Annotated in this window: 54 protein-coding genes and 1 CRISPR repeat array (2 of these 55 only partly in view); of the genes, 30 read left to right on the forward strand and 24 right to left on the reverse strand. The window is 67.3% G+C overall.

All coding sequences use genetic code 11. From position 1 onward, the window contains the following. The 4 genes from J2753_RS01150 to hmgB all read left to right on the forward strand — a co-directional run. Positions 1–242: the 3' end of a hypothetical protein gene (locus tag J2753_RS01150; protein WP_209489633.1), read on the forward strand. 1,873 nt of this gene lie to the left of the window's left edge; the window shows 242 of its 2,115 coding nt (coding positions 1,874–2,115); its start codon lies beyond the left edge, outside the window; its stop codon occupies positions 240–242. 62 nt (positions 243–304) lie between these two features. Beyond that, positions 305–733 carry a type IV pilin N-terminal domain-containing protein gene (locus J2753_RS01155; protein ID WP_209489635.1) on the forward strand — a complete coding sequence of 143 codons (429 nt, stop codon included), beginning with the start codon at positions 305–307 and terminating at the stop codon, positions 731–733. 105 nt (positions 734–838) lie between these two features. Continuing rightward, on the forward strand, positions 839–1,153 hold the full coding sequence (locus tag J2753_RS01160; protein ID WP_209489638.1) for a hypothetical protein: 315 nt from the start codon (positions 839–841) through the stop codon (positions 1,151–1,153). An 83-nt stretch (positions 1,154–1,236) separates the two neighbouring features. Further along, positions 1,237–2,574: a hydroxymethylglutaryl-CoA synthase gene (hmgB, locus tag J2753_RS01165; RefSeq protein ID WP_209490746.1), complete on the forward strand. Its 1,338-nt coding sequence runs from the start codon at positions 1,237–1,239 to the stop codon at positions 2,572–2,574. Between the two features lie 40 nt (positions 2,575–2,614). Here hmgB and J2753_RS01170 read toward each other — a convergent pair whose 3' ends face one another. Continuing rightward, positions 2,615–3,004, reverse strand: coding sequence for a winged helix-turn-helix domain-containing protein (locus J2753_RS01170; RefSeq protein WP_209489640.1), 390 nt, complete (start codon positions 3,002–3,004; stop codon positions 2,615–2,617). A gap of 45 nt (positions 3,005–3,049) precedes the next feature. Beyond that, positions 3,050–3,994, reverse strand: a complete 945-nt coding sequence (locus J2753_RS01175) for an aminopeptidase (protein WP_209489642.1) — start codon at positions 3,992–3,994, stop codon at positions 3,050–3,052. 256 nt (positions 3,995–4,250) lie between these two features. Beyond that, a CRISPR array of direct repeats spans positions 4,251–7,490; the repeat unit is 30 nt; unit sequence GCTTCAACCCCACAAGGGTACGTCTGAATC. A gap of 170 nt (positions 7,491–7,660) precedes the next feature. Here J2753_RS01175 and J2753_RS01180 point away from each other — a divergent pair. Further along, positions 7,661–8,689: a type II glyceraldehyde-3-phosphate dehydrogenase gene (locus tag J2753_RS01180; protein WP_209489644.1), complete on the forward strand. Its 1,029-nt coding sequence runs from the start codon at positions 7,661–7,663 to the stop codon at positions 8,687–8,689. A 12-nt stretch (positions 8,690–8,701) separates the two neighbouring features. Here J2753_RS01180 and J2753_RS01185 read toward each other — a convergent pair whose 3' ends face one another. Further along, positions 8,702–9,940, reverse strand: a complete 1,239-nt coding sequence (locus J2753_RS01185) for a phosphoglycerate kinase (RefSeq protein ID WP_209489646.1) — start codon at positions 9,938–9,940, stop codon at positions 8,702–8,704. A 121-nt stretch (positions 9,941–10,061) separates the two neighbouring features. Here J2753_RS01185 and J2753_RS01190 point away from each other — a divergent pair, with 121 nt between their 5' ends. Next, entirely contained in the window at positions 10,062–10,406 is a 345-nt protein-coding gene (locus J2753_RS01190; RefSeq protein ID WP_209489648.1) for an Hsp20/alpha crystallin family protein, read from the forward strand. Positions 10,407–10,418: 12 nt separating this feature from the next. Here J2753_RS01190 and J2753_RS01195 read toward each other — a convergent pair whose 3' ends face one another. The 3 genes from J2753_RS01195 to J2753_RS01205 form a co-directional block, all read right to left on the reverse strand. Next, positions 10,419–11,291 carry an ATP-grasp domain-containing protein gene (locus J2753_RS01195; RefSeq protein WP_209489650.1) on the reverse strand — a complete coding sequence of 291 codons (873 nt, stop codon included), beginning with the start codon at positions 11,289–11,291 and terminating at the stop codon, positions 10,419–10,421. Between the two features lie 672 nt (positions 11,292–11,963). Beyond that, complete coding sequence (locus tag J2753_RS01200) at positions 11,964–13,778, reverse strand: ribosome biogenesis/translation initiation ATPase RLI (protein WP_209489652.1); 1,815 nt, start codon at positions 13,776–13,778, stop codon at positions 11,964–11,966. After that, entirely contained in the window at positions 13,778–14,083 is a 306-nt protein-coding gene (locus J2753_RS01205) for an EMC6-like membrane protein (RefSeq protein WP_209489654.1), read from the reverse strand. Before J2753_RS01205 ends, J2753_RS01200 begins: the two co-directional genes overlap by 1 nt. Positions 14,084–14,195: 112 nt before the next feature. On the opposite strand from J2753_RS01205, the gene J2753_RS01210 reads away from it, so the two are divergent. Then, positions 14,196–14,480 carry an ArsR family transcriptional regulator gene (locus tag J2753_RS01210; RefSeq protein ID WP_209489656.1) on the forward strand — a complete coding sequence of 95 codons (285 nt, stop codon included), beginning with the start codon at positions 14,196–14,198 and terminating at the stop codon, positions 14,478–14,480. A gap of 28 nt (positions 14,481–14,508) precedes the next feature. Here the strand turns inward: J2753_RS01210 and J2753_RS01215 are convergent, their stop codons facing one another. Then, positions 14,509–15,105: a riboflavin synthase gene (locus J2753_RS01215; protein ID WP_209489658.1), complete on the reverse strand. Its 597-nt coding sequence runs from the start codon at positions 15,103–15,105 to the stop codon at positions 14,509–14,511. 94 nt (positions 15,106–15,199) lie between these two features. Between J2753_RS01215 and J2753_RS01220 the strand changes: the two genes are divergently transcribed. Further along, positions 15,200–15,445: a DUF7533 family protein gene (locus J2753_RS01220; RefSeq protein ID WP_209489660.1), complete on the forward strand. Its 246-nt coding sequence runs from the start codon at positions 15,200–15,202 to the stop codon at positions 15,443–15,445. A 262-nt stretch (positions 15,446–15,707) separates the two neighbouring features. Here J2753_RS01220 and J2753_RS01225 read toward each other — a convergent pair whose 3' ends face one another. From J2753_RS01225 to J2753_RS01240, 4 genes are all read right to left on the reverse strand, one after another. After that, a complete protein-coding gene (locus J2753_RS01225) occupies positions 15,708–16,940 on the reverse strand; it encodes a M24 family metallopeptidase (RefSeq protein WP_209489662.1) in 1,233 nt (410 codons plus the stop codon). Then, positions 16,937–18,808, reverse strand: coding sequence for a UvrD-helicase domain-containing protein (locus tag J2753_RS01230; RefSeq protein WP_209489664.1), 1,872 nt, complete (start codon positions 18,806–18,808; stop codon positions 16,937–16,939). Before J2753_RS01230 ends, J2753_RS01225 begins: the two co-directional genes overlap by 4 nt. Positions 18,809–18,899: 91 nt before the next feature. After that, positions 18,900–19,073, reverse strand: a complete 174-nt coding sequence (locus tag J2753_RS01235) for an HVO_0416 family zinc finger protein (protein WP_209489666.1) — start codon at positions 19,071–19,073, stop codon at positions 18,900–18,902. A gap of 81 nt (positions 19,074–19,154) precedes the next feature. Next, the gene (locus tag J2753_RS01240) at positions 19,155–20,564 is read right to left on the reverse strand and encodes an FAD-dependent oxidoreductase (RefSeq protein WP_209489668.1); all 1,410 of its coding nucleotides are present in this window, start codon (positions 20,562–20,564) and stop codon (positions 19,155–19,157) included. 176 nt (positions 20,565–20,740) lie between these two features. Here J2753_RS01240 and J2753_RS01245 point away from each other — a divergent pair, with 176 nt between their 5' ends. Continuing rightward, on the forward strand, positions 20,741–22,090 hold the full coding sequence (locus J2753_RS01245; RefSeq protein WP_209489670.1) for an alkaline phosphatase family protein: 1,350 nt from the start codon (positions 20,741–20,743) through the stop codon (positions 22,088–22,090). 687 nt (positions 22,091–22,777) lie between these two features. Next, positions 22,778–23,878: a pyridoxal phosphate-dependent aminotransferase gene (locus tag J2753_RS01250; RefSeq protein ID WP_209489672.1), complete on the forward strand. Its 1,101-nt coding sequence runs from the start codon at positions 22,778–22,780 to the stop codon at positions 23,876–23,878. A gap of 37 nt (positions 23,879–23,915) precedes the next feature. Here the strand turns inward: J2753_RS01250 and merB are convergent, their stop codons facing one another. Next, positions 23,916–24,518, reverse strand: coding sequence for an organomercurial lyase (gene merB, locus J2753_RS01255; protein ID WP_209489674.1), 603 nt, complete (start codon positions 24,516–24,518; stop codon positions 23,916–23,918). Positions 24,519–24,594: 76 nt separating this feature from the next. Between merB and J2753_RS01260 the strand changes: the two genes are divergently transcribed. Beyond that, positions 24,595–24,909, forward strand: a complete 315-nt coding sequence (locus J2753_RS01260; RefSeq protein WP_245334406.1) for a winged helix-turn-helix transcriptional regulator — start codon at positions 24,595–24,597, stop codon at positions 24,907–24,909. 112 nt (positions 24,910–25,021) lie between these two features. Then, the gene (locus J2753_RS01265) at positions 25,022–25,387 is read left to right on the forward strand and encodes a DUF5830 family protein (RefSeq protein ID WP_209489675.1); all 366 of its coding nucleotides are present in this window, start codon (positions 25,022–25,024) and stop codon (positions 25,385–25,387) included. A 53-nt stretch (positions 25,388–25,440) separates the two neighbouring features. Here J2753_RS01265 and J2753_RS01270 read toward each other — a convergent pair whose 3' ends face one another. From J2753_RS01270 to J2753_RS01280, 3 genes are all read right to left on the reverse strand, one after another. Further along, positions 25,441–26,100, reverse strand: a complete 660-nt coding sequence (locus J2753_RS01270) for an HVO_0476 family zinc finger protein (RefSeq protein ID WP_209489677.1) — start codon at positions 26,098–26,100, stop codon at positions 25,441–25,443. A 118-nt stretch (positions 26,101–26,218) separates the two neighbouring features. Then, positions 26,219–26,926 (reverse strand): helix-turn-helix domain-containing protein, encoded by a 708-nt coding sequence (locus J2753_RS01275; RefSeq protein WP_209489679.1) that lies wholly within the window; start codon positions 26,924–26,926, stop codon positions 26,219–26,221. Between the two features lie 40 nt (positions 26,927–26,966). Continuing rightward, entirely contained in the window at positions 26,967–27,413 is a 447-nt protein-coding gene (locus J2753_RS01280; protein ID WP_209489681.1) for an NYN domain-containing protein, read from the reverse strand. 165 nt (positions 27,414–27,578) lie between these two features. Between J2753_RS01280 and J2753_RS01285 the strand changes: the two genes are divergently transcribed. From J2753_RS01285 to J2753_RS01300, 4 genes are all read left to right on the forward strand, one after another. Beyond that, positions 27,579–29,165: a S8 family serine peptidase gene (locus J2753_RS01285; protein WP_209489683.1), complete on the forward strand. Its 1,587-nt coding sequence runs from the start codon at positions 27,579–27,581 to the stop codon at positions 29,163–29,165. A gap of 94 nt (positions 29,166–29,259) precedes the next feature. After that, entirely contained in the window at positions 29,260–30,159 is a 900-nt protein-coding gene (locus tag J2753_RS01290) for a rhomboid family intramembrane serine protease (protein ID WP_209489685.1), read from the forward strand. A 56-nt stretch (positions 30,160–30,215) separates the two neighbouring features. Beyond that, the gene (locus J2753_RS01295; protein WP_209490748.1) at positions 30,216–31,019 is read left to right on the forward strand and encodes an endonuclease V; all 804 of its coding nucleotides are present in this window, start codon (positions 30,216–30,218) and stop codon (positions 31,017–31,019) included. 87 nt (positions 31,020–31,106) lie between these two features. After that, positions 31,107–31,937, forward strand: a complete 831-nt coding sequence (locus J2753_RS01300; RefSeq protein WP_209489687.1) for an SDR family oxidoreductase — start codon at positions 31,107–31,109, stop codon at positions 31,935–31,937. Between the two features lie 448 nt (positions 31,938–32,385). Here J2753_RS01300 and J2753_RS01305 read toward each other — a convergent pair whose 3' ends face one another. Then, entirely contained in the window at positions 32,386–33,540 is a 1,155-nt protein-coding gene (locus J2753_RS01305; protein ID WP_209489689.1) for an ArsA family ATPase, read from the reverse strand. Between the two features lie 51 nt (positions 33,541–33,591). After that, positions 33,592–34,494: a substrate-binding domain-containing protein gene (locus tag J2753_RS01310; RefSeq protein ID WP_209489691.1), complete on the reverse strand. Its 903-nt coding sequence runs from the start codon at positions 34,492–34,494 to the stop codon at positions 33,592–33,594. Between the two features lie 119 nt (positions 34,495–34,613). On the opposite strand from J2753_RS01310, the gene J2753_RS01315 reads away from it, so the two are divergent. After that, positions 34,614–35,258 carry a VTT domain-containing protein gene (locus tag J2753_RS01315; protein WP_209489693.1) on the forward strand — a complete coding sequence of 215 codons (645 nt, stop codon included), beginning with the start codon at positions 34,614–34,616 and terminating at the stop codon, positions 35,256–35,258. Here J2753_RS01315 and gpmI read toward each other — a convergent pair. Next, positions 35,251–36,780 (reverse strand): 2,3-bisphosphoglycerate-independent phosphoglycerate mutase, encoded by a 1,530-nt coding sequence (gene gpmI / locus J2753_RS01320; protein ID WP_209489695.1) that lies wholly within the window; start codon positions 36,778–36,780, stop codon positions 35,251–35,253. The genes J2753_RS01315 and gpmI overlap by 8 nt on opposite strands. Positions 36,781–36,866: 86 nt before the next feature. Between gpmI and J2753_RS01325 the strand changes: the two genes are divergently transcribed. Further along, positions 36,867–39,143 (forward strand): hypothetical protein, encoded by a 2,277-nt coding sequence (locus tag J2753_RS01325; protein WP_209489697.1) that lies wholly within the window; start codon positions 36,867–36,869, stop codon positions 39,141–39,143. Between the two features lie 12 nt (positions 39,144–39,155). Here J2753_RS01325 and J2753_RS01330 read toward each other — a convergent pair whose 3' ends face one another. Continuing rightward, positions 39,156–41,033: a S9 family peptidase gene (locus J2753_RS01330; RefSeq protein ID WP_209489699.1), complete on the reverse strand. Its 1,878-nt coding sequence runs from the start codon at positions 41,031–41,033 to the stop codon at positions 39,156–39,158. Between the two features lie 120 nt (positions 41,034–41,153). On the opposite strand from J2753_RS01330, the gene J2753_RS01335 reads away from it, so the two are divergent. Further along, positions 41,154–41,816 carry an ArsR/SmtB family transcription factor gene (locus J2753_RS01335; RefSeq protein WP_209489701.1) on the forward strand — a complete coding sequence of 221 codons (663 nt, stop codon included), beginning with the start codon at positions 41,154–41,156 and terminating at the stop codon, positions 41,814–41,816. Here J2753_RS01335 and J2753_RS01340 read toward each other — a convergent pair. Beyond that, positions 41,813–42,328, reverse strand: a complete 516-nt coding sequence (locus J2753_RS01340) for a hypothetical protein (protein WP_209489703.1) — start codon at positions 42,326–42,328, stop codon at positions 41,813–41,815. The two genes, J2753_RS01335 and J2753_RS01340, sit on opposite strands and share 4 nt — an antisense overlap. Positions 42,329–42,427: 99 nt before the next feature. Here J2753_RS01340 and gatD point away from each other — a divergent pair, with 99 nt between their 5' ends. Genes gatD through J2753_RS01355 form a run of 3 tightly spaced genes read left to right on the forward strand, consistent with a single transcriptional unit; the run spans position 42,428 to position 45,130 of the window. Then, positions 42,428–43,699, forward strand: coding sequence for a Glu-tRNA(Gln) amidotransferase subunit GatD (gatD, locus tag J2753_RS01345; RefSeq protein WP_209489704.1), 1,272 nt, complete (start codon positions 42,428–42,430; stop codon positions 43,697–43,699). Then, complete coding sequence (locus J2753_RS01350) at positions 43,690–44,718, forward strand: GNAT family N-acetyltransferase (protein WP_321168766.1); 1,029 nt, start codon at positions 43,690–43,692, stop codon at positions 44,716–44,718. The genes gatD and J2753_RS01350 overlap by 10 nt, the downstream gene beginning before the upstream one ends. Positions 44,719–44,755: 37 nt before the next feature. Beyond that, entirely contained in the window at positions 44,756–45,130 is a 375-nt protein-coding gene (locus J2753_RS01355; RefSeq protein ID WP_209489707.1) for a hypothetical protein, read from the forward strand. 4 nt (positions 45,131–45,134) lie between these two features. Here the strand turns inward: J2753_RS01355 and J2753_RS01360 are convergent, their stop codons facing one another. After that, positions 45,135–45,560: a hypothetical protein gene (locus J2753_RS01360; protein WP_209489710.1), complete on the reverse strand. Its 426-nt coding sequence runs from the start codon at positions 45,558–45,560 to the stop codon at positions 45,135–45,137. A gap of 88 nt (positions 45,561–45,648) precedes the next feature. On the opposite strand from J2753_RS01360, the gene J2753_RS01365 reads away from it, so the two are divergent. The 5 genes from J2753_RS01365 (at position 45,649) to J2753_RS01385 (ending at position 50,599) form a co-directional block, all read left to right on the forward strand. Beyond that, the gene (locus tag J2753_RS01365; protein WP_209489712.1) at positions 45,649–46,275 is read left to right on the forward strand and encodes an adenylate kinase; all 627 of its coding nucleotides are present in this window, start codon (positions 45,649–45,651) and stop codon (positions 46,273–46,275) included. An 84-nt stretch (positions 46,276–46,359) separates the two neighbouring features. Continuing rightward, entirely contained in the window at positions 46,360–47,265 is a 906-nt protein-coding gene (locus J2753_RS01370; RefSeq protein WP_209489714.1) for a DUF106 domain-containing protein, read from the forward strand. A gap of 128 nt (positions 47,266–47,393) precedes the next feature. Beyond that, entirely contained in the window at positions 47,394–47,747 is a 354-nt protein-coding gene (locus tag J2753_RS01375; RefSeq protein WP_209489716.1) for an Hsp20/alpha crystallin family protein, read from the forward strand. Positions 47,748–47,803: 56 nt separating this feature from the next. Beyond that, positions 47,804–49,471 (forward strand): ABC1 kinase family protein, encoded by a 1,668-nt coding sequence (locus J2753_RS01380; RefSeq protein ID WP_209490750.1) that lies wholly within the window; start codon positions 47,804–47,806, stop codon positions 49,469–49,471. Positions 49,472–49,522: 51 nt separating this feature from the next. Beyond that, complete coding sequence (locus J2753_RS01385; protein WP_209489718.1) at positions 49,523–50,599, forward strand: aminotransferase class I/II-fold pyridoxal phosphate-dependent enzyme; 1,077 nt, start codon at positions 49,523–49,525, stop codon at positions 50,597–50,599. Between the two features lie 488 nt (positions 50,600–51,087). Here the strand turns inward: J2753_RS01385 and J2753_RS01390 are convergent, their stop codons facing one another. Beyond that, a complete protein-coding gene (locus J2753_RS01390) occupies positions 51,088–51,618 on the reverse strand; it encodes an inorganic diphosphatase (RefSeq protein ID WP_209489720.1) in 531 nt (176 codons plus the stop codon). Positions 51,619–51,817: 199 nt separating this feature from the next. On the opposite strand from J2753_RS01390, the gene J2753_RS01395 reads away from it, so the two are divergent. Further along, complete coding sequence (locus tag J2753_RS01395) at positions 51,818–52,180, forward strand: PadR family transcriptional regulator (protein WP_209489722.1); 363 nt, start codon at positions 51,818–51,820, stop codon at positions 52,178–52,180. Here the strand turns inward: J2753_RS01395 and J2753_RS01400 are convergent. Next, positions 52,177–52,800, reverse strand: coding sequence for a DUF7108 family protein (locus J2753_RS01400; RefSeq protein ID WP_209489724.1), 624 nt, complete (start codon positions 52,798–52,800; stop codon positions 52,177–52,179). The genes J2753_RS01395 and J2753_RS01400 overlap by 4 nt on opposite strands. Beyond that, positions 52,787–53,383, reverse strand: a complete 597-nt coding sequence (gene rnhA, locus J2753_RS01405) for a ribonuclease HI (RefSeq protein ID WP_209489726.1) — start codon at positions 53,381–53,383, stop codon at positions 52,787–52,789. The genes J2753_RS01400 and rnhA overlap by 14 nt, the downstream gene beginning before the upstream one ends. Before the next feature lie 123 nt (positions 53,384–53,506). On the opposite strand from rnhA, the gene J2753_RS01410 reads away from it, so the two are divergent. Beyond that, positions 53,507–54,514 (forward strand): transcription initiation factor IIB, encoded by a 1,008-nt coding sequence (locus J2753_RS01410; RefSeq protein WP_209489728.1) that lies wholly within the window; start codon positions 53,507–53,509, stop codon positions 54,512–54,514. 61 nt (positions 54,515–54,575) lie between these two features. Next, on the forward strand, positions 54,576–55,532 hold the 5' portion of the coding sequence (gene nreA / locus J2753_RS01415; RefSeq protein ID WP_209489730.1) for a DNA repair protein NreA. It continues 303 nt past the right edge of the window; only the first 957 of its 1,260 coding nucleotides appear in the window; it begins with the start codon at positions 54,576–54,578; the stop codon falls past the right edge of the window.

The following is a 55,532-nucleotide window of genomic DNA, read 5'->3' on the forward strand; positions in this document are numbered from 1 at the left end:
AGTCCGGCGACCTCAACACAAAGGTCAAACTTGACGGAACGAAGTACGCGCTCGATACGGACGCGACGTTCTCTGACGGCGCCGTGCTGAGTGTCGATATGGGTGACATCGATGGCGGAAAAACCCAGTGGACGTACGACCTCGTCGACTCGCAGAGTAAAGCCGACGTGGTCGTGACGTTCTACTTCCAGGACGGCACGCAGTTCAAGGCGTACCTGAAAGTGACGAATGTCAGTAGCTGAAACGGCTACGAGGGTATCCCCTCTAAACTCATTCTGTCATCAATATTTAGTTACGTAAACCGATGACTGATTTCGAATTCCTCCCCGACGACGCCCGCTCACAGTCCGAGACGGTCGGGGTCATTCTGCTCACCGCCGTCGTCGTTATCGTGGTTTCGACGACCGGCATGTTCTATCTATCCTCGGTGGACAGCACCGACGACGAGCCGAGGCTCTCCGTCGACGGCGATTTCTCCCGCCCGAACGTGACGATCGCCCACACCGGTGGCGATACTGTTCCCTCAGGGGAACTCCGCCTCGTACTCAGTGTCAACGGATCTCGAGCGAACGTCACGACGCTCGACAGGCAGTTCGGGCCCGGGGATCGGTGGGAACTGAACGTCTCGAACTACGCGAACGTGTCCCGCGAGTCGGTCGTCGGCTTGACGGTGTTCCACGTCCCCAGCGAGAGTCGTCTGTACGGCGAAGAATACGCCGTCGGCGAGGAATGAACTCCGACGGTGACGTCCACTACGAGCATCCCTACCAGTACGGGGACACCCACCGCGACACCGACAGGGCCTGATACCATAGACCCGACTATCGAGTCATTCAACATGATTGCGAACAACACGGCGACCGAGCAGAGACAGGGCTTCTTTGGTCCTTACACGGCTTCAAAGGCTAACGTCACCGTGTCTTGGGAGGTGTACGATAACCGAAACATTTCGGACGTATCCATTACGATGGAGCAAAGAGGGCTGTTCTTTTGGGGACAGGTCGACTCAGCATCGTACACTGCATCTTCATCTGGGGAAACCGTTCTCAAGCAGAACCAGTCCACAGGATGGAACAACTACCGGGCCACTATCACGGTTACCGACGAAGCGGGCAACACGGCGAGCGAGACGATCAATTTCCAAGCAGGGTAACCGTGGGGCCTAGCTATCTATCTTCGACACCCAACGTAACCCTCATCGACAAACCCATATAGCGCACCGCCGTGTTCCGAGCCATGACCACGGTCGGCATCGACGCCGTCGAGATCTGGGCGGGAAAGTGTAAACTCGACCTGCCCGGAACGTTCGCGCCCGCGAAGGACGAGGACCCCGATAAGTACCGTAAGGGGCTGGGACTGGAGAACTCCTCGTTCCCGGACGTCTACGAGGACATCGTGACGATGGGGGCCAACGCCGCCAAGCGCCTGATGGAGCGTGAGGGGCTCGAGCCCGACGACATCGGCCGCATCGACGTGGCGACCGAGTCCGCGTTCGACAACTCCAAGCCCGTCTCCACGTACATCGCCGGCTGTCTGGAGGAGGTGTACGAGGACGACTTCCACCACGCCAACAAGGGCGAGCGGAAGTTCGCCTGTATCGCCGGCACGCAGTCCATCGACGACGCGTACAACTGGATCAAGGCCGGGCGAAATCGTGGCCGATCCGCGCTGGTCGTCGCCACCGACACCGCGCTGTACGCGCGGGGCTCCAGCGGCGAGGCGACCCAGGGCGCCGGCGCCGTCGCGATGCTGATCAGCGAGGACCCCGATCTGGTCGAACTCTCGACCGAGCAGGGGTACGGCAGCGCCGACGAGACGGACTTCCTCAAGCCGAACCAGCAGTTCCCGAGCGTCGACGGCAAGCGCTCGATGCAGGTGTACCTCGCCCGGATGCGCGAGGCCGTGGAGGACTTCGAGTCCGTCGCGTGGGACATGCACCCCGAGGACTTCACGTACATCCCGTTCCACACCCCGTTCCCGGGGATGGTCCGGAAGGCCGGCCTGCTTGGCTACCGGCACATGATCCGCGACACCGAGATCGAGGACGACCTCGCCGGCGAGATCGGTCGCCAGCCCCGTGAAGGCGAGTACGAGGACTGGGACGCCTACGAGGCGGCCATCCGTGACTACATGGACGAACTCAAGGGAACCGACCGCTATCAGGCGTGGTACGCCGACACCATCGACCCGACGCTGTCGATCGCCCGGGAGGTCGGGAACTGGTACACTGGCTCCGTTCACGTCGCCCGCGCGAGCGCGCTCAAGGCCGCCGCCGAGCAGGGCCGCGAGCTGGCCGGCGAGAAGCTACTGGTCGGCTCCTACGGCTCCGGCGCGCAGGCCGAGATTCACGCCGAGACCGTCGCCGACGGCTGGAAGGAGGAGATCGCACAGCTGAACATCGACGACCAGCTCGAGCAGCGCTACGACCTCGACTTCGAGGAGTACGAGCAGATCCACGACGTCCACAACCACGACATGACCGTCGACGTCGAGGAGTTCACCACGCCCGAGGGCGAGTTCGTGTTCGCCGGCCGCGGCCGGATGAACGAGCGGCTGTACGAGTACGTAGAATAGCGCTCGAAGCGGCTGCGAAAAGCCTTTTTCGACCGCAGACTCAGCCCTCGGAGCCCGGGCGCTCGATATCGTCGGCCGGGCCGCTCCCGGCCACCGAGACCCCGTCGGGCGTCGGCGACTCCTCGGCCGCGTCCGCCGTGCCTTCGGTGACGAGCTCGACGGTCAGTTCGCCGTCGTCGAGGCGAACCGTCGCCTCCAAGAGCGTCGTTACGTACGTCTTGTAGTGGTTCCCGTCGTCGTCGTACTGGGTACGCTCGACGAGCAGCCCCGCCGACACGAGGTCGTCGACGTGCCGGTACACCGTCGGGAGCGACGCCTCACAGCGCTCAGCCACCTCTTCGGCCGAGCGAGGGCGTTCGTCGGTGAGTTCGAGGATCTGTCTGTCGAGTTCGCCGCCGAGCAGGTCGAGGAGCGTCGCGGCGGATGCCATCGCGCGTTACTATCCACCCATTGGTCAAAAACGCACTGCCGTTGACTACTGTGGCAGGCTGATCTGCTCGCCGTCGGCGTACACCGTCGGCGACCGGAGGATGCCGTCGAGGTGGATCGGCGCCTCGGTCTCGCCGCCGATGGCGGCGTCGTCGCCGATAGCGATATGGACGGTGCCGGCGGCCTTCTCGTCGAGTAGCACCGACCCCACCAGTTCGTCGACGCCGACGTTGGTGCCGATTCCCAGCTCCGCAAGGTTGGTGGCGTCGCTCCCCACCTCAGCCTTCGCCTCCTCCACGTCGGCCCGCACCGCGTCGTCGGAGATATGGGTGACGTGGCCGTCCTCGACCTCGAAGCGCAGTTCCTGGTCCTCGGCCAGCAGGCCGTGGGGCATCATCGTGCCGTCGACGACGAACGCCCCCTCGGCGTTTTCAGGGGAGACGAACACCTCGCCGGCAGGGAGGTTCGAGAAGGTTCCGGCCTCGCGGACCATCCCGGTGTCGTCGTGCCACTCGCGGTCGCCGACGGTGAACGTGATGTCGGTGCCGGCGGGGCTGGTGACGCGGATCTCGTCGGCGCCCCGGACCTGCGCGAGTACGTCCTCGCAGTGCCCCGCGATGGCCTCGTAGTCGGCGTCGAGGCCGGCGACCATCACGCGCTCGGTGATCCCGGGGAGGGTCGCGCCGCGGGCGCCCGCCTCACAGGCGGCCGAGCGGGCGCGGGTGTGTGAGAGGCTGCGGGTCGTCGGCGCGAGGAAGGCGTCGGCGCTCTGCATCGCCGCGGCGACTGGCTCCGGTGGCTCCTGGCCGTGCTGGTCGCCCGGCGGGTACTGGACGAGCGTCGCGTCGGCGGTGACCTTGGCGGCGACTTCATAAAGCGCCGCAGCGATGGGGCGGCGCTCGTCGTCGGTGACGATGGCGATGGACTCCTCGGCTCCGAGGTTCAGACACTGGTGGATCGCCGTCTCGGCGGCGGTACGGAGGTCGGTCATGTCCCCGGGTTCGCCGGACGGGCAAGTAGGTCTTGCGACGGCAGCCTCGGCGAGTGGGCAGTACCGTACCGGAAGAGCCTGCAGGTCGTCACTGCTCGAGAGGTTAGGGATGGCAAAGGGCGAACTGTCGATGGTCGTCCCGACGCCGAAGTATATCGCGAGAAGATCACACAGGCCACTACCGTGTCAATAGTTCAATCCCACGAAAGTTCGTCTGAATCGGCAGAACTCCGACGACGATGATAGTCTCATCTGGGCTTCAACCCCACAAGGGTACGTCTGAATCAACTTGGACCTCGCGGACCGCCACGACGTTCGACGCGCTTCAACCCCACAAGGGTACGTCTGAATCCGTGATTGAGCGAGACGTTCCGGCGGTCTTTCGTTTGCTTCAACCCCACAAGGGTACGTCTGAATCTTCCGCGATGACGTGGACGTGGACGCGCTGAAAGAGGCTTCAACCCCACAAGGGTACGTCTGAATCCGTACTGCTGAAGGTCCGACGCTCGGAGCAGGTCGCTTCAACCCCACAAGGGTACGTCTGAATCCTCACCGTCGACGGCCGGACCGGCAGTATTCAGCCAGCTTCAACCCCACAAGGGTACGTCTGAATCGCGTATCGTTGGTCGACATGGTTCTCGTAGGCGCGAGCTTCAACCCCACAAGGGTACGTCTGAATCCCGGCGGTAGGCGATCGCGATACCCAGCAGCAGGAGCTTCAACCCCACAAGGGTACGTCTGAATCCATCGCCATCGTGCTCCTCGCGAAGATCTCGGCCGCTTCAACCCCACAAGGGTACGTCTGAATCGCGAGTAGGGCCACGCCTACCTCGGTGTACTCCCTGCTTCAACCCCACAAGGGTACGTCTGAATCAGGGCGGCGTGTTCTTCGGTCTCGAACTCGACGGTGGCTTCAACCCCACAAGGGTACGTCTGAATCTCGAACGGCCTCGGTCGGGACGATCCCGTCGTTCTCGAGCTTCAACCCCACAAGGGTACGTCTGAATCGATAGGTTCTCCCGCTTGATGAGTAGTGTTCCGTAGCTTCAACCCCACAAGGGTACGTCTGAATCTAACTGCGGTGTCGCTCTGCACGCTCGACGCGGGGCGCTTCAACCCCACAAGGGTACGTCTGAATCTCGGAGTGCTCGGTCGGACGTATCTCCGATCGACGCGGCTTCAACCCCACAAGGGTACGTCTGAATCCGGCGGGAGCGGCTCTCGCGTGGCTCGTGCTCGGTCGCTTCAACCCCACAAGGGTACGTCTGAATCACGGAGCGAGACGGGCTCCTGAGCTACGCGGGCGCTTCAACCCCACAAGGGTACGTCTGAATCTGCTCGAACAGAACGCCGGTGAAGATGCCGTTGCGCTTCAACCCCACAAGGGTACGTCTGAATCGACGCGCGGGACGTGGTCCTGCAGCCCACAGCAATGGCTTCAACCCCACAAGGGTACGTCTGAATCCTGGAGGGAGATCGCCTCGACCACCATCACCGCCGGGCTTCAACCCCACAAGGGTACGTCTGAATCAAGCCCTCGTAGGTCGGGACCTCCGGCGAGTAGACGCTTCAACCCCACAAGGGTACGTCTGAATCCGTCCGTCGAGTCGGTGACCGTCGTGGTCCATCCGTCGCTTCAACCCCACAAGGGTACGTCTGAATCGCGAGGGGTCGTAGATGCCGGCGACCGTCTCGGTGCTTCAACCCCACAAGGGTACGTCTGAATCACGAACAGGTGATCACCACCACTGGCCGATACAGTGCGCTTCAACCCCACAAGGGTACGTCTGAATCTCTTGCTGCCGTCCGGGAAGAAGAGCTCGAGTGTGCTTCAACCCCACAAGGGTACGTCTGAATCCCGGTCCCGGCGGGGACGGTCACCATCGACTTTCGGCTTCAACCCCACAAGGGTACGTCTGAATCGCCCGCGCACGGTGAACTCGGCGACCGCGTCACCGCTTCAACCCCACAAGGGTACGTCTGAATCCCGGGCAGTGATCTCGCCGACTCGGAACCCGCGAGGCTTCAACCCCACAAGGGTACGTCTGAATCGCAGGGCCCGCTACGGCGGCGCTGACCTGCATGAGCTTCAACCCCACAAGGGTACGTCTGAATCCAGTCGCTCTACTGGGCCAACACGCGCAAGCAAGTGCTTCAACCCCACAAGGGTACGTCTGAATCGGCGCGAATGGGGCTGTCACCCCACCCCTCTATCCGCTTCAACCCCACAAGGGTACGTCTGAATCTCCGGGAGAGCAGTCTCGTGATGCGATTCGTCAGCCGCTTCAACCCCACAAGGGTACGTCTGAATCGGATCAGGATCGATGCGTTCGGATCGAGGCACTACCTGCTTCAACCCCACAAGGGTACGTCTGAATCTGCGCGATGATGTCGGTCGTCAGCTGGACGCCGTTGCTTCAACCCCACAAGGGTACGTCTGAATCCGAGACGATCGACTCCCTCGAGAGCGAGCTCGAGGAGCTTCAACCCCACAAGGGTACGTCTGAATCACCGTGTAGGTGTCGGCCTCCTCGTCGTGGGCGAGCTTCAACCCCACAAGGGTACGTCTGAATCACCGAGGAACACCCCGAGACGGGCGACTCCCCGGCGGCTTCAACCCCACAAGGGTACGTCTGAATCTCGAACGCTGCGGACTACCGCTACCGGACGCCGATCGCTTCAACCCCACAAGGGTACGTCTGAATCGAGTCACCGCCCTGACCGGCGTGGACATAGACGAGGGCTTCAACCCCACAAGGGTACGTCTGAATCTCCACGCCGCTGCTGACTTCCAGGGAGGCGACGCTCGCTTCAACCCCACAAGGGTACGTCTGAATCGACGGAGGGCGAGGCGAGCGACTCGACGATCCGGTCGCTTCAACCCCACAAGGGTACGTCTGAATCGGCGATTTGGTCGACATGGTTCTCGTAGGGACGAGAAGCTTCAACCCCACAAGGGTACGTCTGAATCGCCTAACCGCTGCGCTCCCGACGCCCCGCGTATGCACGCTTCAACCCCACAAGGGTACGTCTGAATCCGGATACATTTCCTCGTGGTCGACTGACGGTAGCGGGCTTCAACCCCACAAGGGTACGTCTGAATCGAAGCCAGCGAGAACGCCCCGACCACGATCAAGGGGCTTCAACCCCACAAGGGTACGTCTGAATCGAGGAGCGCACCATCACCGAACTGCGGCAGATGGACGCTTCAACCCCACAAGGGTACGTCTGAATCAGAGACTGGAAAACGCACCAGATGCAGCCTGGCTTTGCTTCAACCCCACAAGGGTACGTCTGAATCCAGGTGGCGACGCATACACTTGCCCAGACTGCGGGCTTCAACCCCACAAGGGTACGTCTGAATCGACTCTGTCGATACGGAGTGCGTCGATGCTCGAAGCGCTTCAACCCCACAAGGGTACGTCTGAATCCGTCGAGATAGAACGCCCCAACGAGGTTGCCAGACGCTTCAACCCCACAAGGGTACGTCTGAATCCATGGTGAATTGACCCACCATACAGCCTGACTGCCCCGTATTCACTTCACTATTTCCGTCGACCGCCAATACCCCCTGAACCCCCTGGGGGTCGAACTCGGCGGGCCGAGTCAGGTTGATGGCTGCCCGGAACCGCCGGCTACTTATCCGCTTCCGCCCCACCTACGCCCATGATCCAAGTCGGTGTAGTTGGCTATGGCACAATCGGCAAGCGCGTCGCCGACGCGGTCGTCGCACAGCGCGACATGGAGGTCGTGGGTGTCGCCAAGACCTCGCCCAACTTCGAGGCCGAAACCGCCGTCTCGAAGGGGTACGACCTCTACGCCGCCGTCGAGGAGCGCCGAGAGCTGTTCGACTCCGCGGGCATCCCCGTGGCGGGCGACCTCGACGACCTCGTGAGCACCGCGGACGTGATCGTCGACGCCACCCCCAGCGGCATCGGCGCCCAGAACAAGGCGACCTACGAGGCCCACGACACGCCCGCCATCTACCAGGGCGGCGAGGACGCCGAGGTGGCCGACACGTCGTTCAACGCCCGCGCGAACTACGAGGACGCGGTCGGTGCCGACCACGTCCGTGTCGTCTCCTGTAACACGACCGGGCTCTCGCGCCTGCTCGCGCCGCTGCGCGAGGAGTTCGGCGTCGACAAGGCCCGCGTCACCCTCGTCCGCCGCGGCGGCGACCCCGGCCAGACCGACCGCGGCCCCATCGACGACATCCTGCCCGACCCCATCTCGCTGCCGAGCCACCACGGCCCGGACGTGAAGACCATCTTCCCCGATATCGACATCGACACGCTGGGGCTGAAGGTGCCGGCGACGCTGATGCACATGCACTCGGTCAACGTCACCCTCGAGAGCGACGTCGACGCCGACGACGTCCGGGCGCTACTGGCCGAGGAGTCCCGCCTGTTCCTCGTGCCCGCCGCCGCGGGCATCGACGGTGCCGGGAAACTGAAACAGTTCGCGCTCGACTCCGGGCGCTCCCGTGGCGACATCTGGGAGAACTGCATCTGGGACGAGTCCATCGCCGTGCGCGGCGACGACCTCTACCTGTTCCAGGCGATCCACCAGGAGTCCGACGTGGTCGCCGAGAACGTCGACGCCATCCGGGCGATCACCGACGCCGCAGAGAAAGCAGAGAGTATCGCGACCACCGACGAGACCCTCGGGATGGGGCTCGGCCGGCGACTCGACTGAGAACCCGACCCGCTACGCTTCCGTTTTCGGCCGACAGTCCCGCAGCGTCTCGACCGCGATCAGTGGCTCGCCCGTGAGCGCGCGGATGTACGCGCCGCCGGCGATGGAGACGTGCGAGAACGCCGATTCGTCGAGGCCGTACATCTCGATGGCACGAGAGGTGTCGCCGCCGCCGATGACCGAGAAGCAGTCGGTGTCGGCGATGGCCTCCAGCACGCCCACCGTGCCGTCGGCGAACCGCTCGTCCTCGAACACGCCCAGTGCGCCCTTCACGAACACCGCTTCGCTGTCGGCGACGATGTCGCGGTAGGCGTCGACGGTGTCGCCCCCCACGTCGAGGAACGACGTGACCTTCTCCTCGACCTCCCAGAGGTCAACCTCCGAGCGCTCGCCGTAGGCGCCCTCGTAGGCCAGATCCAGCGGGAGGTGGATCTGGTCGCCGCGCTCGTCGAGCACCGCACGGATCGTCTCCTCGTTGCGCTCCCACTGCTCGTCGAAGCGGTTCGAGTCACCGACATCCCCGCCGACGGGGTGGCCCGCGGCGCGGAGGAACAGTTCGCCGGCGATACCGCCCAGACAGAACGCGTCGACCTTGTCGCCGATGGCGTCCATCACCTGAATCACGTCGGTGGCCTTGGTGCCGCCGACGGCCATCGTGACCGTGCCGTCGAACTCACGGGACGCGATGGCGGAGTTGGCCTCGTACTCCGTCTCCATCACGCGGCCGGCGTAGGCCGGCAGGACGTGCGGGAAGCCGACCAGCGAGGCGTGGCCGCGGTGGGCCGCCGAATAGGCGTCGTTGACGTAGGCGTCGGCGACGCCGGCGAGTCGCTGGACCAGTTCGGAGTCGGCGTGGTCGGCCGGGTCGCGGTCTGCGAGTTCGTCGTCGTGCATCCGGACGTTGTCGAGCAGCAGCACGTCGCCGGGGGCGGCGGCCTCGATAGCCGCGAGCGCCTCGTCGCCGCAGACGTCATCGACGAACTGTACGCTACCGTCGAGATGCGCTGCGAGGACCTCGGCGTGCTGGTCGAGGTGCGCGAAGTCGTCGCGGCCCGGGCGGCCCTGATGGGCCAGACAGACGACCCGGTGGCCGGCGTCGGCGAGTTCCGAGACGGTGCGGGCGTGGCGCTCGAACCGGCGGTTGTCCTGTACCGTGCCGTCCTCGATCGGTGAGTTGAGGTCGAGACGGACGAGCACCCGAGATTCCGAGAAGCGCTCGGCGAACGTATCGAGCGTCGCGAAAGAAGCCATCGTCGCGGCCTTGGTGCCTGTCGTACTTCAAACCGCCCGGTTCGGCGGCCGTCCGGGGATTCACCGGCACGCGGTCGCCACCGTCAGAAGGCTTTTTGCCGGCGCTAGTGTACCGACACCCATGCGTAGGGACGACCGCGAAGACCCGTTCGGCGACATCTTCGACGAGATCGAGCGGATGATGGGCGGTGACGCCCCCGAACAGGGCGGCACCGACAGCCACGTCGATGCCTTCGACGAGGGCGACGAGCTCCGGCTGGTCGCGGACCTCCCCGGCGCCACCAAGGAGGAGGTGTCGCTCCAGTGTGACGGCGAGACGCTCACTATCGAGGCCGGCGAGCACCGCGAGCGCGTCCGCCTCCCGACCCGCGTCGACGAACACTCCGCGCAGGCGACGTTCAACAACGGCGTGCTCGAAGTCCGCTTCGAAAAGCTCGACGACGCCGCCGACATCGACCTTTCCTGAATCCGCGGTCCGCTACCGGTCTGCCGTCTTCTCGATCAGGGCCGCCAGCCGGTCGTAAAAGTCCGGTTCGTACTTCGTCACGTCGTCGACGGTGGGCCGGGCGTTGGTCTCGTTGACCACCAGCCGATCCCCGGTTTCCAGCAGATCCACGCCGAGATAGTCGATTCCGAGCACCTCGGCAGCGCGCTCGGCGAGGTCCCGCGCCTCCGGCGGGAGCGAGATCCCCTCGGCGACGGCGCCGCGGTGGACGTTGTGTTTCCACTTGCCTGCCTCGGTCTCCTCCTCGGGTAGCCGGCGCTCGACAGCGCCGGCGTACTCGCCGTCGACGATCATCGCTCGGTAGTCCCGGGCGTCCGGGAGGTACTCCTGCAGGAGGTACGAGCGATCACCCGTCGCCCGGAAGTCGTGGACCAGATCGAGGTAGTCCGTCACGCCCAGTAGCGAGTCCGGGTCGCCGACGCGGGCGACGCCGACGCCGCGGGTGGTGGAGTTCGGCTTGATGACGATGGAGTCGGCGCCCTGCTGGAGGTTGGCGGCGGCCGCGGCGACGGCGTCGTCGTCAACGGGGTTCGAGACGAGCGCCGTGTCGGGGACGGGGATGTCGGCTTCCGAGAGCGCGGCGAGCACCCCCGCCTTGTTGCGAGAGGAGAGGATGGCCTCGCGGTCGTTGACCCACGGGACGCCGAGCGCGGCCGAGACGGCACCGCCCTCCATCAGTCGGGAGGGGAAGACGAGACCGATGTCGACGCTCGGGAGGTCCGGGTCCGAGAGCGAGAGCGTGCGCTCGCTGGCCTGGAGGGGGACGACCTCGATCCCGCGGTCGGCAAGGGGGTCGCGGATGCGCTCGTAGGTCTCTTGCTGGGTCGCGACGGCGAGGCGAAGCATCTATGAACCGATCTGGGGGTTCCGATGGGGTATAGTTTGGTAGTTGGTTTCCGTGGGGCTGGTTCGGACCGGCGGACCAGTAACAGCGAGAAAGCCCCTCTTGACTCCGCTCGGGGGACTCGCTGCGCTCCTCACTCCGCTGCGGTGCTTACGTCGTCCGCCTTCCCGGAGCCAAGAGCCCCTTTCAGCCCCACGCGAGACGCTTCGCGTCTCGCTGGCTCCCGTTCGCTTCGCTCACGGGAACACCCAACCGCATAGCTCACGCCCTCCCCAGCCGATTCGCTCACTTCGTTCGCTCATCCCTCGCGCTCGCCTCGCGCACGGAGGCGCGAGTGCTTCGCGCCCGATTGCGGTGGTAGCGTCGCCGTCGACGCGCGAGCGAGTCCAACGAGCGAGCGCCGACGGCGAGGGGGAGGAGTGGGGAGCCGGATACTTCGCCGGGCCTCGTGCCCGGCGCTGTGCCGTGGGTGGGACTGAAAGGGGCTGCCACTCTCGGCGAGCGAGACGACGCAAGCACCGCAGGAAGGAACGTAGTGACTGACGAGGAGCACAGCGAGTCGCAGCCGTCGAGAGTGGCAGGGGCTTTCTGGAGTTGTTAGGCCAACCCGCTGTTAAAAAAAAAGCGTCAACGGCACACTGCTTCAGCCAATCACCGAAAAACCCGAATCCGAGTCAGTCCGAGTAGTAGTACTCGCCGCTGCGCTTCTGCTCGCGGTCCTTCTGGCTCCCGGGCTTGTTGATCCGCGGGCGCCCCGTCCGCTCGTCGCGGCGGAACGTGATCCCCAGATCAGCGAGGAAGTCGTTCATCCCATCGCGCATCCCCTGGGGCGGTCGGGCCGTCCCGTGGTCCGCGGGTTCGCCGTCGAACACCATCAGGCGGTCCGACAGCAGGTCGATCATGTAGATGTCGTGGTCGATGACCATCGCCGTCGCGTCGTGGTTCTCGGTGTAGCGCCGGATCGCCGAGGTGGCCTGCACGCGCTGCTCCACGTCGAGGTGGGCGGAGGGTTCGTCGAGCAGGTAGAGGTCCGCGTCCTCCGAGAGGCAGGCCGCGATAGCGACGCGCTGGCGCTCCCCACCCGAAAGGTCGTCGAGGTTCTGCTCCATGATGGACTCAAGCTGGAGCGGCTGGGCGATCTCGGTGTTCCAGTACGACGAGCCGAACTCGTCGGTGATCGACGAGAGGAACGCGTCGACGCGCATCGGCTGGTCGATCTCGATGTACTGGGGCTTGTAGGCGATATCCAGTTCCGTGTCGATCTCCCCCTCGTCGGGTTCGAGCGCGCCGGTGAACATCTTCGCCAGCGTCGACTTCCCGATCCCGTTCGGGCCGACGACGCCCAGCACTTCCGACTCGTAGATGGTGCCACCCTCGACGTCGAGGGAGAACTCGCCCTCGCCGTAGGACTTGTGCATGTCCGGGTACTCGACCAGCGGCTGGCCTTTCGTGGCGCTGCGGGGCGCGTGCTCCTCGAACGTGATCGCCTCGGGCCGGATCCGCATGTTCTCGTTGTCGAGATAGCCCGAGAGATACTCGTTGACGCCGTTCCGGACGGATTTGGGGTCGGTGACGACACCGTAGGCCCCCGGCTCCCCGTAGGTGATGTGGAGCGTGTCCGCCAGCAGGTCGAGGATCGCGAGGTCGTGTTCGACGACGAGCATCGAGCGGTCGCCCGCCTCGGAGATCTCCTCGATCAGCCGCGCGGCGGTCATCCGCTGGCTGATGTCGAGATACGGCGTGATCTCGTCGAGGAAGTAGAAGTCGACGTCGCGGGCGAGCGTGGCCGCGAGCGCGACGCGCTGGAGCTCACCGCCCGAGATGGAGTCGATGTCCTGATCCAGCACCGGCCGGATCGAAAGCTCGTCGACGAGGTAGTCGAGTTCGCCGCGCTCGTCGGTCCGTTCGAGCAGTTCCCGAACCTTCCCGTCGAACTGCTTGGGGATCTGGTCGACGTACTGGGGCTTGCGCGCGACCTCGATGTCGCCGTCGATCAGCTGTTCGAGGTAGTTCTGTAGCTGGGTGCCGCGGTAGCGGTCGAGCACCGCGTCCCAGTCGGGTTCGTCCTCGTACTCGCCGAGGTTCGGCGTCATCTCGCCGGCCAGCGCGTGGACGGCGGTGGACTTCCCGATCCCGTTCGGGCCGAGGATGCCGGTCACGCTGCCCGGCTCGGGGGTGGGGAGCCCGTAGAGGGCGAACGCGTTGTCACCGTAGCGGTGGACCGGCTCCTGCTCGAGTTCCGAGGGGAGGTTGATGATCTCGATGGCGTCGAACGGGCACTTCTCGACACAGATCCCGCAGGACTCGCCGAGACAGATCTCCTCGGAGATGTGGATCTGGTCGGGGTCGCCCTCCTGAGCGTCGTCGCCCCGAAGCGTGATGCACTCCTTGCCCGTCCGGTTGGGCGGGCAGAAGTTCTGACACTCGTAGTTACACCGGTCGGGCTGGCAGCGATCCAGATCCACGACCGCGATACTGTCGCTGGACATCAGAAGGTCACTCCGGTCGAGAGCACAATCGTGGAGCTCAGGAACCAGAGCGCGAACGTCATGAACGCAACGTAGAGGTTGTCCTTCACCCCGAACTCGGAGACGTCCACGCCGATTGCGTAGAGGATCGGGTACTGGGCGATCACGAACGCCGCGACGGCCCCCAACTGTACCGTCGTGGACGGGTCGCTACCGATCACCGTCGTGCTCGTGACGGCGGCGGCGACGCCCGCCAGACAGGCGAGGGTCGTGACAGTCACCCCGCGGAGGTGGTCCGAAAGCCCGCGAGAACTCTCCGTAGCCATGCCGAAGACTCGGTGATGCGCCACCAAAAGGAGTTCGCTTGGGGGCGCCGGTCGCTGGTCCGCGTCACCAGTCCACGAAGATTTATACGCGTGGAGGTTTCGATTCGTAACGATGACCGATACTGATGGGGAGGCACTCGACGACCTCCCGCCAAGCGCCAAGCTCGTGTTCAAAGTACTCGAGTACGACGGGCCCCTCACCCAGAAGGGGATCGTCGAGGAGTCCATGCTCTCGGCGCGTACCGTCCGCTATGCACTCGAACGCCTGGAGGGGATCGGGATCGTCGACGAGGACGTCTACTTCGCCGACGCCCGGCAGAACCTCTACCAGCTGAACCCGCCCGAACCGGGACAGGCCGACGGCGGTGCGGAAGCCTGCTCCGGCCAGGCCGACTGATCGACGACTCGACTCGCCGGTCGCCGATTCAGCGGTAGCCGTCCGTCATCCGTTCGACGTACTTCGCCATCACGTCCACCTCCAGATGGACGGGATCGCCCGCTTCTTTCTCCGACAGCGTCGTGATCTCCCGAGTAGCCGGGATGATCGCGACCTCGAAGCTCCCCTCGTCGCGCGCGGCGACGGTGAGACTGATACCGTCGATGGCGATGGAGCCCTTCTCCACCACGTACTGGCTCATCTCGGCGGGTAGCGAGAACGCGTAGCGCCAGTCCTCGCCGACCTGCTCGATGGACTCGACGGTCGCCGTCGTGTCGACGTGGCCCTGCACGACGTGGCCGTCGAAGCGACCGTCAGCCGGCAGCGCGCGCTCGACGTTGACGGCGTCGCCGACCGCGAGGTCGCCCAGATACGTCTTCTCGACGGTCTCGGCCGCGAGGAACACCTCGAACCAGCCCGCCTCCGCGTCGTACTCCTCGACGGTCAGGCAGACGCCGCTGACGCTGATCGACTGGCCGTGGTGGAGGTCATCCAATCCCGACGCCGCGACGGTGAGTCGCCGGCCGTCCTCGTTTTCGCGTACGTCCGTGATCTCCCCAGTCCGCTCGACGATGCCGGTGAACACGCTCGGGGATCGGCGGCCGCGTCTCAAGAGCGTTTCCACTCTCGGATCCGTGATGCCGGGAGGGTTTAGGGCGCCGACCGCCTACCGACTCCCGATGCGACTGGGTCTCCTCGAGACGGTCGGCCTCGCGGCCAGCCTCGTGTTCGCCATCCCACTGGGGATCTACGCCGCTGAGCGACTACTCGGCGGTGAGACCCTCATCGGCGGCGCCTTTCTCGCGGTCGCGGTGCTGATGGTACTGCTCCCGAAGTACCTCACCACGCCCGGCGACCTGCCCGGAAAGGTCGCCGAGCGCGCGGTGGGCGGCGTCGTCGCCGACCCGGAGGACGAGGAGAAGTAGGTCGACGGCGCCGGCGCTCACGAGGCCGGAGCGAACAGACGGCGCGCCGCGTGCCACGAGGGGTGCGCCGTACTCCCGCCTCGACCCGGCTCACGGGTCGATAGCTCTCCCCGTTCGCCTTTTCGAGACTGTTTGCCGCTCCCTCCGTCGCGGGACCTTCGGTCCCGCACCGGTCGCGTTTCCCAGTCTCGCGTACCTCGCGGCCGGATTCAGACCACGGGCTGGCTGGTCGCGTTTTCGTTCAAAAAGTCGGGGGCGGTCCTTACTCCGACGCGACCGGTGTGAACCGCACTGGGTAGGTCGCCAGCCGTTCGTCGCCGTCCTCGGTGACGGCGACGAGGTCCTCGATCCGGACGCCGCCGGTGTCGGGGTCGTAGACGCCGGGTTCGATGGTGACGACGGTGCCTGCTTCGAGCGGCGCGTCCGCCCGCAGCGACGGCCCTTCGTGGAGGCTGACGCCGACGCCATGGCCGACGCCGTGGGTGAAGCCGACCTCAGACGAGTCGATCCGGAAGCCGTGAGCCGTGAGTTCCGCGGCGGCCTCTTCGTGGACCGTGCCGGCGGTGACGCCCGCCTCGACCGTCTCGAGGGCTTCCTCGTGGGCGGCTTCGACGGCGACGAACGCGCGGCGCTCCCAGCCGCCGTCGCTGCCGACGACGAACGTCCGGGTGAGGTCGCCGTAGTAGCCGTGCGGGCCGCGCGGCGAGATGTCGAGCAGTACCGTCTCGCCGGGCGCGATGTGGTCGATGCCGGTGAAGTGGAGATCGGCCGCACTGGGCCCGGCGCCGATGACGGTGTTGCCCGCGCTCCGGATCCCGTGGCGGGCCATCTCGGCGTCGACCTCGCGGCGGAGGCGCTCGGTCGTGAGCGGGTCGCCCTCGAACAGGAGGCCGTCGCCGTCCGGTTCCGCGGCCGCGAGAACGGCCTCCGCGCGGGCCATTCCGCGGCAGGTGACCGCCTGCACGCGGCGGAGGCAGGCGAGTTCGGCCTCGGTTTTGGTCAGGCGGGCGTCGGCGACGGCCGTCGTCGACGATAGCTCGTAGCCGGCGTCTTCGAGGTAGAGCGCCGCGTCGTGCGGGATGTTCGCGGGCGTGAGCACGGTCCTCGAGTCGTCGTCGCCTTTGTTCTCGGCGAGGTCGTCGAGCACGGCCGCCGCGCGGACGCCCGCGGGGTCGCCCTGATTCTCGGTTCGGACTTCGCGAGCGACGCCGTCGTCGGGCGCGGCGTCGACGAACTCCCGCTGTGCCTGCTCGTCGAACAGGCCGGGCGCGGTGAGGGCGGCGCGGTCGGGCGTGACGACGACGGCGTAGGCGCGGTCCGGGCCGCCGAACCGCGAGAGGTAGCGTAGATTGTCGTCGAACCGGTCGCCGACCGCGACGAAGCCGGCCGCGCCTGCGCTCTCGACGGCGTCGGCGATGGGCGAGAGATCCGTCGCCGGCGGGGAGGGGTGGTCCGGCGACACGGCCGGCGCGCCGGGGGCGAGATCCTGACTCATGCCTCCGGTTCGGGGGTCTCCAGGGACTCCTGGACCTCGGCGATCAGGTCGGCCGGGGGGTCCTCACGGAGTTCGTTAAACAGTACCACGCTGATCGGGAGCGTCGGCGCCCCCGTGACGAGGTTCTCCATGAGCACCAGGCGCTCCCGGGCACGGGACATCCCGACGTAGAACACGCGGCGCTCGTTGTCGGTGAGGATCGGCACCGGATCGGTACTCTTGGTGAACTCCTCGTCGCCGGGCGTCTCCAGTCCCTGCTGGTCGGCCTGCGCGGCCATCTGCTCGACCACCTTCTCGGTCAGGTCGGTCGCGAGGAACACGTGGTCGGCCTCACGACCCTTCGAGGAGTGGATGGTGCCGACACGGATGCGGTCGGGGTCCATTTCCTCGTAGTCGCCCTCGAAGTACGCCTTCATCGACTTGCGCTGGAACGAGGTGATCTTCCGGGCCATGTCCGCGGCGCTGCGGGGGTCGGGCATGAACGGCACTCGGTCCTCGACGGCGTCGGGCGCGATGGGGATCTCCGCGAGGTCCTCGCTCGAGGACTGCTCCTCGACGTCGTCGATGAGGTCGTAGAGGTCGTCACGCTCGCTGCCGCCGAACGCCGATTCCTGCAGGATGTCCGCGAGTCGGCGGGCCTGGAGCGCGGTCAGGCGCTCGCCCTGATCGATGGACTCGATGGCCCGCACGTAGTCAGTGAGTCGGTCGGTCCAGAGCCGCTGGTCCGTGAGCGAGGAGAACGGCATCCCCTCGTCGATGAACTCGTCGACGAAGTCGAACATCTGGTAGCGCGCACGGAACAGCAGCATGATGCTGCCGTCGCCGTCCTCGCCGGCGTCCTCACGCTCGATAGTGTGGCGGACGTTCCGGACGAGTTCGAGCATCGACGGCGACTCGGCGGCCTCGACGCGGCCGCCCTCCGTGCGCGGCCGCAGGTCCTTCTCCTGGCGTTTGTCGATGTGGCGGATCTCCTTGTTGACGACGTTGAGCACCCGCGAAGGGAGCCGGTAGGAGTTCGGGAGCACCACGTCGTCGTCGACGTCCTCGTCGAGCAGCAGGTCCGGGTCGGCGCCCTGCCACGCGTAGACGACCTGGTCGTCGTCGCCAGCGATGAGCGCCTTCTCCAGGTGGGGTTTCCACTCCTCGTAGACGCGGGACTGTAGGGTCGTGATGTCCTGAAACTCGTCGATGATGAGGTAGTCGACGTTCGGCAGGAGGGAGCGCTGGGCGACGCGTTCGAGCATGTCGGCGAAGCCGATGATACCGTGCTCGCCCTTGTAGTTGCGCCAGCCACGGATGGCCTCGGGCACGTCGAGGCGCTCGTCGTCGGACGGCCACGTCGGCGTGTACTTGTTCCCCTCCTGTGCGTTGGGGTCGATCTCCGGCGGGAGGCGGACCTCCTCGACGTCCCACTTGAACGGCACGTCGTACCAGTCGGCGACGTCGCGGTCGGTTCGCTGGAGCCACTGGGAGGTGGCGATCACCTTGTTCCCGAGCGTCGTCGACCGAGCGGTTCGCCGGCCGGCGCCGGATTTCTCGTCCTCGTACTCGACGCCGAAGTCCTCGCAGAACTCCTCCTTGTTGCTCTCGCCGACGACATCGCTCCGCGAGAGATCCAACAGTTCGTACGCTTTCGCGTGCATCGTACAGACGTTGCCCTGTAGCGCACGGGGGTTCGTGTCGAGTCGCTCGGCGAGGCGCTCGCGGATCTCGGCGGCGGCCGCTCGGGTGTAGGAGACTACCAGCACGTCCCGGACGGTCACGTCCGAGTCCGCCAGTAGCTCCTCTACCCGGTCGAGAAGCGCGGTCGTCTTCCCGCTCCCCGGCCCACCGAACAGGCGCGTCACGTGAGCGTCCGTGTCGGTCATTACAGGGCACAGGGCCCGGTCCACAATAAGGGAGTGGGTTCAGCGAACGGCTACCAGAAAGGATGACGGGTAGGGGGACGACGCGCGAGCGCTACGGCCGCCAACCGCAGACGGTACACTCCGCAGCGGTCGACTCGTGAAGACCGCCGCAGTCCGGACACTGTTTCTTGTTATAGGATTCCTCCCATTCCCGTGTCTCGTGTCCGTTGTCTTCGAGGAACTCGTCGAACAGTTCGTCGGCGGAGTGCTGCTCTGACGTCGCCATGCATGACACAGTATGGCACACGAGTAAGTAAGTCTTGTGCCTCCATGCCACACCCTATGGCGACTCCTGAATCTTCCCCACCTACCGCTTTCCCTCCAACACCTTCGCGGCCGTGAGAACGGGGTCCCACGTCGTGTTGAACGGCGGCGCGTACGCGAGGTCGTAGTTCGATAGCTCCCGCAGCGTGATCCCCTCCGTCACCGCCCCCACGAGCGCGTGACTGCGGTGGACAGCCCCCTCGCCGTACTCGGAGAGCAGACTGCCCCCGAGCACGCGGCCGGATTCCTGATCCGCCGTGAGCGTCACCTCCACCGTCCCACCCTCGGGGTAGTAGCCCGCGCGTGATCTCGCCTCGATGGTTTCGGTGATCGGATCGAACCCGGCCTCGCGGGCCTCCTCGTGGTCGAGCATCCCCGTCCGTGCGGCCTCGACCTCGAACGCCTTGACCGCGCTCGTCCCCGCGACGCCCCCGCCCTCGGTCGGCGTGCCGGCGACGGTGGCGCCGACGGCGCGGCCGTGGCGGTTGGCAGTCAGCGCCAACGGGACGTACGCCGGTTCGCCGGTCACGACGTGCTCGGCTTCCGCGCAGTCGCCGGCCGCGTACACGTCCGGCACGTTCGTCTCCCGGTAGGCGTCTGTCGCGATGGCGCCGGTAGGCCCGAGTTCGATGCCCGCGCCCTCGGCCAGTTCGGTTCGCGGGCGGACGCCGGTACCGACCAGCACCATCTCGACGGGGACGCGTTGGTCGTCGGTGACGACTGCGTCGACGACGTCATCGCCGGCGAGTTCCTCGACCTCCGCATCGAGATACACCGCGACGTCCTGCTCGGCGAGGTGTTCGGCGACCGTCTCGCTGGTCGCCTCGCTGAACGCCTTCAGGATCCGGTCGCCGCGCTGGAGCAGGTGGACCTCGAAGTCGTTGGCCGCCAGCGCCTCGGCCATCTCGATGCCGATGTAGCCGCCACCGACGATGCCGACGGGGCCGTTGCAGCTGTCGAGGAACTGGCAGGCCGGGCCGCTGTCTGACTGCTGGAGGTCGCCCTCCGAGCGGGCCCGGGCGACGTACTCCCGGAGCTCCTTCCCGTCTGACATGGAGCCCAGCGTGTAGACGCCCTCGCGGTCGAGGCCGTCGATGGGCGGCATCACCGGCGCTGCGCCGGTGGCGACGAGGAGGGAGTCGTACGCCTGCACCACGGTCCCTTCGTCGCTCTCGGCGGTCACCGTCTGTTCGTCCGGGTCGATGTCGACGACGTTGTGGCCCGTATGGAGGTCGATGTCGCGCTCCTCGCGGAACTGTTCGGGCGTGACCGAGACGAGATCCTGCAGCGACTGGATCTCCCCCTTGATGTAGTAAGGGAGCCCGCAGGCGCCGTAGGAGACCCACTCACCTCGCTCGAAGACGACCACGTCGAGATCCGGGTCGTCGCGTTTCGCCTTGCTCGCGGCGGACATCGCGGCAGCGTCGCCGCCGACGACCACGAAGGTGCTCATGGGCTCACGTGGGCCGGGACGCGAATAAAGGATCGTGCGGAAATCGGGTCCCGCGACGAATCGGGGCGGCGCGCCGTCGCCGCGGGGTTGTGAACCACCGTGTCGTCACGCGGAACGCTCCGGTCGACACTCCGTAGAAGGAAGCTTCTTAAGGCGTTCGGCGGTACGAGACGGGTATGGGACTGTTCGACCGACTCCGGGGCGAGAGCGCGCCTCGAGTCGTCTTTCTCGGTATCGACGGCGTGCCGTTCAGTCTGCTCGACGAGCATCCGGACGAGTTCCCCAACTTCGCCGCCCTCGCCGAGGACGGGAGCGCCGGCCCGATCGACAGCATCGTGCCGCCGGAGTCCAGCGCCTGTTGGCCCTCCCTGACGACGGGCGTCAACCCCGGCGAGACCGGGGTGTACGGCTTTCAGGACCGCGAGATCGGCACGTACGATACGTACGTCCCGATGGGCCGCGACGTGCAGGCCACGCGCCTCTGGGATCGCGTCGCCAACGACGGCCGCGACGCCACGGTGATGAACGTCCCCGTGACGTTCCCGCCCCAGCGTAACGTCCAGCGCATGGTGTCTGGCTTCCTCTCACCCAGCGTCGAGAAGGCCGCCTACCCCGACGAACTCCGCGAGTATCTGGAGTCCATCGACTACAAGATCGACGCCGACGTGAAGCAGGGCCACGAGGAGGACAAGTCGCCGTTCATGGCCGACGCCCACGCGACGCTCGACAAGCGATACGAGGCGTTCACCCACTACCTCGATCAGGACGACTGGGACCTCTTTTTCGGCGTGTTCATGACGACCGACCGAGTGAACCACTTCCTGTTCAAGGACTACGAGCGCGACGGCCCGAACAAGGAAGCGTTCATGGACTTCTACCGACAGCTCGACGAGTACATCGGGAAGATCCGCGAGAACCTCGCGGACGACGTGACGCTGCTCGTCGCCTCCGACCACGGGTTCACCAGCCTCGACTACGAGGTCCACCTCAACGAGTGGCTCGAACAGGAGGGCTGGCTCTCCTACGAGGACGAGGGCCACGAGGAACTCGGCGACATCAGCGACGACACGCGTGCATACTCGCTGATCCCCGGTCGGTTCTACATCAACCTCGAGGACCGCGAACCCCGCGGTGCGGTGCCGCAGGACGAGTACGAGGACGTCCGCGCGGAACTGAAGGAGGAACTCGAAGCGCTCGAAGGCCCTGACGGCCGGAAAGTCTGTGAGCGCGTCGTCGTCAAGGAGGAGGCGTTCCGCGGCGACCACGACGACATCGCGCCGGATCTGGTGGCCATCCCGAACCACGGCTTCGACCTGAAGGCGGGCTTCACCGGCGGCGCCGACGTGTTCGCCGACGGCCCACGCAACGGGATGCACAGCTTCGACAACGCCTCGCTGTTCATCGACACCCCCGATGCCGATATCGAGGACAGCGACCTGCTCGACATCGCGCCGACGATTCTGGACCTGATGGAGCTTGACTTCTCCCGCACGGAGTTCGACGGCGCGAGTCTGGTTCGGAACTGAGTTTTCTGGGTGGTTTTGGGCTGGGCTTTCGAGTTGTGGGAGTGTTTTGGCGTTGACGGCAGCAACAGCATCTCGTTCGTTGGCCACTTGCTGACCACAACCGCGCCGGCGGTGGCGCCTCCGTGCGCGTCATCAGAAATCGAAGATTTCTGATTGGCAGACGAGAGCGAAGCTCTCGTCGACGACCCGAGCGCGAGGGTCCCGCGAGCGGGGCGGGACCGAAGGCTCCGCTGGCAGGGAGGAGCGAAGCCCCTCGGGCAACCGAAAGCCAGCGGCTTTCGGTGACAGCCGGCGGCGACGCCGCCGGCGACGAAGCGAGCTGGGACCACGAGGGAGTGATACGAGAGGCGCTCCGCGCCTCTCGGCATCGCCAGAAGGCAGCGCCTTCTGGCTAGCAGCCGAGAATCTCCGATTCTCGGCGACATGACGAGAGAGCTGTGCTCTCTCGAACCACTTGCTCCCTCGGAGGATGAAGGAGCGAAGCGACTGAATCGGCTGGGGAGGCTGTGGCCGCGGTGCGGGGTGGTGCGGCCACAAGTGTCCTTGGGAACTCCGCGGTGCTGTTCGCGGTAGCTGCTGTCAACGCCTCCCTCAATACCCAAAAGGCATCGGCAGCGAAATCTCCCGAACCGATCTCGACTACTAACTGTCCGAAAGCGGCATAGCCCTGCCCCCACACCCACCCCCATGGAGTACGAGGAGCCCAAATTCTTCCACGTGATGGGCTACGTCGGCGACGCCGATCACGACGTGATCGACATGGTCAGCGGCAACCCCGACTGGGAGCCCCCACAGGCGCTCCGGGACGGCCTCAAGGAGTACGCCGAGTTCGAGTCCGACCGCTTCCAGTACCCGCCCAGCGACGGGACGGCCGAACTGAAAGCCGAAATCGCCGAGCGCCGGGGCGTCGACCCCGCGCAGGTCGTCGTCACCAACGGCACCGGCGAGGCGAACTACCTCGGGATGGCTGCCGCGCTGGAGCGCGATATCGGTGACGAAGTGCTGCTCACGGATCCGGTCTACCCCTACTACCCGGGGAAGACGAAGATCCTCGGCGGCGAGGCGACGTTCGTTCCCGCCAACCGCGACGGCAGCATCGACGTCGACGCCTACCGCGAGGCGATCAGCGACGAAACCGGGCTGGTGGTGCTAAACACGCCGAACAACCCCACCGGCGCGGTGTACGAGCACGCAAAAGTCGCGGAGATCGTCCGCCTCTGTGAGGACCACGACGCGGTCGTCGTCGTCGACGAGGTGTACGACCACTTCGACCTCTCCGGGGAGTTCGAGTCCGCGCTCACCATCGACTCCGAGCACCGCATCGTCACCTCCGGCTTCTCGAAATCGCTCGCCATCACGGGGTTCCGCGTGGGCTACGCCATCTTCCCCGAGTGGCTCGCCGAGAACGCGAAGGCCCGGCACATGCTGGTCAACGTCGCCACCACCCGGCCGGGCCAGCACGCCGTCCTCCGGGGGCTGGAGGGCGCCGACGCCGCCTACTACGAGGCTGCCCGGGAGCTGATCCGCGAGCGCGTGGACACGTTCACCGACGCCCTCGACGCCGCGGGCGCGGAGTACACCCGCCCGGATGGCGCGTTCTACGTGATGGCGCGCTTCGACGGCTACCCGGGGACGATGGCGAACGTCGAGCGCCTCATCGACGAGGCGGGCGTCGCCGGGATGCCCGGCGAGGGCTTCGGCGACGCCTACGACGACTGGCTCCGGTTCGCGCTGGTGACACCACGCGTCAAGGAGGCTGCCGAGCGGCTAACCGAGTTCTTCGCGTAGCCCAATAAATCAGTTATCGCGATATCGAATTCGGTATTCAGTCGACAAGGCGGCCGGCGATCGGAACTCCCGCCGTGAGCGGCATCGCCACAGTCTCGGCGTTCACAGCGTCGGCCCAGGACTGGTAGGCCCCGCGGTCGGGGAACGCCTTCACGTACGGACAGATCGCCCCATACGCCTCGCGGGCGGTGGGTTTGTCGCCTGCCGTCGCCGCACCCGTTTCGATACCGAACGAAACGACTGCCGTCGACGGCGTCGGGTCGATGTCGTGACCCGTCGAACGAGCCCCGACGACATCGCCGCTGGGGCTCTCCGTCCCAATATCGACCACACCGTCCCTGAGTCGGGCGAGCGCAACGGCGTCGTAGAAACACTGGAAGTGGTAGGTCTCACCGTCGAGCACGGCCCAGTGTGGGGTTTGCTCGTCGGCGTGACAGAGCATCTCGGCGTCGATCACCCCGCCGTTAGCCGCACGCAGGGCCGCAACCCATTCTTCGAGCGTCGCTAGGTCGCGATCGAGAAACCGACTCATTTCGGTACGGAACGCCGCAGGGAGTTCGGCTTCGAGCACGCGCTGCCCACCTAGCCATCGTTCGTCCTGCTCACTGTTCCCCTCTTGATCGGAGCGTTCGGAACTCATGCACCTATACTTTCGTTAGCGAAGTACTTATGCTGTCAACTCCCAATCATTGAACCGACTTCGGGTGATCGAAGCCATGTCCCAACAGCCACGACCCGACGCGCCGGAGTGTTACTGCCGACTCGAGGGGGTCATCGACCTGCTCAGCCGGAAGTACGCGATGCAGATCGTCTGTGTCGTCGACCATCTCGGCACTGCCAGATACGGTGAACTGGAGTCGGCGTTCGGTGGCGACGTGAGCAGTTCGACGCTCTCCGCCCGCCTCGACGACCTCGTCTCGGCGGACCTACTCGAACGGGAGCAGTACGACGAGATCCCACCCCGGGTCGAGTACACGCTAACCGGAGACGGAGAATCCCTCGCCGAACGCCTCGAACCGCTCCTCCGGTAGGCGGAGGGCCGAGAGGACTGACGAGACGCGTCCGATTCCACCGACTGCAGAGTGCCCCGACCCTGGTCGGGAGCGCGTAACGCTCAAGCGCCCCGCCCGAGAACGCCCCGCCGTGTCGACCCGCGAGGCGAAGAAGGAACTCGGCCTCGAACTGCTCGCGCATCTGGAAGAGGAGGAGCTATCGCTGGCCGAGACCATCGACCGACTGGAGGCGGTCACCACCAGCCCCTCGCTCACCCGCGAAATCCTCGACGACGCCGAGAAGCGCGGGCTGATCGAGCGCGAGGACGGCCGCCTGCGCACCCGCACGGGCGGGACGTTCGTGCGCATGGGCAGCGACGTGGTCCAGCGGGAGGGCGACTACGACTGCCGACGCTGTGGCGCGAACATCTCGACGGGGCACTTCGTGCAGTTCGAGAGCGGCGAGTTGGGGCCCTTTGGCCCCTCCTGCGTGCGGAAAATTCTGGGTCGGGAGTAGCTACCGCTGGGCGTCGATGGATCGGGGAAAAGCAGCAAAACGCCGTACCGGAGTTACCAGGCCGACCAGGCGCTGGACTTCTCGTCGCGGCCGAAGACGCGCTTGACGTCCTTCGCGAACGCGAGGTCGCCCTCGTGGTCGAGTTTCTTGTGCCGGTAGTCGTCGGCGACGGCGTCCCGGAGCTGGAGGCTGTCGACCTCGAACTCGTCATCGCCGAGCTCGTAGGTCTTGCCGACGATGAACTCGAAGTCCCCCGGCAGGAACGCCTTCGTGCTGCGGGACTGCTCGTTGCGGCCGTCACCCTCCTTGGGGTGGATGGTGATGTTGACGCCGACGTTGTCGACGACGCGGGTCCAGACCGTCTGGACCTCCTCCATCTCGGCCTGCTCGGTCCGGCGCTCCGGCCCGATTTCGATACTGGTGACTTCCACCTGCTGGATCGCCTCGGTCGTCTCGACGACGAACTCGTCGCCGGCCTCGATGGACTCGTCGGCGACGGCGTTCAGCGTCGTCTTGTAGGCGTCGCCGTCCTGGGAGACCACCACGTCGACGGTGACCTCGTCGGGCGTCTCGATCTTCTCTTTGTGGACGTGGCCACAGTCCGTACATCGAACCGTCGTCTGCCCGCCCGGGCTCAGAACCTCGTGGACCATTTCCTCGTGGGGCGAACACGAGGGGCAAGGAAGCGGCAGGCGTTCTGCGGACTCGCTCATACCTCCGATTGCCGTTCGGGCGGTTTAAACCCGCGTTTTCGCGGGGCGCCGTGACACGGGGGAGCGCGGCAGGGCAACGGGAGAATCGGCGGGAACGAGGCGCGGCGGGAAGCCAGAATCAGGGGAGTGCGCGCAGGTCCGCCAGCATCTCGTCGAGATCCTTCGTCGACACCGCAAGCGAGAACCCGTCGCGCTTCGCCAGCGCGGGCGCGTGATCCCACACGTCCTCGGGTTCGATGCCGTGGAGCACCACCGCGTTGGGCGTCGGCGTCAGCACGCGCAGCGCCACCAGCGGCGACTCGCCACGGGTGACATCGGTGAAAACGAGCGCGCGGTCGGTGCTCTCGCCGTAGAGGCGGTAGAACTCCTCGCTGGAGAGGCGCGTGATGGCCTCGATGCTGTTGATCACGGTGTGGCCGTTGACGTGTTCGGCGCCGCCATCGGCCAGTTCAGTCGCGCCAGTCGCTTCGTAGAACTCGGCCATCGACACCGCGTGGGAGTACTCCCGCAGGTCGTGGACGATGTCGCTCTCGAACCCCGCCGTCACGACGCGGGCGTACTGGCGGATATGGGCGCCGCCGCGGTCGGCGTCGATGGCCAGTAGCCCCTCCACCAGCCGTCGGACCACGCCGATGCCGGGGCTTTCCCGGCGGCCGCTCTCGTAGTCCGAGACCACCGACGAGGAGACGTCTATCTCCGCGGCCAGCGCCGTCTGGGACACCTCGAAGTCGGTGCGCCACTTCCGCAGGGTGGCGCCGGGGTCGTCCGAGAGGACGACTTCGCCGGCGATCCGGCGGGCGAGTCGGCGCTCTGCGTTCTCGGTCACGCCTCCGGATGGACGGGGCGCCGAGATAGGCGTGTCGGTGCTACTCCCCGAGCGTGACGCTCTCGTCGGCCGCCGACCGCAGGGCGTCCGACCGGCCGTAGCTTCCGGGCGCGATGGCGAGCGTGCGCACGCCCTCCCGGCCCGCGAGTTCGAAGGCGGGCTTGAAGTCGGTGTCCCGGGAGGCCACCGCAATCGTCTCGACGCGGTTCCGGAGCACGAACTCCGCGGCGTCGACGGCGAGTTTCACGTCGACGTCGCCGCTGGTGGTGATCACTTCGAAGCCGTGGGCCTCCGCCGCCCGGATCAGGCCGCCGGTCGCCTGCTCGTTCAGATAGAGGCGGGCGGCGACGACGCGGCCGGCGGCGGCCGCGGCCGCACGCACGTCGTCCAGATCCACGTCGAACTCCTCGCGTAACACGTTCGGTCCGTCGACGAACAGCGCGACACCCTCGCGCCGCCCGCCGATCAGCCGTCGAACCAGGTCCATAGCCGTCTCTGCGGCCGCCCCCCCATATCGCTTCCGGGAGCGCCCGATAGCTGTTCGCCGAGCGATATATAAACCCCGAACAGCCATTGATCAATATTTCGTTCAAAAATATGTACTACCTACCGATAGAAATTTATATCGGTGCCGACGTTGTGAGTTCGCACCATGCCAGACGATAGCAAACGAAGTTGGGAGCGACGCAGCGTGCTGAAAGGGATCGGCGCACTCGGCGCCGCCGCGGGGTTCGCGGGCGTCGGCGCGGCGACGCCGGGGCGTGAACCCGGCGCGAAGGAGGACGAAATCCTCGTCGGCGTCTCGGCGACGGCCGACGACGTGCCCGCGACCGTCGAGCAGTACGTGCCGGGCAACGCCGAACTCGTGCGGTCCAACGAGAAACTCCGCTACGTCGCGGTGAAGTTCCCCGACGAGGCCGCCGACGTGGCCCGCGAGAACTTCATCGAGGCAGTGACCAAGAAGGACCACATCAAGTACGCCGAGCAGAACGCCACCCATCAGGCGCTGGCGACACCGAACGACCCGCGGTTCGGCGACCAGTACGCGCCACAGCAGGTGAACGCGCCCACCGCGTGGGACACCACCTTCGGCGATTCGTCGGTGACGGTGGCCGTCGTCGACACCGGCGCGCAGTACGACCACCCGGACCTCGCGGCCAACTACGCCAGTAACCCGGGGCGGGACTTCGTCGACAGCGACTCCGACCCGGCCCCGGACGTGCCTCAGGACGAGTACCACGCGACGCACGTCTCCGGCTGTGCGGCGGCCGTCGTCGACAACGGTACGGGCGTCGCCGGCCAGGGTAACTCCACGCTGATCAACGGTCGCGCGCTGGACGAGAACGGCAGCGGGTCCACCGCGGACATCGCCGACGCGATCCAGTGGGCCGCCGACCAGGGCGCCGACGTGATCAACCTCAGCCTCGGTGGCGGCGGCTACACGGACACGATGAAAAACGCCGTGAGCTACGCCACCACCAACGGCGCGCTCGTCATCGCCGCGGCGGGGAACGACGGCTCCTCGTCGGTCTCCTACCCGGCGGCGTACTCGGAGTCTCTCGCCGTCTCGGCAGTCGACAGCAACGAACAGCTCGCCTCGTTCTCCCAGTACGGCGACTCGGTCGAACTCGCCGCGCCGGGCGTCGACGTGCTCTCGACGACCACCCAGACCCGCGGCTCCTACGAACAGCTTTCGGGCACCTCGATGGCGACGCCGGTCGTCTCGGGCGTCGCGGGCCTGACGCTGGCCCAGTGGGGGTCGCTGAGCAACAGCGACCTCCGGAGCCACCTCAAAAACACCGCTGCCGACATCGGACTCCCCGAGAATCAGCAGGGCAGCGGGCAGGTCGACGCCGGGGCCGCAGTCACGACCGAACCCGGCAGCGGCGGGGGCGGCGGTGGCGGCGGCGGCAGCGGCGACTCCACCTCGTCGTCCACCGACGGGAGCCTCGCGGGCTCCTACGACTACGACGACTACAGCTACGCGTGGAGCTACGACGGCCCGTCGCAGGTCGTGATCGAACTCGACGGCCCGAGCGACGCCGACTTCGACCTCTACGTCAACACGGGGACGACCCAGAACGCGACGCCGAGCAACTACGACTACGCCTCCTACACCACTGACAGTCAGGAGTCGATCACCATCGACGCGCCCGACGACTCCACGGATCTTCAGATCGACGTGGACTCCTACAGCGGATCGGGGAGCTACACGGTGACGGTCACGGAGTACCAGTAGACAACGCAAGCAGCGCTCGGGCAGGTCCCCGTACGGGTCCGGGGACCGTCCCAGAGCCCCAGACCTATTAGCCGGCGCGCGCTACCTGTCCCCAATGGCGACTTGCGACGTGTGTGGGAACGAAGAGAACATGCCCTACGAGTGCCGGCGCTGTGGGGGGACGTTCTGCTCGGAACACCGACTCCCGGAGAACCACGACTGTCCGGGGCTGGAGTGGAACGACCCGGTCGGCGTGTTCGAGGAGGGCGGGGGCGGCGGAACGACCCGACAGAGCCGTGCCGGCCTCCGGACCCGCGCAAAGGGGCTCTGGCGAAGCTACATGCAGGGGAACGCAACGTTCGTGTTCCTGCTGGCGATGTGGGTGACGTTCGTGATCCAGCTCGGCCTCCGCGCGTTCGCGCTGGGTGAGATCGAGAACACGCTGTTCGTCCTCCGCTCGACCCATCCTGAGTACGTCTGGACGTGGATCACCTCGGTGTTCGCCCACGGCGGTATCTTCCACATCGTGGCCAACAGCATCGGGATCTTCTTCTTCGGCCAGGTGGTCGAGCGCCGGATCGGCACCAAGCGGTTCGTCGGCCTGTTCCTCGTCTCCGGCGCCGCGGCCGGCCTGGCCCAGATCGGCTCGACCCTCGCGCTGGTCGGCCCGGGCGCACAGATCGGCGTCCTCGGCGCCAGCGGGGCGTTACTGGCGATCATGGGCGTGTTGACCATCCTGAACCCCGGGCTCAAGGTGTATCTCTACTTCATCCTCCCGGTGCCAATCTGGGCGCTCACCATCGGCTTCGCCGCGCTGAGCCTGCTCGAAGGGTTCGGAGTCGCCGGTGGCGGCGGGAACGTCGCCCACTGGGCCCACCTCGCAGGGCTGGCTATCGGTCTCGTGTACGGCACCTACATCCAGGGGAAAGTCGAGCCACCCAAGCGCCTCCAGTTCGGCGGTGGCGGCGGGCCGGGCGGCCCCGGTGGCCCGGGTCGGGGCGGAGGGCGGTTCTGAGCGTGACCCTCGACCGCCCCGAGTTCCGGCCCGATCCCGACCTCTCCCACGAGGAGATGGAGGCCCTCCAGCGTGACATCGCCGACGCCGCGGAGTTCGAGGACGATCTGCCGTTCGACCCCGAGGCCGTCGCCCTCAACAGCCCGGTCGAGGCTGACGCGAGCGGGAACGAGCGTCTCGGCGCGAGCAGCGACGCCCCCGTCGTCGTCGGCGTCGATCAGGCGTTCCTCGAGGAGCGCGCGGTGTCGGCCATCGTCGCGATTCAGGACGGCGCCGTCGTCGAGCGCGTTCACTCGGTGACGCCGCTATCGATCCCGTACATCCCGGGCCTGCTCGCGTTCCGCGAGGGCGGCCCGATCCTCGCCGCGTTCGAGGAACTCTCGGTGGAGCCGGATCTCGCCATCTTCGACGGCTCCGGCCGGATCCACTTCCGGCAGGCCGGCATCGCGACCCACATCGGGGTCATGCTCGACCTGCCGAGCATCGGCGTCGCCAAACGCCTGCTCTGCGGGGAGCCTGCCGAACCGGTCGCGGACCGACCTGCGGGCTGGTCGACGCCCATCCTGGCCGATGCCAGCGTGGTCGACCGCCGGGAGACCACGGAGAAGCGAGCGGGGAGTGAAACGACCCGCGAGCAGGGCGTCGAAGCGCCCGAGGGAACCGTGATCGGTCACGCCTATCAGTCCCGGCAGTGGGACCGCGAGCAGTCGATCAATCCGCTATATATCTCACCGGGCCACCGCGTCTCGGCATCGACGACGGTGGATCTGGTCGACTCGCTCTGTGCGGGCTACAAACTCCCCGAACCGACCCGGCTGGCGGACCGCCACGCCGACGACGCGAAAGCGCAGTACGAGTAGGGGATCGCTGGTCCGCCGCCGCTTCCAGCCGCCGCGTTTCGGCCGCCTTTGCGCACACTTAACCCGCATCCGGTCCAGCAGACAGCTATGCGACCGGAGACGGTGCTCATCACTGGCTGCTCGTCCGGCATCGGCCGCGCCACCGCGGAGGCGTTCCTCGATGACGGTTGGACGGTGTACGCGACGGCGCGTGACACCGACGACATCGCCGACCTCGGCGAGCGTGAGGGGTGTAAGACTACCACGCTCGACGTGACCGACGACAGCGACGTGCGCAACGTTGTGAATCGGATGCTCAGACAGGACGGCCGGATCGACTGTCTGGTCAACAACGCGGGCTACGCCCAGTTCGGGCCGACCGAGGAGGTCGACACCGAGGAGGTCCGGCAGCAGTTCGAGGTGAACGTCTACGGCCCCCACCGACTCATCAAGGCGGTGCTCCCGCACATGCGCGAGGCCGGCGAGGGGACAGTCGTGAACCTCTCCTCGGTGATCGGCCGGATCTCGATCCCCGGCGGCGGCGCCTACGCGGGGTCGAAGTTCGCCGTCGAGGCGATGACCGACGCGCTGCGCTGGGAGGTCGAGGGCCACGGCATCGACGCCGTGCTGATCGAACCCGGCCCGGTGCAGACGAAGTTCGGCGACCGCGCGAGCGCCGAGGCCGACGAGGCCGAGCGCACGGGCGCATACGACTGGTTCTGGACGCTGTTCGAGGATACCGAGGTGCTGGCCGGCGGCGGTCCGGGCGCCATCGAACCCGCTGAAGTCGCCGACCGCATCCTCGATGCCGCGAACCTCACGGACCCGCCCGCGCGGATGTCCGTGGGCCCGTCCGCGGGGCTGCTCGTGAAGACGCGGCATCTGCCGGACTCGATCCGGGATCTGGCGATTCGGTTCGCTCGGAAGCGGTTGGCGTGATTTTCGGCTGTTAAGTGGGGTTCCTTCTTTCGATTAGGACCGTTCTCAATACTCTGAGGTTGGGGTTACGACGACGACAGCGTCTCTGTCGTTGGCAACTTGGACCGCACAGCGCCGCACCGCGGCCACAGCCTCCCCAGCCGACTCCCTCCCTCCGGCAGAGCAAAGCTCTGCCGTGCTCTCGTTCGCTTCGTCGCTGGCGGCGCCGCCGTCGGCGCGGGGAGGAGTGGGGACTCGGTGCTGTGCCGTTAACGGGAGCGAAGCTCTCGTTTGCCAATCAGAATCGGAGATTTCTGATGACCGGGGCTCGTGCCCGGCGCTTTGCGGCCTCTCAGTTGCCAACGATCGAGCTGCTGTTGCGGTCGCTGGTGCTGTCTGATCAGTCGACGAAAGAGATCCTTCCACAGCAAGGACCGACGACCGAAACACCGCCCGACCCACACCTGAATCAGTCCAAACAGGCCGCAACCACCCGCAGCGCCGCCTCGCCGCGCACGTCGTCGGCCAACAGCGGCACCCGCTTCACCTCCCGCCCGCGGTAGAGGTCCGTCGCACGGCTCAGCGCGTCCTGCTGGACCGACCAGCGACGCTGGCAGAACTCACAATCCTCGAGGTTCGGCGTGACCACCCAGTCGTCGGCGATGCCGCCAGACTCCGTCTCACTGGCAGACGAGCTTCGCTCGTCGCTCCCCGCGAGGTCGGCCACGTCGGCGGGGTCCTCCATCACGCGGTTCACGACGAGCGTCCCCACGGGGATGTCGAACTCTTCCAGCCGACTCACGAGGCGTTCGGACTCGACGACGCTCATCGTCTCGGGCACCATCACCACCCGGAAGTCCGTACGGTTCGGGTCCCGCAGGAGCGTTCGCAGGCGCTCGATGCGCTCCTTGAGTTCGTCGAGATCCTGACTGCCCGCGCCCTCCTCGTCGGCGCCGCCGCCGAACACGCCCTTGATGCCGTCCATCATCCCGGAGAACTGCTGGCGGAGTTTGACCATCCGGCCGACCATCGTGTCCAGCATCTCGGGCAGCTGGAGCAGGCGCAGCGTGTGGCCCGTCGGCGCCGTGTCGACGACGACGCGGTCGAAGCGCGGGTCGTCCATGTGCTCGATCAGCTTCTGCATCGCCGCCGCCTCGTCGGCACCGGGCATCGTGCCACCCAAGAGCGACTCCATCCCCGCGCCCTCGCCGCCGAGCATCCCCGCGAGGTCGCCGACGGGGCCCTCCTCCTGCTGGGCGGCGAAAAAGCCCTCCTCCATCGCCGCGTCGGGGTCGATTTCGACGCCCCAGAGCGGCACGTCCTCGCGGAGGCGGCTGGGGTGGGCCGGGATGTCCACGCCGAGCGTGTCCGAGAGCGAGTGGGCCGGATCCGTCGAGACGACGAGCGTCCGCGTGCCGTCGGCCGCGGAGGCCAGCGCCGTCGCCGCGGCGCAGGTGGTCTTGCCGACGCCACCTTTGCCGCCGTAGAGCACGTACTCCGGGGCGTCGATATCGGTCGGGAGAGTCGTCTCCTCGTCCAGCGTCTCAGCGGGGGGCTCGTCACGAGAACCGTCGACAGCGTCGTCCTCGACGGAGTCGACCGGCTCCACGTCGATTTCGGTCATTGTGGGCGCTCGGGGGCGAGGGCTTGTGTGTCTCTCGGTCCGGTGGGCGGGTCAGGACTCCCAGTCGCTCGGGACGTACTGGCCGAAGTTGGGGTTCTCGCTCGCGCCGACGGGGCGGAACGCCCGCTCGCCATCGATACGGAACGACTCGATCTCCGAGCGGCCGGGGCCGGTCAGGTAGCCGACAAACGCCATCGCCAGCGGGTAGGCAACGTCGTGGCGCGCCGGGTTGGTCGGGATGACCGCGTACTCGTTGCGCAGCAGCGCGGGCGGGTCGTCGATACCGCGGTCGACGTGGGGTGTCAGCGCCCCCTCGCGAACCGTGAGGAAGGTGCCGCGATCCGTGAGCGTGTAGGCGCCCATCTGTTCGGCCACGGTGAGCGTGTTGCCCATCCCCTGCCCGGTCTCGCGGTACCAGTCGCCGCCGGGGTCGACGCCCGCCGCGTCCCAGATGCGCTGCTCGCGGATGTGGGTGCCCGAGCGGTCGCCCCGGGAGACGAACTGCGCCGCCGCGTCGGCGATGGCGCGGAACGCCTCGGCCGGATCCTTTCCGGCGATTTCCGCGGGGTCGTCGGGTGGCCCGACGACGAGGAAGTCGTTGACCATCAGCGCCCGGCGGTTGACGCCGTGGCCCGCGCGCAGAAATTCGTCCTCCAGCGGCCGGGCGTGGACCACGACCACGTCGGCGTCGCCGTTCCGGGCAGTTTCGAGCGATCCGCCGGTGCCGCGGGGCAGCGTCCGAACCGATCCACCGAACGTCTCCTCGAACTCGGTGATCACCGCATCGAGCAGGCCGCTGTCGTAGGCCGTCGTCGCCGTCGCGAGGGTGAGCGTCCCCGTATCGGGGGGCTGGACGCCGGCCGCGCCGTCGTCGGCGCCGGCGTCGCTACCACAGCCAGCGAGCGCCAGTGTGCCGCCGACGCCGACCACCCGGAGATAGCCCCGCCTGTCCATACTGATACAACTATCTTCGGTTGCAAATAGCTATTGATGTAGTCGAAAATGGTTTCTCCGACCCGCGGCGCGCCGCCGTCGACCACAAACCCCATCGCGTTCCGCCACGGACGGCGACTGTGCAGCGACGCTCCCGTGCGGCCCTCGGGGCCGCGATCCTCCTGCTCGTCGCCGTCGGCGCCGTGCTCACCTCGCCGCGGTGGCTGCTAGCCCGCCTCGACTGGCTGGCGGCCGACCCGGTTCGGTTCGTCGCGGCGCTGGTAGTGCTGGCGCTCGTCCGCCCGCTACTGGCCTGGCCCACCACGCTGATCGCCGTCGTCGTGGGCTACGGCTGGGGGTTCCGCGGGCTCCCGGTCGCGCTGGCGCTGATCGCACTCACCAGCGTCCCGCCGTTCCTGCTCGCGCGCCACTCCGCAGATGGCGGCCGATTCGCCACCGCGGGCGCGAAAGCCGTCGACGCCACCGGTGACCTGCGGGGCGTGATTGTGAGCCGCCTGCTCCCGGCGCCTTCAGACGTGGTCTCGGTCGGTATCGGACTCTCGGGCGTGCCGGTCCGGGCGTTCCTCGTCGGCACCGCAATCGGCGAACTCCCGTGGGCCGTCGCCGGCATCGTCGCCGGCCGGTCCATCGACCGCGTGCTGCGGGAGGGTCTCGGCTCAGTCGTCGAACCGGAGCTCATCGTCGCCGCCGCCGTTGCCGCCGTGCTCCTGCTTGCCGGGCCCGCGTACCGGCATTTCCGGGCGGAGTCGACCGACCTCACTTGAACAGCGACTCGCCGGTCATCCCGGCTGGCTGGTCCATCCCCAGCAGCGAGAGAATCGTCGGCGCCACGTCCGGCAGCGACCCGCCTTCGCGGATCGACCGCCCCGCCGAATCGCCATCAGGCGAGACGTAGATCAGCGGCACAGGGTTGAACGTGTGGGCGGTGTGGGGGGATTCCGACATCCCCATGTCGTCGGCGTTCCCGTGGTCGGCAGTCACGAGTAGGTGCGCGCCCGCGTCGGCAACGGCGTCCGCGAGGCGCCCGAGTTCCCGGTCGGCGGCCTCGACAGCCTCGACGGCGGCGTCGAAATCGCCGGTGTGGCCCACCATGTCCGGGTTGGCGTAGTTAAGTACCAGCGCCTCGGGGTGGCGCCCCTCCTCCGCGATAGCGGCGATGGCGGCGTCAGTCACCTCCGGCGCGGACATCTCGGGCTGATGGTCGTAGGTCGGCACGTCCGGCGAGGCGACGATGCGGCGCTCCTCGCCGTCGAACGGCGGCTCCCGGCCGCCGCTGAAGAAGTAGGTGACGTGGGGCTCCTTCTCGCTTTCGGCGACCCGGAGTTGGCCCATCCCGGCGTCGGCCCAGATCTCTCCCAGCGTGTTCTCGGGGTCGTTGGGCGGGAACACGACCGGGAACGGGTAGGTCTCCTCGTAGCGGGTCATCGTCGCCAGCCGGATCTCGGGCCGGTCGAGGTCGAACGGCCACTCGTCAGTGCCGATCCCACCGAGCAGGCGACAGAGCTGTCGGGTACGGTCAGCCCGGAAGTTGAACGTGATCAGCGCATCGCCGTCTTCGAGCGCTGGGGCGCCCGAAATCAGCGTCGGCTCGACGAACTCGTCGGTCTCCCCGCGCTCGTAGCTCTCCTCGACTGCAGCCACCGCTGAGTCGGTTTCGTATCGCGCCTTGCGGTTTACGATGGTGTCGTAGGTCTCTCTGGTGCGCTCCCAGTTGTGGTCGCGGTCCATCGCGTAGTACCGGCCCGTGACGGTGGCAACGTCGCCGGTTCCGTGCTCGTCGATGGTTTGCTGAAGTTCCGTGAGGTAGTCGGCGCCGCTCTTCGGTGGGGTGTCTCGGCCGTCGGTGAACGCGTGGGTGACGGCGTCGACGCCCTGCTCGGCCGCGAGTTCGATCAGCGCGTGGAGGTGGGCCTGATCCGAGTGGACCCCGCCGTCGCTCACGAGGCCGGCGAAGTGGACCCGGCCGTCGTGCTCGGCGGCGTAGTCGAACGAGTCGCTGATAGCGTCGATGTCGCCCAGTTCGTCGGCGGCGATGGCGTCGTTGATGCGGGTGTAGGGCTGCTTGACCACGCGCCCGGCGCCCATGTGGATGTGGCCGACCTCGCTGTTGCCCATCTGGCCCTCGGGCAGGCCGATCCGGCGGCCGTGGGCGGTCATCGTGCCGAACGCGCCCGCGGCCCGGAGCGCGTCGAAGTTCGGCGTCGACGCCGCGCCGACCGCGTCCCGGCCCGCCTGGTCCGGGGGTGCGAGCCCCCAGCCGTCGAGAATGACGAGTGCTGCGTCCATGCTTATGGGGTGGGCAGGCCCCCCGTATCACGGCTTCGGTGGGGCGACAGACACATACCCACAGGTGCGGAACACTCGCTACCCGAATGGACCTCGAGAGCCTGAACAGGCGCAGCCTGCTCGCCCTCCTCGCGGGCGGCGGCGCCACCGCGGGCGGGGCGTACTTGCTCACCGGCAGCCCGGCGCCGGCAGAGACCGCGCTCCTCAGCGACGAGGAGTCCCGACGCCTCGCAGAGGCCCACGCGCCGACGCTCTACTTCGGCACCCGCGAGCGATGGTTCCCGGCCGACCCGCGCGAGTACGAGAGCGATCAGGACGGCCGAACGGTCGTCGACGGCTTCGACGCGCTGGACGGCTACACCGCCGACGCCCGCGAGACCGACTACCCGCATTCGACGGTGTTCTACCAGGCCATCGACTACCCCGACTCGCCGCTCTGCTGTGTGCAGTTCTGGATCTACTCGGCGTTCGACCAGTTCTCGACGAACTTCCACTGGCACGACTGGGAGGTGCTGCACGTGTTCGTCGACCGCTCGGCGGGGGGGAGCGCGAACGCGACCGACACGTCGACGACCGCTGCCGACGCAACCGGAACGGGGCAGCCAGTGCTGTTCGTCGCCTCCGCCCACTCCCGAAAGGTGCCGAACAACGAGCACCTCGACCCCGGCGTCGCCCGGGCGTCGATCATCAGCGAGGTCGGCTCCCACTCCAGCACGCTCGGGGTCAACGCCCGGCCGTCGTCGTTCCAGCGCACCGCCATCGAGGAGTTGGCCCCCGACATCAGCAACGATCCCGTGGAGGTCATCTCCGGGCAGGCGTCGCTGCCGCTCGCGTACGGCCTCCCACGGGATGAAGGGCTGACACTGCCCTACGCCGTCCCGGAGTACGACGGCACGCCGCTTCCCGACCACGAGCGCCTGCCGAACGTGCGTCCGGGGGACCTGCTCCCCGAGGACATCACCGTCGACACGTACGACGAACTGGCGAACCCGCCCGAGTCGATCCCGAAACGCGAGGGCGAGATCACGTTCGTCCCCGATATCGACGCCGCGAGCGTCGACGCCGACGCACGCTACGACCTGGTCGACGTGAGCGAGATCCAGCACATCGAGGACTTCACCGGGCCGCAGTTGAGTTTCAGCTTCACCGTCCCGCAGTTCGTCGAAGACGCCATCGCGGGCCACATCACCACCACCGGCCCGCCGTGGGACCAGCCACGGTTCAGCGACCCCTCCCTGGACATCAGCGACCCGCAGCACCGCGCCGCGCTGGCAAACCGCTACGACCCCATCGAGGCCGGCGGCGACGTGAGCCGGATCATCGGCGCCGTCCGGGAGGCCACCGGCGCCGACGACGCGCCGGGGAACAACGGTGTCGCGCTGCTGGCCCCCTCCATCGAGACGGTTGCGCTGCTGGAGAGCGACCCCGAAGCAGTCCCGTCGTTCTCGGGTGTTCTGACCCTCGAAGACACCCCGGAAGGCGAGCACCGACTCACCGTCAACGGTGCGGGGATGGCGCCCTACAGCGAGCAACTGACCCACGAGGGCGGCACCACCCGCGCGGGCGTCGAGGGCGCCATCCCGATGAGCGCGAACGAGGACGCCGTGAAAGTCCGGGGCGAGACCGCCGAAGAGACGGCGCTCGACTCCGTCGCGCTCGACGACGACTTCGCCGGCACGGTGTACGACGGCCGACCACCGGGCGAGGGCGACCGGTTCGGCATCTACGCCCACCGCGACGGCGCCTACACCGCCGAGGTCCGGGACGAGTCGGGCCAGCAGGGCGCGCTCCGGGTCAACCCCAACCCCGACGACGAGGAGATCGACCTCTCGGGCATCGAGACCGGGAAGGTCGCGCTGACGGACTTCCTCTTGCGCTTCCTCGTGGAGACACGCCTGCAGGTCGCCGCGATTCGCGACGACGAGGGCATCGACAGCGTGCCGACGGGGCAGAACATCGACGACGAGACGGTCGTGACGGTGGTTTCTGACGCAGAAGCGAACGCCGGCGGACTAGTCGACGACGCCGTGAATACCGCGGCCGACGAACTGCTCGGCGAGGACAGCGACGACAACAACGGGAACGGAAACGGCAACCTCGGCGGCGGTGTCGCCGGCGTCGTTCGGGCCGTCGACGCCGCAGTGCTGGTCGCCGTCGCCGCCCGGGCGGCCGCCCGCGACGGGCGCGACGACGGCGCCAACCGCCGGCTGGAAGAACTCCACGAGCGGCTGTCGACCGTCGACGAGAGCGTCGAAGGGGAGGGGCTCCCCGGGGAACTAGCGTCGTTCGTGACCCGGCGGACGGAGCGGATCCGGCCCCGGATCGACGCCGCGACCGAGGCCGAACTGGACACCGATTCGTAACCGCCTGCGGGCCTACTCCTCGTCGGGCCGGTGGGGGCGGCTGCTCCCGTCGTCCGGGTCGATCTGGAGGTACTTCGCGAACAGGTCCGCGACGCGGGTGTAGGCGTCGAGGACGTTTTCGCGCTGGCTGAAGCCGTGGGGCTCCTCCTCGTAGGTCTGGAGTTCGTGGCGCTTGCCGTGCTTTTCGAGTTCGTCACAGAGCTGTTCGGACTGGCTGAGCGGGACGCGGGTGTCCTCCTCGCCGTGGAGCACGAGGACTGGGTCCTCGATGTCCGGGACCGAGCGGATCGGACTTGCCTCGCGATAGTTCTCGAGATCCGTCGACAGGTCGCCGAGTTCGCGCTTCATCAACTGCCAGCCGATGTCGTCGGTGTCGTCGACGAACGTCTCGTAGTCGTAGACGCCGTAGAACGCCGCACCCGCGTCGAAGGCGTCGGCGTTCCCGAGCGCGTTCACAGTCATCAGCCCGCCGCCGGAGCCACCGAAGACCCCCGCGCGGTCGGCGTCGACGGCCGGGAACGCCTCGGCGGTCGCGTCGGCGGCGTCGATCACGTCGTCGAGGTCGCCGCCGCCCCAGTCGCCGTCGTTGGCCATGCGATGGGCGCGGCCGTAGCCGTCGGAGCCGCGGTAGTTCGGCATCGCGACGGCGTAGCCAAGCGCCGCGAAGTACTGCGAGCGGTAGTCCCAGCCGAAGTCGTCGAACGCCGTCGGGCCCCCGTGCGGGTGGACGAGCACGGGCACCGAGTCGGCCTCCTCGGGGAAGCCGCCCACGGGCGGGTAGACGACCGTGTGGATCTCGGTTCCGCCCGAGCGGAAGGTGAACTCGGTGGGTTCGGCGAGTCGGTCGTCGAAGCCGACCGCGCCGGTAGCGACGACGGCCGAGCCGACTTCCGCGTTCCAGACCTGCGGCGGCGTTGTCGGGTCGCCGCGGATCGTGTGGAGCGCGCCGTCGCGCCAGAACGGGCCCGTGTGTTTCTCGTCGCCCTCGCTCAGTCGCTTCGCGTCGCCATCGACATCCGCGACGCCGACGTGGGAGCGACCGTTCCGGGTCGCGGTGAACGCGAGGCGGTCGCCGTCGGAATGCCACGCGGGCGCGCCGACCTCTGTTTCCTCGGCGGCGTGGACGACCGTTGTTTCGACCGAGTCGCGCTTCTCCGCCGCCTCGGCGACCGATTCGGCGTCGGCGTAGTGAATCCCGTCGAAGCCGCTGGCGTCGTGGACGAACGCGACGCCGTCGCCGTCGGGGTGTGGGCGCGGCGTCTGGACGCGAACGGCGTCCTGGGTGAACAGCACTTCGGGCTCGTTGGCGACGTCGCCGTCCTCGATGGGGAAGCGGACCAGTTCGGCCTCGAAGTCGAACAGGCTCCGGTGGGGTGCGCGCACGGCGTAGAGGCCGTCCTTGCCCCAGCGCGGGTCGCCGTAGAGGTGGTCGTCGTCCGCGAGGACCTGCTGGCTCCCAGTGTCGGGGTCGACGAGAACGAGTGCGGCCCGGGAGACGGCGTCCGTGACGGCGGCGACGCCGTGCTCGCCCCACGCGAGGCCGAGATCCGGATCGTCGTGGTGGGTGAGTTCCTCGACGGTTCCCGTCTCGGTGTCGACCGTCGAGAGCGTGCCGGCGGCGTCGACGAACGCGAGGCGGTCGCCGTCTGGGCCCCACGCGAACCACTGCGTGTCGCCGCGGCCGCGGCGCATCGCGAGGACCCCCTCGCTGGTGAGGCGGGCGTCGTGGCCGTCCGCGCGAAGCCAGAGGTCGGTCTGGTCCTCACGGTTCAGCGCGTAGGCGATCCGGCCGTCGTCGGGGGCGGACGCCGACTGAACAGCAGTGTCGGCGGTCGCCATGTCGGCCAGCAAGCCGTCGTGACTCGTGTCCCGTACGTCGCGTCGGTACATGCCCCGGGCTGGTGGCCGAGAGGGGTTAGCTGTTTGCCCCGCGGAAACGCGTGAGGGAAGCGGATTTGCCTGCCCCCCGCAGTGAGACAGCCTTTTTGCTCCCTGTCGCTAAGTCCGGCCATGGACTCCGCGGTACTGCTGAACCTCCTGGGCAACGAGAACCGCCGGCGCATCCTCCGGTTGCTCTCGCATAAGTCCTGCTACGTGACGGAGATCAGCGAGTACCTCGGGGTGAGCCCGAAGGCGGTCATCGACCACCTGCGCAAACTGGAGGAGGCCGGACTGGTCGAGAGCCACACCGACGACCAACGCCGGAAGTACTTCCACATCGCCCGCTCGGTCAGGCTGGAGGTGAGCGTCTCGCCCCACAGTTTCGGCGCCAAGAGCGCCTATCCGGCGAGTCGCAGCCTCGACATGACCGGGCGCTGCTCGCACCTGAACATCGACATCGCGGATCAGCCCGGGGACGGCGAGGGGCTGGAGGGGCTGGCCGAGGAGTTCGACCGCCTCCAGAGCCTCGAACGCGAGCTTTCGCTGGCCCAGCGCTGGGTCGACGGCCGGCTGAACGAGGTGCTCGACCGCCTCAACGGCCACATCGGCGCCGAGGCCGACTCCCGCTTCTACGCCGCCGTGCTCTCGGCGGTGGTCACCACCGACGGCACACTACGCGAAATCGCCGACGACGTGGATGCCGACGCGGCGACCGTCGAGGACGCGCTCGAGCAGCTAACCGACCGAGGACTGCTCAGCCGCCGCGACGACGCCGGCTGGGAGTTGGCCTAGATCGACTTCGTCAGGCCGTCCCGGAGATCCCTCCCGAAGTAGTAGCCGAGTAGCGCCGCCACCGCCCCGCTCCCGGCGCCGATGGCGCCCAGCGCGAGGCCGTACTGCTGGAGCCACTCGACGCCAATGGGGAGGAAAACGCCCTGGAACATCGACGTGACCGCGAGTACGGCTGCAAACGCTGCGCCCGCAGTCCCGACTTCGAGATACTGGCGGTGTGAGCGCACGAGACCCAGGACGAACGTCGCGGCGACGATGCCGACGATGCGGCCGACCGTGCCGAGGAACGGGAGCATCCCGCCGACTGCGCCGCCGGCGACGACGCCGGCGACGACGGTGCCAAGCGCCAGCAGGAACCCCCGGATCGAGAACACGCGGCCGACGCGCCGGCGAAGGCCGGCGAGGCGGCCGTCTGCGGACTCGGTCGCGTCGCTGGACTCGACCGTGTTCTCAGTTCCCACGGTGCCGAGATCCTCCTCGGTCTCGCCGTCCCGGTCGCGCGAGAGCTGCATGACCCAGTATCGGGGAGCCGGCAGTATGGGTCTTGCGCCGATACGGTCGGAGCGGCCCAAGAAGGCAGTTTCAAGTCCGACCGACCGGAACCACGGCGTATGAATCCCGGGGACCGCGTTCGCGTCGTCCACGACGACGTGACCGACGAAGGCGTCCTGATGCCCACGACAGACGAGGAGCACCTCGTGCTCAAACTCGAGGGTGGCTACAACGTCGGCATCGCCCGCGAGGGCGCCGACGTGGAACTGCTGGAGTCCGATGTCTACGACATCGAGGAGAGCGAGGCCGGCGGCAGTGAGGCCTCCGAAATCGAGTTCGACGAGGACCTGCCCACGGTGGCGCTGGTCTCGACCGGCGGCACCATCGCCTCCACCGTCGACTACCGCACCGGCGCCGTGACCGCGCGCTTCGACGCCGAAGACGTGCTGCGGGCCGTGCCGGAACTGGCCGGCCGCGCGAACTACCGCGGCCGCGTCGTCGCCGACATCCTCTCGGAGAACATGACGCCGGCCATCTGGCAGGACCTCGCCGAAGCCATCCGGGAAGAGATCGAGGCCGGCGCCGACGGCGTGGTCGTGATGCACGGCACCGACACGATGCAGTTCTCGGCGGCCGCGATGTCGTACATGCTCGACACGCCGGTCCCCATCGTCTTCACCGGGAGCCAGCGCTCCGCGGACCGCCCCTCCTCGGACAACGTGATGAACGCCGTCTGTGCCGTCGAGGCCGCGACGGCCGACGCCGCCGAGGTGATGGTCTGCATGCACGGCACGCCGTCGGACGACTACTGCGTGCTCCACCGCGGCACGCGCGTGCGGAAGAACCACACCTCCCGGCGCGACGCGTTCGAGACCGTCGGCGGCGAGCCGATGGGCACCGTCGACTACGACGCCGCGAAGGAGGGGCAGGGCGACGCGGCTGGCGTCGAGTTCTCCGACGAGTACACCCCCCGCGGCGAGGAAGATCTCGCGATCCGTTCCGACCTCGCGACCGACGTGGAACTGGTCAAGCCGACGCCCGGCATGGATCCGGCGGCGTGGGACTACCTCGACGGCAAGGACGGCGTCATCGTCGAGGGGACTGGTCTCGGCCACGTCCACACGGACCTGATCCCGCGACTCGAGGAACTGATCGAGGACGGCACGACCGTCGCGATGACCTCCCAGTGTCTCGAGGGGCGGGTCTGTGACCGCGTCTACGACACCGGGCGGGACCTGCTCGACGCCGGCGTCGTCGAGTGTGGCGACACGCTCCCCGGGACGGCGAAGGTGAAGCTGATGTGGGCGCTCGCGAACACCGAAAACCCCGAGGACGCGATGGGTCGGGACCTCGCGGGCGAACTCACGGAGGAGTCCCAGCCGTGGACCTGAGCGACACCCCCGCATTCGTCGACGACGAGGAGATCGCGATCCGGGCGGCCGTCCCGGGCGACCTCCCCACGCTTGCGGCCTTTACCGCCGACACGTGGGAGAACGGCGACTACATCGCCGACGCGTTCCCGCGCTGGATGGCGGCGGACGACCCGGACACGAAGACGGTCGTCGCCGTCGACCTGACCGCCGATCCGCTCTCGGCCGACGAGGTGGAGGGCGTCGATCCCACAGACGTTGGCGATCTGCCGGATGACCGACCGGTCGGCATCTGTCAGGCCGTCGGCCTCAGCGAGCACGAGGGCTGGATGCAGGCGATGCGGGTCGACCCGGCCTACCGCGGCCGTGGGCTCTCGGTCGCGATGAACGACGCCGGCTTCTACTGGCTCTACCAGACCGGCCGCCGCGTGGCGCGTAACATGGTGTTCTCGTGGAACACCGGCGGCCTCGGCACCTCCCGGGCCGGCGGCTACGGCCCGGGGACGGAGTTCCGCTGGGTGAAGCCCGAGCCAGACGCCGACGCTCCCGAGACCGCGGGCGACGCCGGCTCCATCGCCCCCGACCCGGACACGGCGTGGAGCTTCTGGACCAGTTCCGACGCCCGTGACGACCTGCGAGGGCTGGCGCTGGACACCGGCGAGTCGTGGGCGCTCTCGGAGTTGACCCGGGAGCGACTCCGGGAGGCTGCCGAGGACGACCGCCTGCAAGTGGTTTCGGCCGCTGACGGCGGGATCGGGGGCTTCAGCTACCGAACCCGGACGAGTGAGCGCGAGGAGGACGACGAGTCCTTCACCCGCGCGGAGTACGGCGTCGCCGCGTGGCGTGATCCGGACGCCTGTGAGGCGCTGCTGGCGGCGATCAGCCGCGATGCAGCGGCCGTCGGCGCCGACCGGACGCGCGTGCTCGTGCCCGAAGACGTGCGCTGGGTCAGCGACACCGCCGCCGCGGGCGTCGACATCGGCGACGAGCCTGATTTCGTGATGGCCGCCGACCTGACCCGGCGGCAGTGGGAGCGCTAGGTCGCGGTTTTACCTTTCTCGGCTGTGTCGGGCCGGTATGCTTCCGACGCCGTCACCTGCACAGTTCGCGGCCGGCGCGGCGGTGTTGTTCTCGCTGTTCGCCGCGCTCCTGCTGGCGCTGTGGGTGGGCTACGACGCCGCCACGCGCAGCGAGCACCCGCTCGCGTGGGCAGGCGCGACGTTTCTCGCAGGGCTCAGTCCGCTGGCAGTCGGCGCCGTCGGCGTGACGCTGCTCTACCGGCGCAGTCGCCCGGAACTGGGGTCGATTCCGCCGCCCGCAGTGGGGAACGGAGCAGTTCCGCGCGGCGAGGTACTGGGCGAGGCGCAGGCCGAGGGAGAAGGAGAGATTGACGATTCTGGGAGCGACCTCGGCGGGTTCGAGATGGCCGATCCGGTCGACGCCGACGCCTAGCCACTCAGACCGCGACGACCCACGCCTTGTAGTCCTCCTCTCGCTCGTACACCTCGCGGAACACGCGGTCAGCGAAGTCAGCGAGGCGGTTGGCGTCCGAGCGCGCGGTGACCCGGGCGTTCGTCCCCTCCGCGGCCTCGGGTGATTCGAGTTCGTCGATGCGGAACTCCGGAAACTCGTCGACGAGGCTCTTGAGACGGTCGAGTTCCTCGTCGGTCGTGTCGAGGTTGAACGTCTTCTCGGCGAACTGGAGCCACGGCTGGGGTTCTTCCTCCTCGTCCTCGTCGTCGCCGTCAGGGTCGAACGCGGGGCTCTCCGGCGGGGCGGCCTCGATAGTGAGGAACGCGCTCCCGCGGGTGCGGTGGGCGGTGACGGCGTCGGCGAACAGCTTTCTTCGCTCAGTAGGCGTCTCGGCGTCGAAGCGGGTCATACCGGTGTTCAGGGGGCCGGCGACTAATCAGTCCCGGACCTCGGCCGCTTTCTTCAAGCCTTTATGCGCGGCCCCAGTCCGACTCGGTATGGCCGACTACCACCTCCTGCTGCTGGGCCCGCCCGGCGCCGGGAAAGGCACGCAGGCGACGAAGCTCTGTGAGGAGTACGACCTCGACCACGTCTCGACGGGCGACGCCCTGCGAGCGAACAAGGACATGGAGACCGAGTACGGCACGCCGCGTAGCTTCATGGAGGCCGGCGAACTCGTGCCCGACGAAGTCGTCAACAAGGTGCTCGAGGCCGCGCTGAACGACGCCGACGGCTACGTGCTCGACGGCTACCCGCGCAACCTCGACCAGGTGGCGTTCCTCGACGACGCGACCGACCTCGACTACGTCTTCTTCCTCGACGTGGACCGCGACGTGCTGGTCGACCGACTGACCGGCCGCCGCGTCTGCACCGAATGCGGGGAGAACTACCACGTCGAGTTCGCGCCGCCCGAGGAGGCGGGTGTCTGTGACATCTGTGGCGGCGACCTCCACCAGCGCGACGACGACGAGGAGGACGTCGTCCGCGACCGACTCGAAGTGTACGAGGAGAACACCGAGCCGGTGATCGAACACTACCGAGAGACCGGCGATCTCGTCGAAGTCGACGGCGAGGGCTCGCCCGACGACGTGTTCGACCGTATCGCCGACGCCATCGAGAACTGAGCGGCCGCGACGCCGGTTTTCTACGGTTCGGATCGGCACCGACAAGTAAAAGCTTCATAACGCCCGGTAGCAAAGGGAGAGTCAATGGTACGGACCGAGAAACGCGTCCGCGAACTCGTCTCGGAGGACCCCACCATGCGGGAGGTCGTCGAGACGGTACTCGACCGCGCCGACGACGGCGAGGTCACCTGGGCGGACGTGAAAGGCGAGATCGAGAGCGGCCAGTGGGGCCGCCTGATCGAGAAGGAGGTGCTCGTCGAGGGCGAGGCGGGGTTCCGGATCGAGGACCCGGAAGCCGCCCGTGAGGGACTCAAGGGTGAGGACGGCGACCTCACGAGTTCCTCGGTCGACCTCGACGAGGTCGAGGGGACGACGTGGTCGAAGTGGGACAAGATGGCGGGGGCCGGCACCCTGCTCTTTTTCGTCGGCTACATGTACAACCCCATCCGGAACGCGGTGGGCACGACCATCGACGTCGTGCTCGGGCCGCTGCTCGAAGTGCTGCCGTTCTACGCGGTCGTGCTGCTGCTGGCGATGACGACCGGGCTCTACTCCACCGCGCTGCGTGGCGTCCTGATGGACATGGAGAAGATGAGCATGTATCAGGACCGGATGAAGGACATCCAGGAGCGCCGGAAGGAGGCCAAGGAGCGCGGCGACGACGCCGCGATGCAGGAGATCCAGGAGGAGCAGATGGAGGCCATGGGCGACCAGCTCGGCATGTTCAAAGAGCAGTTCCGCCCGATGGCGTGGATCATGTTCCTCACCATCCCGGCGTTCCTCTGGATGTACTGGGCCATCGGCGCCCGCGGCGCCGAGAGCCACCACGTGCTCGGGGAGGTCGTGTTCCCCATCTGGGGTGCCATGGGGTGGACCGAGCCGATGCTCGGGCCGATCCAGCCGTGGATCTTCTGGTACTTCATCTGCTCGACGGCGTCGATCCAGATCATCCAGAAGGCCCTGGACATCGAGATGTCGCCGAGTTCGTAAGCGCGCTCGCCTTTTCACGGTTTTTCGTCGCGTCGACGTCGATTCGGCGGCCGGCGGCGTGATCGGCCGTCACTTTGGCCCCCTCCACCACCGCCGGGTTTTTCGACACTCCGGCCCATAGCCCGAGTATGGAAACTGTTCGCCAGGCGCTCCGAGAGCTCCCGGACGCCGTGTTTGCCGACGTACTCGAGAGCGAGTCCGCCTATCGGCTCGTGATCGACCTCCCGGGAGCGACCGCCGACACCGTCGACCTCCGGACGGAGGGCGGCGGCCTCCACATCGAGGCCCGCCGGGAGAAGTCCACCCCGAGCGAGTTCGACTACGTCCGCGAGGACCGCCCGCTGTTCCTCGACGCCGAGATCCCGCTACCGTCGGACGCCGGCAGCGACGCCGAGGCGTCGATGAGTCGCGGCGTGCTCACCGTGACGGTCCCGAAGCGCTCGGCCGACCCGGCGGAGTCCATCGAGATCGACGAGGCCTGATGGCCCGCCGAATCGCCGCCGCGACCGTACCGCCGCGACAGGAGGGGTGATCCAGGCTGGCGTCGCTCCGCGCGTACTGGCGCTTCCTCGTCGTCCTCAAAGGGTTCCTCCCGCTGCTGCTGGCGTGGGGCCGGGATCGGAACCGGTTCCTGCTGTTCGGCCGCAGCCGTAGCGTCGGCAGCGAGACACGCGTCCGCCGGGCGGAATCGCTGCTCGAGACGCTGCTCACGCTCGGGCCGACGTTCATCAAACTCGGCCAACTGCTGTCGACCCGGCCCGACGTGGTCCCGCCCGAGTACATCGACGTGCTCGCGAGCCTGCAGGACGAGGTGCCGCCGGCCGACTGGCCCGAGGCAAAGGAGGTGCTCGAGGACGAACTCGGGCCCGTCGAGGAGACGTTCGAGGAGTTCGACACCGACGCCATCAGCGGCGCGAGTCTGGGGCAGGTCTACCGCGCCGTCCACGAGGGCGAGCAGGTGGCCGTGAAGGTGCGCCGACCCGGCATCGTGCCGCTGGTGAACGCCGACCTGCGGGTGATCCGCTGGTCGCTCCCGGTGATCGTCTTCCTCACCGACGAGTCGAGTTCGTTCTCGCTGTCGAACCTCGCCGAGGAGTTCTCGAAGACGATGCGCGAGGAGATGGACTACGGCCGCGAGCGTGCGATGCTCGAGGAGATCGACGAGAACTTCGCGGGTGACGAGGAGATCCGCATCCCCGACACCCACGCCGACGCGTCCGGGGATTCGGTGCTGACAATGGAGTACCTCCCGGGGACGAAGATCAACGACATCGAGGAACTCGACGCCAAGGGGATCGACCGGACCGAACTGGCGACCCGGCTTCAGCGCATCTACCTCCAGATGATCATCGAGGACGGCGTGTTCCACGCCGACCCCCACCCCGGCAACCTCGCCGTCGACGATGAGGGCGCGGTGATCTTCTACGACTTCGGGATGAGCGGCCGCGTCGACCCGTACGTTCAGGAGAAGATCGTCGAGTTCTACGTCGCCATCGCCGAGAAGGACACCGACGCCATCCTCGATGCCCTGGTCGACATGGGCACGCTCTCGCCGGAGGCCGACCGCGAGGTGATGGGCCGGGTGATGGAGTTAGCGATCCAGGACGCCCGGGGCGAGGAGATCGAACAGTACCGCGTCCAGCAGATCATCGAGCAGGTCGAGGGGACCATCTACGAGTTCCCCCTCCGCCTGCCGCGGAACCTCGCGCTCGTGCTCCGGGTCGCGACGGTCGTCGAGGGGGTCTGTGTCACCCTCGACCCCGACTTCGACTTCATCAGCGTCGCGACTGACTACCTCACCGAGCAGGGCTACCGGGAGCAGACCGCCCGGCGCATCGCCAGCGAGGCCGCCGATCAGGCACAGGAGACCGCCGGCGCGCTGGTGTCGGTGCCCCCGAAACTCGACCGGGTCCTCGACGGACTGGAGGACGAGTCGCTCACGGTCAACATCAACGTCGAGGACGACAACGACGTGCTGCGGAACCTCGCGAAGCGGCTGATCCTCGGCATCTTCGTCGCCGCGGGGGTGCTTTCGGCGGCGCTGATCTACGCGTTCGGGCAGGACTGGCGGGTGTCGGCCGGGATCCTCGCGGTCACGGCGCCCATCGTCGTCACGCTCTGGCGCTCGTTCCGGCGCAAGCAGCGGTCGATCCGGGCGACGCCGCAGTTCACGCGCCAGAGCATGCGCGAACGCGAGCAGGACTGACCGGATCGCCGGCATCCAGTGGTTTTTGCGGGAGCCAGCCCCACAGCCCGCATGGACGTATCGCCGTTCGGGCTGGAACGCTGGTTCGCGGAGTACGAACACGAGGCGGACATCATGCTCGCCGAGAGCGGGATCCGGTCGCTGCCCGCCGACCGCTTCGACCTGGACCCGGGAAAACTGGGGTACGTGATCCCGACTAACGGCGACCCGGAATTCCGCGCGGACGTGGGCGCCCGCTACGACCGAAGCGCCGACGAAGTGCTGTTCACGGTCGGCACGCAGGAGGCGAACTTCCTCACCTTCCTCTCGCTGTTGCACTCCGAACACGGCGACCACGCTGTCGTCGTGACGCCGACGTATCAGGCGTTGCACGCCGTGCCGGAGGCGTTCGGCGAGGTGACGCGGGTCCCGCTGAATCGCGGGGACTGGAGCGTCGACGTGGCGGGGGTCCGGAAGGCCATCCGCGACGATACGGCGGTCGTCGTGCTCAACAACCCGAACAACCCCACCGGCGTCTATCACGACGAGGAGACGGTCCAGGAGCTGTACGACCTCGCGGCCGAGAACGACACGTACCTGCTCTGTGACGAGGTGTATCGCCTGCTCGCCGACGAGCCGATCACCCCCGCTGCGGCGCTCGGAGAGTACGGCATCTCGACCACGAGCCTCACGAAGGCCTATGGCCTCGCCGGCCTGCGGTTCGGCTGGGTCGTCGGCGACGAGGACGTGGTCGAGCGGGCGTGGCGCTGGAAGGACTACACCAGCATCTCGCCGAGCCTGTTCGGCCAGCACGTCGCCAAGCAGGCGCTGGGCGAGCAGGAAGACGACATTCTCAGCGAGAACCGGGAACTAGCGCGCGAGCACAAACGGATCGTCGCCGACTGGATCAACGACCACGGGCTGGACTGGGAGGTACCGACCGGCGTCAGCGGGTTCGTGACGGTTCCGGATGGCTTCGAGGACGCCGAGGAGTTCTGCCGCGTCGTCGCCGAGGAGGCGTCGGTGGTGCTGGCGCCGGGCCACCTGTTCGGGCCCTACGAGAACCGCTTCCGGATCGGCTTCGGCCTCAGAAAGGAGGAGCTACGCGACGGACTCCGGCGCGTCGGTGCCGTGATCGAGAACCGTTAATCGTCAGCGCCGTCGGCGTCTTCGGCCCGCGGATCGTCGGCGCCGGACGGCGCCGCCGGCTCGGGGACGACGGTCACGTGGTCGATACCGACGGCGTGGTTCTTCGTGGCCATGTTTCACGGAAGGGCCTCGCCCCTCAAGAGATTACCCATACGCATAACGTATCGCCGGGCGGCGGCTGATACCTGCGGGGTATACCCATGTCTGGTGGGTATCGGCGGTCGGTCACGGGACAACTGGGGCGCATCGGCGGCGACGATGGTGGCGGCTGTGGAGGGGGTAGTGACGCGTGTCGTCGACGGGGTCGCAAACGTTCAGAAACCCGCGACCGGTCACACACGATGACGGCATCGGCTCCGACACCGTGACACGGAGGTCACGGTCGTCGCGTGCCGTCATCGGCGTCGAGCCGTGACGTAGAAGTTCAAACTCACGGCGTAGGTTCCGTAGCTCCGGCACGGAGGCCGGAGCGGGTCACGGGCCGTAAGTTAGAAGTTCTCGTCGTAGAGGTCCTGTGCGTGCTCGATAGCGTCGAGGGCGGCCTGCTTGTCCTCCCACCCGAGCGTGGTGACCTCCTTGCCGGCCTCGAGGTTCTTGTAGGTCTCGAAGAACTCGTCGATCTCGTCGAGGGTCTGCTGGGGGATGTCGTCGAGGTCCTCGATGTGGTCGAAGCGGGGGTCCTCGCTGGGGACGGCGATGACTTTGTCGTCCTGCTCGCCGTCGTCGTCCATCTTCATCAGCGCGACCGGCCGGGCCTCGACGATGCAGCCGGGGAACGTCGCGTCCTCGACCATCACCATCACGTCGAAGGGGTCCTCGTCGTCGTAGTAGGTCTGCGGGATGAACCCGTAGTCGTAGGGGTAGTGGACGTTCGAGTGCAGCACGCGGTCGAGCACGACCCCCGGCACGTCCTTGTCGTACTCGTACTTGTTGCGCTCACCTTTGAGACATTCAACGACAGCGTAGATCTCCTCGGGCGCGTCCGGCCCGGTTTCGAGCTCTTCCCAGAGGTTCGTCATGCCTGGGAACCTTCCGTCAAGTCGGGCAAATGCCTTTCGGGATGTTCCTGTCCGGGCGAAAACGCTTTTACGTTGGGACGAGTACCTTTCGACGCGAGCACTGGACGAACGCCTCGTACCGGTTAGTCGCCGACGGCGCCCCGGGAAGGAGGGCGCAGTCGAACCGCGGGCGGGGGACGGACGGTGCCACGATCCAACAATGTCAGAGGCAGAAGCAGTCAACGACGAAGAGCCAGGTATCGCACGCGACCTCACCGCGTTCCAGCAGAACATCCTGATCATCCTCTCCGAGGAGCCGATGTACGGGCTCGCCATCAAGCGCGAGCTCGAGAGCTACTACGGGGACGAGGTCAACCACGGCCGACTCTACCCCAACCTCGACGATCTGGTCGAACTCGACCTCGTCGAGAAGAGCGAACTGGACAAGCGGACGAACCAGTACGCGCTCACCGAGACCGGCCGCGAAGCCGTGCTCGACGGGATCCAGTGGACGCTCTCCCGGTACGTCACCGACGAGGAGCGCGCCGACGAGGTTCGCGAGATCCTCGACGAGCAGGCCTAAGAGTCGATAACCGCCGGCGGCTCGCTGTCAGCCGCGTCGAACAGTTTTCGCACGGATTCCTCGACCAGCGACGCGTCCGCTTCGTCGGGCCAGACGTTCCGCGGGTAGTACTCCTCGAAGAACTCACGAACCTCCTCGCTAGTCAGGTCCTCGGCGGGCTTTGCGTAGTGGTTGCTCGCAAAGGCCGCGAACGCGCGTGCGTTCTCCTCGTGGGTCGGCGCCGACTCGGCGACGGCGTCGACGAGCGCGTCGTTGTGGTCGGCAACTTCCTGCCACTGCTCGGGGTCGCCCGGACCCGAGAGGCTCACCTCGACGGCGCGCTCGGTCTCCTCGATCCGGTCGAACTGGACGGTTCCGTCCGCCAGCCACTCCTCGGGGTAGAGCACGAGCGTGTCGTCCTCGTCGCGGATGCGGTCCTCGTAGTCGTGTTTGGCCGCGAGATCCGCCCGGCGCTCCCGGTAGAGTTCGGCCTCCGCCTCGGCGTCGTTGTCCTCGTCCGCGCGGCGCTCGGCCGCCCGCGCGAGGCGCGTGAGTCGTTCGGCCTCGTCGACGGCCTCAGCCGGGATGTCCGGGACGCGCTCCTCCTCGTCAGTGGGTGCAGTGTCACTATCGGGCGTCATCAAGTGCCTCGTTCGCCAGATCGTCGGCGCGGTCGTTTATCTCCCGCGGAACGTGCTCGATGTCCCAGCGCTCGAACGCCCGCAGTAGCTCTCGGGCGGTCACGCGTTTCTCCTTGAGTTCGGGGTCGTTGGTGTTCCACTCGCCCCGGAGCTGTTTGACCACCAACTGCGAGTCGCCCCGGATGTCGAGTTCGTCGAGGCCGAAGTCCCGCGCCGCCCGGAGCGCCCGCAGCAGCGCCTCGTACTCGGCCTGGTTGTTCGTGAGGCGGCCGAGGCGTTCCCCGCCCTCGGCGACGACGCCGTCGCTGGAGACGATAGCCCAGCCAGCGGCCGCCGGGCCGGGGTTGCCGCGACTGGCGCCGTCGAAGTAGACGTGGGCGCGCCCGCCGCCCTCCTCCAGCAGAAGCGTGAGGTCGGTGGGGCTGGCGCCCTGTACCACGATCTTGTCGTCGTAAGCGACGGCGACGGCGTCGCCGTGTTCGGCCCGCCAGCGTTCGTGGTCGGTGTTGCCGTCCCGGATCTCGACGCCGGCCTCGCGCAGGCGCCGGCGTGCGGTCTCGGGATCGACGGAGACGGTGGGCATGGGCCCGCTACCCGCCGGGCGAGTAAAGGCGGTTCGCTCGACGCCGCCGACCGCCGGCTAGCGCTTGTACAACTGGGTTGTGGCCAACTTTTACCCGAGTTGCTTTCGACACTAACTACCACGATGACGCGGCCAACTCGACGGCGGGAGTCCGAGCGGGGACGGGGGAACGCCGAGACGGTGGGAGACGAGGATGTCGACGCCGACGAGGTTGACCCGGGGAAAACCGACCCCGAAGAGATCGACCCGGAGGAGGTCGACTCGGCGGATCTGCGTCGTACATCCGACGGTGAACTGATCCACGAGCCCACAGGGCTGATCCTCGAGGAGGACAACGTCGATCCCGGTCCGGAGTGGCGCGCGTTCAACCACAACGAGCGCCAGAGCAAGTCCCGGGTGGGTGCGCCGATCACGGAGACGATGCACGACAAGGGGCTCACCACGACCATCGACTGGAAGGATCAGGACGCCTACGGCCGCTCGCTCTCCTCGAAAAAGCGCAGCCAGATGCATCGCCTGCGCAAGTGGCAGGAGCGCATCCGGACGAAAGACGCCGGCGAGCGAAACCTCCAGTTCGCGCTCTCGGAAGTCGACCGCATGGCCTCGGCGCTCGGCGTCCCCCGATCCGTTCGAGAGGTCGCGTCGGTGATCTACCGCCGTGCGCTCGACGACGACCTGATCCGCGGGCGCTCCATCGAGGGCGTCGCCACGTCGGCGCTGTACGCCGCCTGTCGGAAAGAGGGTATCCCCCGCAGCCTCGAGGAGATCACCGAGGTCTCCCGCATCGAGCGAAAGGAGATCGGCCGCACGTACCGCTACATCTCCCAGGAACTCGGACTGGAGATGCGCCCCGTCGACCCGAAGAAGTACGTCCCGCGGTTCTGCTCGGAACTGGAACTCAGCGAGGAGGTGCAGGCGAAAGCCGTCGAGATCATCGAGTCCACTGCCGAACAGGGGTTGCTCTCCGGGAAGTCGCCGACGGGCTACGCCGCCGCCGCCATCTACGCCTCGTCGCTGCTCTGCAACGAGAAGAAGACCCAGCGCGAAGTCGCCGACGTGGCCCAGGTCACGGAGGTGACCATCCGCAATCGGTATCAAGAGCAGATCGAGGCGATGGGGATTCACGGGTAGCGAGCCCTGGGGACTGCCGGGCACAGAACTTTCAAGCCGGTGTAGCGCCGATTCGGTACTGATGCGACTCGACGAGTATCTCGAGTACGAGGCGGACGAGGCCGCCCAGCGGCGGCGCCTCGCCGAGGAGAAGAACTACGAGATACTCGACCATCTGGAGGAGTTCGAGAGCCGGTTCGACGAACACGTCAGCGGCGACTCGCTGGTCGGCAGCGTCTCGCCTTCCATCTTCGTCGGCCGGACCGACTACCCGAAAGTGTCGACGGGCATCCTCTCACCAGTGGGGCACGAGGACGACGCCGGGCGCTTCGAGACCAGCGGCGAGTGGTACGACGAAGGCGTCGGCATCGCCGACGTGTTCGAGCGCCGGACCAGCCTGCTGAACTCCAACCGCACGGGCGTGGGCGTCGACGTGCACGACGCGTGGGACGGGTTCACCGGCGTCCAGCGCGAAATCGCCATCGCCGACCGCCCCGTCGGCGTCGAAGTCGGCCTCGACGGCCGGCCGGATGTGGATTATGACGTCTCCCGCGACGACGTGGCGACGCCCGTAGGGCCGCGCGCGACCGCCCAGTCAGCCGACCTCACCGAGAACCCGTACGTCCCGCGGCCTGTTGAGAAGACCCTTGAGGACGACGATTGGCAGGCCCAGGGCGCGATCAACTACCTCTACCGCCGGGGGTTCGACGTGTACGAGATCAACACGATCCTCTCGGCGGGCGCGCTGGGGCAGGCCGAGAACCGAAAGCTGGTCCCCACGCGCTGGTCGATCACGGCCGTCGACGACACGGTCGGCCAGTACCTCCGCGGGACGCTCCGCGGATCTCAGAGCGTCGACACGGTGCAGGTCCACCACAACGAGTATCTGGGCAACAGCTTCTGGGTCATCCTCGCGCCCGGGAAGTGGGAGTACGAACTGGTCGAGATGAAGGCCCCCGGGAGCATCTGGAACCCCGACCCCCAGGCGGGCACGTATCTCGCCAGCGCCCACGAAGGGTTCGAAGGCCGGACCGGCTAC

It is taken from the genome of Halolamina salifodinae, assembly GCF_017874235.1.
GTDB lineage: Archaea > Halobacteriota > Halobacteria > Halobacteriales > Haloferacaceae > Halolamina > Halolamina salifodinae.

What these genes read in the sequence shown, in the direction of transcription:
- J2753_RS01155 (WP_209489635.1), top strand. Translation starts at nt 305, where the DNA reads ATGACTGATTTCGAATTCCTCCCCGACGACGCCCGCTCACAGTCCGAG.
- J2753_RS01160 (WP_209489638.1), top strand. Translation starts at nt 839, where the DNA reads ATGATTGCGAACAACACGGCGACCGAGCAGAGACAGGGCTTCTTTGGT.
- hmgB (WP_209490746.1), top strand. Translation starts at nt 1,237, where the DNA reads ATGACCACGGTCGGCATCGACGCCGTCGAGATCTGGGCGGGAAAGTGT.
- J2753_RS01170 (WP_209489640.1), bottom strand. Translation starts at nt 3,004, where the DNA reads ATGGCATCCGCCGCGACGCTCCTCGACCTGCTCGGCGGCGAACTCGAC.
- J2753_RS01175 (WP_209489642.1), bottom strand. Translation starts at nt 3,994, where the DNA reads ATGACCGACCTCCGTACCGCCGCCGAGACGGCGATCCACCAGTGTCTG.
- J2753_RS01180 (WP_209489644.1), top strand. Translation starts at nt 7,661, where the DNA reads ATGATCCAAGTCGGTGTAGTTGGCTATGGCACAATCGGCAAGCGCGTC.
- J2753_RS01185 (WP_209489646.1), bottom strand. Translation starts at nt 9,940, where the DNA reads ATGGCTTCTTTCGCGACGCTCGATACGTTCGCCGAGCGCTTCTCGGAA.
- J2753_RS01190 (WP_209489648.1), top strand. Translation starts at nt 10,062, where the DNA reads ATGCGTAGGGACGACCGCGAAGACCCGTTCGGCGACATCTTCGACGAG.
- J2753_RS01195 (WP_209489650.1), bottom strand. Translation starts at nt 11,291, where the DNA reads ATGCTTCGCCTCGCCGTCGCGACCCAGCAAGAGACCTACGAGCGCATC.
- J2753_RS01200 (WP_209489652.1), bottom strand. Translation starts at nt 13,778, where the DNA reads ATGTCCAGCGACAGTATCGCGGTCGTGGATCTGGATCGCTGCCAGCCC.
- J2753_RS01205 (WP_209489654.1), bottom strand. Translation starts at nt 14,083, where the DNA reads ATGGCTACGGAGAGTTCTCGCGGGCTTTCGGACCACCTCCGCGGGGTG.
- J2753_RS01210 (WP_209489656.1), top strand. Translation starts at nt 14,196, where the DNA reads ATGACCGATACTGATGGGGAGGCACTCGACGACCTCCCGCCAAGCGCC.
- J2753_RS01220 (WP_209489660.1), top strand. Translation starts at nt 15,200, where the DNA reads ATGCGACTGGGTCTCCTCGAGACGGTCGGCCTCGCGGCCAGCCTCGTG.
- J2753_RS01225 (WP_209489662.1), bottom strand. Translation starts at nt 16,940, where the DNA reads ATGAGTCAGGATCTCGCCCCCGGCGCGCCGGCCGTGTCGCCGGACCAC.
- J2753_RS01230 (WP_209489664.1), bottom strand. Translation starts at nt 18,808, where the DNA reads ATGACCGACACGGACGCTCACGTGACGCGCCTGTTCGGTGGGCCGGGG.
- J2753_RS01235 (WP_209489666.1), bottom strand. Translation starts at nt 19,073, where the DNA reads ATGGCGACGTCAGAGCAGCACTCCGCCGACGAACTGTTCGACGAGTTC.
- J2753_RS01240 (WP_209489668.1), bottom strand. Translation starts at nt 20,564, where the DNA reads ATGAGCACCTTCGTGGTCGTCGGCGGCGACGCTGCCGCGATGTCCGCC.
- J2753_RS01245 (WP_209489670.1), top strand. Translation starts at nt 20,741, where the DNA reads ATGGGACTGTTCGACCGACTCCGGGGCGAGAGCGCGCCTCGAGTCGTC.
- J2753_RS01250 (WP_209489672.1), top strand. Translation starts at nt 22,778, where the DNA reads ATGGAGTACGAGGAGCCCAAATTCTTCCACGTGATGGGCTACGTCGGC.
- merB (WP_209489674.1), bottom strand. Translation starts at nt 24,518, where the DNA reads ATGAGTTCCGAACGCTCCGATCAAGAGGGGAACAGTGAGCAGGACGAA.
- J2753_RS01260 (WP_245334406.1), top strand. Translation starts at nt 24,595, where the DNA reads ATGTCCCAACAGCCACGACCCGACGCGCCGGAGTGTTACTGCCGACTC.
- J2753_RS01270 (WP_209489677.1), bottom strand. Translation starts at nt 26,100, where the DNA reads ATGAGCGAGTCCGCAGAACGCCTGCCGCTTCCTTGCCCCTCGTGTTCG.
- J2753_RS01280 (WP_209489681.1), bottom strand. Translation starts at nt 27,413, where the DNA reads ATGGACCTGGTTCGACGGCTGATCGGCGGGCGGCGCGAGGGTGTCGCG.
- J2753_RS01285 (WP_209489683.1), top strand. Translation starts at nt 27,579, where the DNA reads ATGCCAGACGATAGCAAACGAAGTTGGGAGCGACGCAGCGTGCTGAAA.
- J2753_RS01290 (WP_209489685.1), top strand. Translation starts at nt 29,260, where the DNA reads ATGGCGACTTGCGACGTGTGTGGGAACGAAGAGAACATGCCCTACGAG.
- J2753_RS01295 (WP_209490748.1), top strand. Translation starts at nt 30,216, where the DNA reads ATGGAGGCCCTCCAGCGTGACATCGCCGACGCCGCGGAGTTCGAGGAC.
- J2753_RS01300 (WP_209489687.1), top strand. Translation starts at nt 31,107, where the DNA reads ATGCGACCGGAGACGGTGCTCATCACTGGCTGCTCGTCCGGCATCGGC.
- J2753_RS01305 (WP_209489689.1), bottom strand. Translation starts at nt 33,540, where the DNA reads ATGACCGAAATCGACGTGGAGCCGGTCGACTCCGTCGAGGACGACGCT.
- J2753_RS01310 (WP_209489691.1), bottom strand. Translation starts at nt 34,494, where the DNA reads ATGGACAGGCGGGGCTATCTCCGGGTGGTCGGCGTCGGCGGCACACTG.
- gpmI (WP_209489695.1), bottom strand. Translation starts at nt 36,780, where the DNA reads ATGGACGCAGCACTCGTCATTCTCGACGGCTGGGGGCTCGCACCCCCG.
- J2753_RS01325 (WP_209489697.1), top strand. Translation starts at nt 36,867, where the DNA reads ATGGACCTCGAGAGCCTGAACAGGCGCAGCCTGCTCGCCCTCCTCGCG.
- J2753_RS01330 (WP_209489699.1), bottom strand. Translation starts at nt 41,033, where the DNA reads ATGTACCGACGCGACGTACGGGACACGAGTCACGACGGCTTGCTGGCC.
- J2753_RS01335 (WP_209489701.1), top strand. Translation starts at nt 41,154, where the DNA reads ATGGACTCCGCGGTACTGCTGAACCTCCTGGGCAACGAGAACCGCCGG.
- J2753_RS01340 (WP_209489703.1), bottom strand. Translation starts at nt 42,328, where the DNA reads ATGCAGCTCTCGCGCGACCGGGACGGCGAGACCGAGGAGGATCTCGGC.
- gatD (WP_209489704.1), top strand. Translation starts at nt 42,428, where the DNA reads ATGAATCCCGGGGACCGCGTTCGCGTCGTCCACGACGACGTGACCGAC.
- J2753_RS01355 (WP_209489707.1), top strand. Translation starts at nt 44,756, where the DNA reads ATGCTTCCGACGCCGTCACCTGCACAGTTCGCGGCCGGCGCGGCGGTG.
- J2753_RS01360 (WP_209489710.1), bottom strand. Translation starts at nt 45,560, where the DNA reads ATGACCCGCTTCGACGCCGAGACGCCTACTGAGCGAAGAAAGCTGTTC.
- J2753_RS01365 (WP_209489712.1), top strand. Translation starts at nt 45,649, where the DNA reads ATGGCCGACTACCACCTCCTGCTGCTGGGCCCGCCCGGCGCCGGGAAA.
- J2753_RS01370 (WP_209489714.1), top strand. Translation starts at nt 46,360, where the DNA reads ATGGTACGGACCGAGAAACGCGTCCGCGAACTCGTCTCGGAGGACCCC.
- J2753_RS01375 (WP_209489716.1), top strand. Translation starts at nt 47,394, where the DNA reads ATGGAAACTGTTCGCCAGGCGCTCCGAGAGCTCCCGGACGCCGTGTTT.
- J2753_RS01385 (WP_209489718.1), top strand. Translation starts at nt 49,523, where the DNA reads ATGGACGTATCGCCGTTCGGGCTGGAACGCTGGTTCGCGGAGTACGAA.
- J2753_RS01390 (WP_209489720.1), bottom strand. Translation starts at nt 51,618, where the DNA reads ATGACGAACCTCTGGGAAGAGCTCGAAACCGGGCCGGACGCGCCCGAG.
- J2753_RS01395 (WP_209489722.1), top strand. Translation starts at nt 51,818, where the DNA reads ATGTCAGAGGCAGAAGCAGTCAACGACGAAGAGCCAGGTATCGCACGC.
- J2753_RS01400 (WP_209489724.1), bottom strand. Translation starts at nt 52,800, where the DNA reads ATGACGCCCGATAGTGACACTGCACCCACTGACGAGGAGGAGCGCGTC.
- rnhA (WP_209489726.1), bottom strand. Translation starts at nt 53,383, where the DNA reads ATGCCCACCGTCTCCGTCGATCCCGAGACCGCACGCCGGCGCCTGCGC.
- J2753_RS01410 (WP_209489728.1), top strand. Translation starts at nt 53,507, where the DNA reads ATGACGCGGCCAACTCGACGGCGGGAGTCCGAGCGGGGACGGGGGAAC.